Origin of the sequence: Flavobacterium acetivorans (assembly GCF_020911885.1) — a bacterium.
In the GTDB taxonomy this organism is placed as follows: domain Bacteria; phylum Bacteroidota; class Bacteroidia; order Flavobacteriales; family Flavobacteriaceae; genus Flavobacterium; species Flavobacterium acetivorans.
The window spans coordinates 2,249,192-2,306,862 of sequence record NZ_CP087132.1 but is presented as its reverse complement, the minus strand read 5'-3'; the positions used below and the strand labels follow the sequence as shown (position 1 = coordinate 2,306,862).

The 57,671-nt window shown below is 35.3% G+C and carries 56 protein-coding genes, 1 tRNA gene and 4 pseudogenes (2 of these 61 running past the window's edge); 36 read left to right on the top strand and 25 right to left on the bottom strand.

Annotated elements, in window-relative coordinates; all coding sequences use genetic code 11:
* The 16 genes from LNP19_RS10125 to LNP19_RS10050 form a co-directional block, all read left to right on the top strand.
* On the top strand, positions 1 to 218 hold the final stretch of the coding sequence (locus LNP19_RS10125) for an anhydro-N-acetylmuramic acid kinase (RefSeq protein ID WP_230061808.1). It extends 991 nt beyond the left edge of the window; the window shows 218 of its 1,209 coding nt (coding positions 992-1,209); the start codon falls outside the window, past its left edge; the stop codon is at positions 216 to 218.
* 48 nt (positions 219 to 266) lie between these two features.
* On the top strand, positions 267 to 1,538 hold the full coding sequence (locus LNP19_RS10120) for an acyltransferase family protein (protein ID WP_230061807.1): 1,272 nt from the start codon (positions 267 to 269) through the stop codon (positions 1,536 to 1,538).
* Positions 1,539 to 1,697: 159 nt separating this feature from the next.
* The gene (locus LNP19_RS10115) at positions 1,698 to 3,275 is read left to right on the top strand and encodes a glycoside hydrolase family 10-like protein (RefSeq protein WP_230061806.1); all 1,578 of its coding nucleotides are present in this window, start codon (positions 1,698 to 1,700) and stop codon (positions 3,273 to 3,275) included.
* Entirely contained in the window at positions 3,259 to 4,545 is a 1,287-nt protein-coding gene (locus LNP19_RS10110; RefSeq protein WP_230061805.1) for an MFS transporter, read from the top strand. The genes LNP19_RS10115 and LNP19_RS10110 overlap by 17 nt, the downstream gene beginning before the upstream one ends.
* Before the next feature lie 18 nt (positions 4,546 to 4,563).
* A complete protein-coding gene (locus LNP19_RS10105) occupies positions 4,564 to 6,159 on the top strand; it encodes a glycoside hydrolase family 3 protein (RefSeq protein WP_230061804.1) in 1,596 nt (531 codons plus the stop codon).
* A gap of 140 nt (positions 6,160 to 6,299) precedes the next feature.
* Positions 6,300 to 6,938, top strand: coding sequence for a peroxiredoxin (locus tag LNP19_RS10100; protein ID WP_230061803.1), 639 nt, complete (start codon positions 6,300 to 6,302; stop codon positions 6,936 to 6,938).
* An 88-nt stretch (positions 6,939 to 7,026) separates the two neighbouring features.
* Positions 7,027 to 7,335, top strand: a complete 309-nt coding sequence (locus LNP19_RS10095) for a thioredoxin family protein (RefSeq protein WP_230061802.1) — start codon at positions 7,027 to 7,029, stop codon at positions 7,333 to 7,335.
* Positions 7,336 to 7,438: 103 nt separating this feature from the next.
* Positions 7,439 to 7,696 (top strand): DUF6952 family protein, encoded by a 258-nt coding sequence (locus tag LNP19_RS10090; protein WP_072944863.1) that lies wholly within the window; start codon positions 7,439 to 7,441, stop codon positions 7,694 to 7,696.
* 167 nt (positions 7,697 to 7,863) lie between these two features.
* Positions 7,864 to 8,361, top strand: coding sequence for a thiol peroxidase (gene tpx, locus LNP19_RS10085; protein WP_230061801.1), 498 nt, complete (start codon positions 7,864 to 7,866; stop codon positions 8,359 to 8,361).
* A 10-nt stretch (positions 8,362 to 8,371) separates the two neighbouring features.
* Positions 8,372 to 8,746: a diacylglycerol kinase family protein gene (locus LNP19_RS10080; protein ID WP_230061800.1), complete on the top strand. Its 375-nt coding sequence runs from the start codon at positions 8,372 to 8,374 to the stop codon at positions 8,744 to 8,746.
* A gap of 18 nt (positions 8,747 to 8,764) precedes the next feature.
* Positions 8,765 to 11,206 carry a DNA translocase FtsK gene (locus tag LNP19_RS10075; protein WP_230061799.1) on the top strand — a complete coding sequence of 814 codons (2,442 nt, stop codon included), beginning with the start codon at positions 8,765 to 8,767 and terminating at the stop codon, positions 11,204 to 11,206.
* A gap of 4 nt (positions 11,207 to 11,210) precedes the next feature.
* The gene (lolA1, locus tag LNP19_RS10070) at positions 11,211 to 11,852 is read left to right on the top strand and encodes an outer membrane lipoprotein periplasmic chaperone LolA1 (RefSeq protein ID WP_230061798.1); all 642 of its coding nucleotides are present in this window, start codon (positions 11,211 to 11,213) and stop codon (positions 11,850 to 11,852) included.
* Positions 11,853 to 11,859: 7 nt separating this feature from the next.
* Complete coding sequence (locus tag LNP19_RS10065; RefSeq protein ID WP_230061797.1) at positions 11,860 to 13,299, top strand: LptF/LptG family permease; 1,440 nt, start codon at positions 11,860 to 11,862, stop codon at positions 13,297 to 13,299.
* Positions 13,300 to 13,308: 9 nt separating this feature from the next.
* Complete coding sequence (gene ribB, locus LNP19_RS10060) at positions 13,309 to 14,442, top strand: 3,4-dihydroxy-2-butanone-4-phosphate synthase (protein WP_230061796.1); 1,134 nt, start codon at positions 13,309 to 13,311, stop codon at positions 14,440 to 14,442.
* Between the two features lie 167 nt (positions 14,443 to 14,609).
* Positions 14,610 to 14,694: transfer RNA gene (locus LNP19_RS10055), tRNA-Ser, on the top strand.
* 677 nt (positions 14,695 to 15,371) lie between these two features.
* The gene (locus LNP19_RS10050; RefSeq protein WP_230061795.1) at positions 15,372 to 16,127 is read left to right on the top strand and encodes a hypothetical protein; all 756 of its coding nucleotides are present in this window, start codon (positions 15,372 to 15,374) and stop codon (positions 16,125 to 16,127) included.
* A gap of 996 nt (positions 16,128 to 17,123) precedes the next feature.
* Here the strand turns inward: LNP19_RS10050 and LNP19_RS10045 are convergent.
* The 4 genes from LNP19_RS10045 to LNP19_RS10030 all read right to left on the bottom strand — a co-directional run bounded on the left by LNP19_RS10045 (position 17,124) and on the right by LNP19_RS10030 (position 19,667).
* On the bottom strand, positions 17,124 to 17,666 hold the full coding sequence (locus tag LNP19_RS10045) for a GNAT family N-acetyltransferase (RefSeq protein WP_230061794.1): 543 nt from the start codon (positions 17,664 to 17,666) through the stop codon (positions 17,124 to 17,126).
* Positions 17,656 to 17,814 (bottom strand): hypothetical protein, encoded by a 159-nt coding sequence (locus tag LNP19_RS10040; RefSeq protein WP_230061793.1) that lies wholly within the window; start codon positions 17,812 to 17,814, stop codon positions 17,656 to 17,658. Before LNP19_RS10040 ends, LNP19_RS10045 begins: the two co-directional genes overlap by 11 nt.
* A 104-nt stretch (positions 17,815 to 17,918) precedes the next feature.
* On the bottom strand, positions 17,919 to 18,602 hold the full coding sequence (locus LNP19_RS10035) for a GNAT family N-acetyltransferase (RefSeq protein ID WP_230061792.1): 684 nt from the start codon (positions 18,600 to 18,602) through the stop codon (positions 17,919 to 17,921).
* Positions 18,603 to 19,667 carry a hypothetical protein gene (locus tag LNP19_RS10030; RefSeq protein WP_230061791.1) on the bottom strand — a complete coding sequence of 355 codons (1,065 nt, stop codon included), beginning with the start codon at positions 19,665 to 19,667 and terminating at the stop codon, positions 18,603 to 18,605.
* Between the two features lie 38 nt (positions 19,668 to 19,705).
* Here LNP19_RS10030 and istA point away from each other — a divergent pair, with 38 nt between their 5' ends.
* Positions 19,706 to 21,253 carry an IS21 family transposase gene (istA, locus tag LNP19_RS10025; RefSeq protein WP_230061790.1) on the top strand — a complete coding sequence of 516 codons (1,548 nt, stop codon included), beginning with the start codon at positions 19,706 to 19,708 and terminating at the stop codon, positions 21,251 to 21,253.
* A gap of 77 nt (positions 21,254 to 21,330) precedes the next feature.
* Positions 21,331 to 22,035 carry an IS21-like element helper ATPase IstB gene (gene istB, locus LNP19_RS10020; protein WP_230061789.1) on the top strand — a complete coding sequence of 235 codons (705 nt, stop codon included), beginning with the start codon at positions 21,331 to 21,333 and terminating at the stop codon, positions 22,033 to 22,035.
* A gap of 154 nt (positions 22,036 to 22,189) precedes the next feature.
* Here istB and LNP19_RS10015 read toward each other — a convergent pair.
* The 14 genes and pseudogenes from LNP19_RS10015 to LNP19_RS09950 all read right to left on the bottom strand — a co-directional run.
* Positions 22,190 to 22,834: pseudogene (locus LNP19_RS10015) on the bottom strand (IS3 family transposase); the annotation flags it as partial.
* Entirely contained in the window at positions 22,792 to 23,091 is a 300-nt protein-coding gene (locus LNP19_RS10010) for a transposase (RefSeq protein ID WP_230061787.1), read from the bottom strand. The pseudogene LNP19_RS10015 and the gene LNP19_RS10010, both read right to left, overlap by 43 nt.
* Positions 23,092 to 23,162: 71 nt before the next feature.
* Complete coding sequence (locus LNP19_RS10005) at positions 23,163 to 24,425, bottom strand: alginate export family protein (protein ID WP_230061786.1); 1,263 nt, start codon at positions 24,423 to 24,425, stop codon at positions 23,163 to 23,165.
* Positions 24,426 to 24,503: 78 nt separating this feature from the next.
* Positions 24,504 to 25,148, bottom strand: a complete 645-nt coding sequence (locus LNP19_RS10000; protein WP_230061785.1) for an SCO family protein — start codon at positions 25,146 to 25,148, stop codon at positions 24,504 to 24,506.
* A complete protein-coding gene (locus LNP19_RS09995) occupies positions 25,145 to 25,951 on the bottom strand; it encodes a formylglycine-generating enzyme family protein (RefSeq protein ID WP_230061784.1) in 807 nt (268 codons plus the stop codon). Before LNP19_RS09995 ends, LNP19_RS10000 begins: the two co-directional genes overlap by 4 nt.
* Positions 25,952 to 25,977: 26 nt before the next feature.
* Positions 25,978 to 26,301 (bottom strand): annotated as a pseudogene (locus LNP19_RS09990) (c-type cytochrome); the annotation flags it as partial.
* An 84-nt stretch (positions 26,302 to 26,385) separates the two neighbouring features.
* Positions 26,386 to 27,867, bottom strand: a complete 1,482-nt coding sequence (gene nirK, locus LNP19_RS09985; protein ID WP_230061783.1) for a copper-containing nitrite reductase — start codon at positions 27,865 to 27,867, stop codon at positions 26,386 to 26,388.
* 111 nt (positions 27,868 to 27,978) lie between these two features.
* Positions 27,979 to 28,221, bottom strand: a complete 243-nt coding sequence (locus tag LNP19_RS09980) for a cytochrome C oxidase subunit IV family protein (RefSeq protein ID WP_230061782.1) — start codon at positions 28,219 to 28,221, stop codon at positions 27,979 to 27,981.
* Between the two features lie 3 nt (positions 28,222 to 28,224).
* Positions 28,225 to 28,806 carry a cytochrome c oxidase subunit 3 gene (locus tag LNP19_RS09975; protein ID WP_230061781.1) on the bottom strand — a complete coding sequence of 194 codons (582 nt, stop codon included), beginning with the start codon at positions 28,804 to 28,806 and terminating at the stop codon, positions 28,225 to 28,227.
* Positions 28,807 to 28,921: 115 nt separating this feature from the next.
* Complete coding sequence (locus LNP19_RS09970; protein WP_230061780.1) at positions 28,922 to 29,887, bottom strand: DUF438 domain-containing protein; 966 nt, start codon at positions 29,885 to 29,887, stop codon at positions 28,922 to 28,924.
* A gap of 8 nt (positions 29,888 to 29,895) precedes the next feature.
* A complete protein-coding gene (locus LNP19_RS09965; RefSeq protein ID WP_230061779.1) occupies positions 29,896 to 31,671 on the bottom strand; it encodes a nitric oxide reductase activation protein NorD in 1,776 nt (591 codons plus the stop codon).
* A 109-nt stretch (positions 31,672 to 31,780) separates the two neighbouring features.
* On the bottom strand, positions 31,781 to 32,560 hold the full coding sequence (locus LNP19_RS09960) for a CbbQ/NirQ/NorQ/GpvN family protein (protein WP_230061778.1): 780 nt from the start codon (positions 32,558 to 32,560) through the stop codon (positions 31,781 to 31,783).
* A gap of 106 nt (positions 32,561 to 32,666) precedes the next feature.
* Positions 32,667 to 34,088: a cbb3-type cytochrome c oxidase subunit I gene (locus LNP19_RS09955; protein WP_230061777.1), complete on the bottom strand. Its 1,422-nt coding sequence runs from the start codon at positions 34,086 to 34,088 to the stop codon at positions 32,667 to 32,669.
* A 105-nt stretch (positions 34,089 to 34,193) separates the two neighbouring features.
* On the bottom strand, positions 34,194 to 34,628 hold the full coding sequence (locus LNP19_RS09950) for a c-type cytochrome (protein WP_230061776.1): 435 nt from the start codon (positions 34,626 to 34,628) through the stop codon (positions 34,194 to 34,196).
* Between the two features lie 302 nt (positions 34,629 to 34,930).
* On the opposite strand from LNP19_RS09950, the gene ric reads away from it, so the two are divergent.
* From ric to LNP19_RS09885, 14 genes and pseudogenes are all read left to right on the top strand, one after another.
* Positions 34,931 to 35,662 (top strand): iron-sulfur cluster repair di-iron protein, encoded by a 732-nt coding sequence (gene ric / locus LNP19_RS09945; RefSeq protein ID WP_230061775.1) that lies wholly within the window; start codon positions 34,931 to 34,933, stop codon positions 35,660 to 35,662.
* A gap of 37 nt (positions 35,663 to 35,699) precedes the next feature.
* A complete protein-coding gene (locus LNP19_RS09940; protein ID WP_255665523.1) occupies positions 35,700 to 37,805 on the top strand; it encodes a ribonucleoside triphosphate reductase in 2,106 nt (701 codons plus the stop codon).
* Between the two features lie 28 nt (positions 37,806 to 37,833).
* Positions 37,834 to 38,001, top strand: coding sequence for an anaerobic ribonucleoside-triphosphate reductase (nrdD, locus tag LNP19_RS15405; protein ID WP_255665520.1), 168 nt, complete (start codon positions 37,834 to 37,836; stop codon positions 37,999 to 38,001).
* Positions 37,982 to 38,671, top strand: a complete 690-nt coding sequence (locus LNP19_RS09935; protein WP_230061774.1) for an anaerobic ribonucleoside-triphosphate reductase activating protein — start codon at positions 37,982 to 37,984, stop codon at positions 38,669 to 38,671. The genes nrdD and LNP19_RS09935 overlap by 20 nt, the downstream gene beginning before the upstream one ends.
* A 41-nt stretch (positions 38,672 to 38,712) precedes the next feature.
* Positions 38,713 to 39,162: a CopD family protein gene (locus tag LNP19_RS09930; protein ID WP_230061773.1), complete on the top strand. Its 450-nt coding sequence runs from the start codon at positions 38,713 to 38,715 to the stop codon at positions 39,160 to 39,162.
* 11 nt (positions 39,163 to 39,173) lie between these two features.
* Entirely contained in the window at positions 39,174 to 39,638 is a 465-nt protein-coding gene (locus LNP19_RS09925; protein WP_230061772.1) for a hemerythrin domain-containing protein, read from the top strand.
* 13 nt (positions 39,639 to 39,651) lie between these two features.
* Positions 39,652 to 40,089 carry a hypothetical protein gene (locus tag LNP19_RS09920; protein WP_230061771.1) on the top strand — a complete coding sequence of 146 codons (438 nt, stop codon included), beginning with the start codon at positions 39,652 to 39,654 and terminating at the stop codon, positions 40,087 to 40,089.
* Positions 40,090 to 40,132: 43 nt separating this feature from the next.
* Positions 40,133 to 41,356 carry a hypothetical protein gene (locus LNP19_RS09915; protein WP_230061770.1) on the top strand — a complete coding sequence of 408 codons (1,224 nt, stop codon included), beginning with the start codon at positions 40,133 to 40,135 and terminating at the stop codon, positions 41,354 to 41,356.
* 61 nt (positions 41,357 to 41,417) lie between these two features.
* Positions 41,418 to 41,852 (top strand): RrF2 family transcriptional regulator, encoded by a 435-nt coding sequence (locus LNP19_RS09910; RefSeq protein ID WP_230061769.1) that lies wholly within the window; start codon positions 41,418 to 41,420, stop codon positions 41,850 to 41,852.
* Positions 41,853 to 42,120: 268 nt separating this feature from the next.
* Entirely contained in the window at positions 42,121 to 43,050 is a 930-nt protein-coding gene (nadA, locus tag LNP19_RS09905) for a quinolinate synthase NadA (protein WP_230061768.1), read from the top strand.
* Positions 43,050 to 44,642 carry an L-aspartate oxidase gene (gene nadB, locus LNP19_RS09900; RefSeq protein ID WP_230061767.1) on the top strand — a complete coding sequence of 531 codons (1,593 nt, stop codon included), beginning with the start codon at positions 43,050 to 43,052 and terminating at the stop codon, positions 44,640 to 44,642. The genes nadA and nadB overlap by 1 nt, the downstream gene beginning before the upstream one ends.
* A gap of 416 nt (positions 44,643 to 45,058) precedes the next feature.
* Positions 45,059 to 45,226, top strand: a pseudogene (locus tag LNP19_RS09895) (transposase); the annotation flags it as partial.
* Positions 45,193 to 45,918, top strand: coding sequence for an IS3 family transposase (locus tag LNP19_RS09890; RefSeq protein WP_346432225.1), 726 nt, complete (start codon positions 45,193 to 45,195; stop codon positions 45,916 to 45,918). The pseudogene LNP19_RS09895 and the gene LNP19_RS09890, both read left to right, overlap by 34 nt.
* A gap of 84 nt (positions 45,919 to 46,002) precedes the next feature.
* Positions 46,003 to 46,230 carry an IS3 family transposase gene (locus LNP19_RS09885; RefSeq protein WP_230061766.1) on the top strand — a complete coding sequence of 76 codons (228 nt, stop codon included), beginning with the start codon at positions 46,003 to 46,005 and terminating at the stop codon, positions 46,228 to 46,230.
* Between the two features lie 118 nt (positions 46,231 to 46,348).
* Here the strand turns inward: LNP19_RS09885 and LNP19_RS09880 are convergent.
* Positions 46,349 to 46,972: pseudogene (locus LNP19_RS09880) on the bottom strand (IS3 family transposase); the annotation flags it as partial.
* Between the two features lie 66 nt (positions 46,973 to 47,038).
* Between LNP19_RS09880 and LNP19_RS09875 the strand changes: the two are divergent.
* Positions 47,039 to 47,350, top strand: coding sequence for a transposase (locus tag LNP19_RS09875; RefSeq protein ID WP_230061764.1), 312 nt, complete (start codon positions 47,039 to 47,041; stop codon positions 47,348 to 47,350).
* On the top strand, positions 47,350 to 48,246 hold the full coding sequence (locus LNP19_RS09870; RefSeq protein WP_230061763.1) for an IS3 family transposase: 897 nt from the start codon (positions 47,350 to 47,352) through the stop codon (positions 48,244 to 48,246). Before LNP19_RS09875 ends, LNP19_RS09870 begins: the two co-directional genes overlap by 1 nt.
* Before the next feature lie 14 nt (positions 48,247 to 48,260).
* On the opposite strand, the gene LNP19_RS09865 is transcribed toward LNP19_RS09870, so the two are convergent.
* Positions 48,261 to 48,551 carry an IS3 family transposase gene (locus tag LNP19_RS09865; RefSeq protein WP_230061762.1) on the bottom strand — a complete coding sequence of 97 codons (291 nt, stop codon included), beginning with the start codon at positions 48,549 to 48,551 and terminating at the stop codon, positions 48,261 to 48,263.
* On the bottom strand, positions 48,548 to 48,847 hold the full coding sequence (locus LNP19_RS09860; RefSeq protein WP_230061761.1) for a transposase: 300 nt from the start codon (positions 48,845 to 48,847) through the stop codon (positions 48,548 to 48,550). Before LNP19_RS09860 ends, LNP19_RS09865 begins: the two co-directional genes overlap by 4 nt.
* Positions 48,848 to 48,977: 130 nt before the next feature.
* Between LNP19_RS09860 and LNP19_RS09855 the strand changes: the two genes are divergently transcribed.
* A complete protein-coding gene (locus LNP19_RS09855; RefSeq protein WP_230061760.1) occupies positions 48,978 to 49,898 on the top strand; it encodes a phytanoyl-CoA dioxygenase family protein in 921 nt (306 codons plus the stop codon).
* A gap of 275 nt (positions 49,899 to 50,173) precedes the next feature.
* Here LNP19_RS09855 and LNP19_RS09850 read toward each other — a convergent pair whose 3' ends face one another.
* The 3 genes from LNP19_RS09850 to LNP19_RS09840 all read right to left on the bottom strand — a co-directional run bounded on the left by LNP19_RS09850 (position 50,174) and on the right by LNP19_RS09840 (position 56,737).
* Positions 50,174 to 51,007: an outer membrane beta-barrel protein gene (locus LNP19_RS09850; protein WP_230061759.1), complete on the bottom strand. Its 834-nt coding sequence runs from the start codon at positions 51,005 to 51,007 to the stop codon at positions 50,174 to 50,176.
* Between the two features lie 71 nt (positions 51,008 to 51,078).
* Positions 51,079 to 56,145, bottom strand: coding sequence for an MBG domain-containing protein (locus LNP19_RS09845; protein WP_230061758.1), 5,067 nt, complete (start codon positions 56,143 to 56,145; stop codon positions 51,079 to 51,081).
* A gap of 85 nt (positions 56,146 to 56,230) precedes the next feature.
* Entirely contained in the window at positions 56,231 to 56,737 is a 507-nt protein-coding gene (locus tag LNP19_RS09840) for a phage tail protein (RefSeq protein WP_230061757.1), read from the bottom strand.
* A gap of 179 nt (positions 56,738 to 56,916) precedes the next feature.
* Here LNP19_RS09840 and LNP19_RS09835 point away from each other — a divergent pair, with 179 nt between their 5' ends.
* Positions 56,917 to 57,411 carry a hypothetical protein gene (locus LNP19_RS09835; protein WP_230061756.1) on the top strand — a complete coding sequence of 165 codons (495 nt, stop codon included), beginning with the start codon at positions 56,917 to 56,919 and terminating at the stop codon, positions 57,409 to 57,411.
* A gap of 25 nt (positions 57,412 to 57,436) precedes the next feature.
* Here the strand turns inward: LNP19_RS09835 and LNP19_RS09830 are convergent, their stop codons facing one another.
* Positions 57,437 to 57,671 carry the 3' end of a sulfotransferase family protein gene (locus LNP19_RS09830; protein ID WP_230061755.1) on the bottom strand. 725 nt of this gene lie beyond the right edge of the window, so only the last 235 of its 960 coding nucleotides appear in the window; its start codon lies off the right edge, out of view; it ends in the stop codon at positions 57,437 to 57,439.

Here is a 57,671-nt window from a genome sequence, read left to right as displayed (position 1 = left end):
GTGGCGGAACTCACAACCCGCTATTAGTACAATGGCTGAAAGAATTATTGCCTTGTCATTTCTCAAAAACCGATGCTTTAGGTATTTCAGGCGATGCCAAAGAGGCAATTTTGTTTGCCATTTTAGCCAATGAAACCGTTTCCGGTGGCAATTCTGATTTTGGAATACGCAAAGGAATTCCATCGGTTGCTATGGGGAAAATTTCATTTCCGAGCTAACTAAATAAATACCACTAATTACTAAAACCAAAAAACCAACCAAAAACAATGATAAAAGAACGCTTAATTTCGTTAGATGTATTCAGAGGATTCACTATTTTATTGATGACTATTGTCAATAATCCCGGAAGTTGGGCTTCCATTTATCCGCCTTTACAGCACGCCGAATGGCATGGCTGTACTCCTACCGATTTAGTTTTTCCATTTTTCATTTTCATAATGGGTACCGCAATTCCTTTTGCAATGCCAACTAAACATTTAGACTTTGCTGTTTTTAATAAAATTATTGTTCGTTCTTTACGAATTTTCTGTTTGGGATTATTCCTGAATTATTTTAGCCGAATAGAAATCTTGGGTTTAGAAGGAATTCCTTTATTGATCCTGAGATTATTTATAACTTTTGCAGTGGCTTATGCGCTTTTAGGAAATTTCAGTCTAAAAATAAAAACCTACTTAGTTTTCGGAATTTTTGCAATCCTACTATTCTTGGCATACAGTTCAATTGAAGCTTATCAGGAAGTAAGAATCCCAGGAGTTTTACAACGAATAGGAATTGTATATTTCTTTACTTCTCTTTTATTTTTGAAAACAAATCTAAAAACACAACTACTGGTTGCTGCTTCGCTGTTAGTAGGATATTGGATTTTAATGGCTTTTGTGCCGGTTCCGGGATTTGGCGCTGCTAATTTTGAAAAAGGTACCAACTTAGCTGCTTGGATAGATAATTCGCTTTTAAACGGACATTTATGGAGTTATTCTAAAACTTGGGATCCCGAAGGAATTCTGAGCACTTTGCCTGCAATAGCTACAGGAATTTTCGGAATGTACATAGGACAAATACTAAATTTACAAATTCCAAAAATTGAAATCCTAAAAAAAATAGGAATCGTAGGTATTCTTCTAGTAATTACTGGTTTAATTTGGAACATCGTCTTCCCTATAAACAAATCACTTTGGACAAGCTCTTACGTATTATATACAGCCGGTATTGCAACATTATCTTTAACAATTTTATACTACATAATAGATGTTGTAAATTATAAAAAATGGACGAAGCTATTTTTAATTTGGGGAGTAAATCCCATGATTGTGTTTTTCTTCTCAGGAATAATTCCTAGAGTTTTAAGCGCAATTAAGATTGAAAACCCAGAAATAGCCGCTGAAAAAATCAATCTTCAAAATTACTTTTACAAATTTTGTATTGTTCCTTATTTTAGCAATCCATTAAATGCATCACTGACTTTTGCATTAGCCTATGCCGTTTTCTGGTCAATAATCCTATGGATCTTTTATAAATACAAATTGATTTTTAAAGTATAACCCATAAAACAATTATTCCCCAATTTACTTTTTGTAATGAATATCAATAATTTGGCAAAGAAATTGTACGAACTAAACAAATCCAATTTTAGGACTTTTATATCTTATAAATGTCACTAAAAAAGCTAATTTTGATTTTCATAAAAAACATTCAAACCAATGAATCCAAAAAATTTTATCTTATTGCTGCTTCCCTTATTTCTATTATCATTTTCTGAAGGAAATGCACAAGAAAATTTGATGTATCCCAAAAACGAATTCAGAGCCGTTTGGATTGCTACAGTTGTGAATATTGATTGGCCAAAATCGGGTACTGATCCCGTAGAAAAACAAAAAGCGGATTATCTTGAAATTCTAGACACCTATAAAAAATTAAATTACAACGCAGTTATTGTTCAAATACGCAGTGTTGGTGATGCTTTTTATCCTTCAAAATTAGCTCCTTGGTCTAAATATCTGACCGGAAAAGAAGGACAGGCACCTAATCCTTATTTTGATCCATTAGAATGGATGATTACCCAAGCGCACAATAGAGGTTTTGAATTTCATGCTTGGCTGAATCCTTATCGCGCCACTATGGATTTAAAAACAGAGGCTTTGAGTCCGGAGCATGATTATTTCAAACATCCGGAATGGATGATTAAATACGGCGGAAAATATTATTACAATCCTGCCCTACCCGAAGTTCAAACACACTTGATTGCCGTTGTTGATGAAGTTGTTAGAAATTACGACATTGATGCGATTCATTTTGACGATTATTTTTATCCTTACAAAATAACAGGACAAAACTTCAATGATACCGAGTCTTTCAAAAAATATGGCAACGGAATGAAATTAGACGATTGGAGACGTTTAAATGTCAATAATTTTGTAAAATACACTTCCTATTCCATAAAAAGCATCAAACCTTGGGTACAGTTTGGTATCAGTCCATTTGGAGTTTGGCGAAATAAATCAGTCGATCCAAAGGGTTCCGATACTCAAGCCGGCCAAACCAATTATGATGATTTGTTTGCCGATCCGATGGAATGGATGGAACACAGTTGGGTCGATTACATACTGCCACAATTGTATTGGAGTTTGGATCATCGTACGGCTTCTTATTCAAAACTAATAAAATGGTGGTCCGAAAATTCTAAAAATACCGCTGTATATATTGGGAATGGAAGTTATAAAGTAAATGCCGATTCTGATAAAAGATGGAATAATCCAAGCGAAATTCCAAATCAAATTGATGTGACCCGTTCTTATAAAAACATTAGCGGTAATGCTTTTTTTAGTGCCAAATCCTTTGTCAATAAAAACAAAGCCGTTACAAAACTACTTATGGAAAATCAGTACAAATACCCTGCACTTCCAAACGTAGTTCCCAATTCAAGAAAAACGGTAATTGATATTCCAACAGTTTGCAGCACAACTAATAACGAAAACTCTTGTACATACACACTTAACTATCCTCTTGAGAGTAAAGTGCGCTATGTTATGGTTTATGGTGCCAAAAACAATTCAAAAATTGATGTGAATGATCCTAGTCAGATTATCGATAAAATAGCTTTCACAGAGAAAAAAGATGCCATCAACATTGTTATTAAAAACAATCTTTTAGATCCAAATTATAACTACGCCATCTCTTTTGTTGATTTTTACGGCAATGAAAGTGAAGCCACTTTATTAAATACTACATCGCAAACAAATACAATCCAAAGCCCTTCAAATAATGAAAATAGACAATAGACCTTGGTACTGGATACCAGTTTTAAACTTTGCCTCGGGCCTGCCTTATGCTATTATTATTTCGGTTTCGGTAATCATGTATAAAAATCTGGGAATCAACAATGAAGACATCGGAATATACACCAGCCTTTTATATTTACCCTGGGTTATAAAACCTTTATGGAGCCCTATTATCGATCTCTATGCCACCAAAAGAAAATGGTTTATTACCATGCAATTACTAATTTCGATTGCCTTTTTAATTGTTGGATTCACCATTCCGATGAATCATTTTTTTGTGATAAGTCTGGCTGTTTTTTGGGTAGCGGCTTTTGCATCGGCATCCAATGATGTAGCCAGCGATGGCTTTTATATGTTGGCTTTAGAAAAAGATCAACAATCCTTTTTTCTAGGAATACGAAGTACTTTTTACCGTCTTTCGATGCTTACCGGAAATGGTTTGGTTGTAATTATTGGAGGCTATCTCGAACAAGAATATGGCGATAAACAAAAAGCATGGTCCTACACCATGATTATTGTTGGGCTAATAATGACCTTACTGACTATCTATAATTATTTTGCTACACCAAAAACAGAAATAGCTACTCCTCTAAAAGACTCTAAAAAAAACTCAAACGCAAGTTTTGGAGCCGTTTTTGCCAGTTTTTTTCAAAAAAAACAAATTGGACTTATTTTAGCTTTTATTCTATTATTCAGATTAGGTGAATCCCAATTATTAAAGATGTTGACACCTTTTTTAATTGACGATAAAGGCGTTGGCGGATTAGGTTTGACCACCCAAGATGTTGGTATAATCTATGGAACTTTCGGAGTGATTGCTTTAACTGTTGGCGGAATAATTGGCGGAATTGTCATCTCTAGAGACGGACTTGGTAAATGGATGTTACCCATGATTTTAGCCATGCACTTACCTATAATTGGATTTATTTTATTAGCGCATTTTCATCCATCCTCCGTTTATTACGTTTATGCAACTGTTATTGCCGAACAGTTTGGTTACGGTTTTGGCTTTGCGGCCTTTATGATGTATTTGATTTATGTGGCTGATGGCGAATCAAAAACCTCCCACTACTCTATTGCAACGGGATTCATGGCTTTAGGCATGATGCTTCCCGGAATGATTAGTGGTTATATTCAAGAATATCTGGGTTACGGAAACTTCTTTATCTGGGTATTTTTGGCAACGATTCCAGGGCTGATATTGTCTCGCTTTTTGATTTTCCCTTATGATTTTGGAAAAAAAACAGACGATGAAAAAAAGCCGGTTTAAAATAATAACAGTTTAAGAATGACATTAGAACAAAAAATAGGACAATTCTTTTTTCCCGCCGTTTTCATAAACGATACCGAAGAAAATATTCAAGCAACAGAGCGATTAATCAAGGAACATAATATTGGCGGGCTTACCTTTTTTCACAGCAGAGCCAGCGCAGCCACCAATTATGAGACCAAAAAGAAAATTGTTTTCAACGACGACAGCTATGAACGTTTGAAAGAACTTGTAATTCGTTATCAGAAATGTGCTACTACTCCACTTTTAATGAGTATCGATGCCGAATGGGGTTTAGCCATGCGTGTCGAAAAAACACCGCAATATCCCTATGCAATCACTCTTGGTGCTTTGCCGGAGAGCGAATCTCATTTAGTTTACGAAGTAGGAAAACAAATTGGCTTAGATCTAAAATCAGCAGGAATTCATTACAATTTGGCACCATTAGCAGATATCAACAACAACCCGAATAATCCGGTAATTGGCTACCGCTCTTTTGGCGAAAATAAAGAAAAAGTGGCGCGTTTTACTCTTGAATATTTAAGAGGTATGAACGATGTGGGAGTTTTAGGCTGTCTCAAGCATTTTCCCGGACACGGAAACACCAATGTCGATTCACATCTGGGTTTACCTATTTTGGAAGAAACATTAGATCAATTACTCGAAAATGAATTGTATCCTTTTATCAAAGGAATAGAAAACGATGTTGACTCGATTATGATTGGACATTTAGCTGTTCCTGCCTTAAATGATGGCAAAAATACCTCGGCAACCTTATCAAAATCGGTAATTGAAACGCTTTTGCGCGAGCAATTACATTATGATGGATTAGTGATTTCGGATGCTTTGAATATGCATAGCGTTTCCAAATTGTATGACCAAAAAGGCCAGCTCGAATGGCAAGCTTTCAATGCAGGAAACGATGTATTGTGTTTTGCCGAAAATGTTGAAGAAGGCATTCAGGAAATCCTCGAAAACGCCACACCGGAGCGTATTGAAGCTAGTTACAAGCGTTTAATGAAATGCAAGCAAAAAGCGGGAATTTTAGTTGACAACCAACCAAAAGGAAATTTAAATTTTGAAGCTGCATCCGATTTGAATCGTAAGATTGCCCAAAATTCGATCACAAAAATAAGAGACAATAACAATAGCACAGTCATTTTGGATGCATCCAAAAAAGGAGCGCTAGCCAAAGTGAGTCTTTATAAAAACATCGATAATCCTTTTTTCGAAACCTTAAATAAAACGATTCTTTCCGCAGAATTTGCAATTGAAATGGACGAAATCGATTCAATCGATAGCATAGAAAAAAGCCTGACCGATTATGATACTTTACTAATTTCTCTATTCGTTCCAAAGGCAAAGCCATTGAATAATTTTGACATTGAAGAGGAAATTTTGGAATTTTTGAAAAATATATTTAGTACTAAAAGTTGTATTTTATACGTATTTGGAAATCCTTATGCCTTACAAATAATTCCAAACCTAAAATCGGCTTTAGGAATCGTGCAAATATACCAAGATTTTACAGAATTTCAAGAAAGCGCCGCCCAGCAATTGCTGGACAATTCTGAATGTAAAGGAACACTTCCGGTAATTATCAGCAACTTATAATATTTTATTATGGCTTAGTTGCAACATGATAGCTAAAACTTATTATCTGATAAAATTTTACAATCAAATCTTATTGCTATAACCCTTCTGTTTGTCTTATTTTTGCAGCAGAATTAAAAAATTAATCTAAAATAAATAATATGTCATTAGTAGGAAAAAAATTCCCAAGCATTGCAGTTGACGCCATCTCAGAAATGGGCGATAATTTGAAAATCAACATCTTTGAAGAAGCTACAAAAAACAACAAAAAAGTACTTTTGTTTTGGTACCCAAAAGATTTTACTTTTGTTTGTCCAACTGAACTTCACGCTTTTCAAGCAGCTTTGCCGGAATTTGAAAAAAGAAACACAATCGTAATTGGTGCTTCTTGTGATACCAACGAAGTGCATTTTGCATGGTTAAACACACCAAAAAACAATGGTGGAATTGAAGGAGTAACTTACCCAATTCTTGCCGATACTAACAGAAACTTATCGAACATCTTAGGTATTCTTGATATCGATTCAACAGAATACAGTGAAGAAACTGATTCAGTAATTGTTGAAGGATCTAATGTTACTTTCAGAGCGACTTATTTAATTGATGAAACTGGTAAAATTTTCCACGAAAGTGTAAATGATATGCCTCTTGGTCGTAACGTAAACGAATACTTACGTATGGTTGACGCTTACACTCACATTCAAGAAAAAGGTGAAGTATGTCCTGCTAACTGGGAAGCTGGTAAAGAAGCAATGAGTGCTGACAGAAAAAGTACTGCTGCATATTTGAGCTTAAACTAATAAAAAACATCCTCCTAATGGCAATTAAAGCACTTTGGGTGTATTTAATTGCCATTATTTTTACCTTAAACTTTAAAAATTATAAATTATGTTAATCGATTTAAACGAAGATAAATTAGCTGATTTAATCACTGAAAACCAAAAAGTTGTGGTTCAATTTTCGGCCTCCTGGTGTGGAAATTGTCGCATTATGAAACCAAAATTCAAAAAATTGGCTTCAGAAAACGATGCGATTACTTTTGTGCTTGTTGATGCTGAAAATTCACCTGAATCAAGAAAGTTAGCTAATGTTAGTAATTTACCCACTTTTGCCACTTTTGTAAATGGAAAATTAGTAAACGAAACCCAAACAAACAAAGCCGAGGTTTTGGCCGAATTAGTAAGCGAAATAGCCTAATTAGATAAGTTAGACTCCTTAGTATTTTAGACTTCTTAGAGCTTGTCTAAATTTTCAAGAAAGTCTAAAAATCTAAAACGTCAAACAATCTAAAAAATCTAAAATGAAATTACCCGTAATAAAGCATCTAACGCAGTTTATAGAAGAAAACGATCAGGATTATATCATAGAAACCATTGAAGTTCTGGAAGCAATGACAGAAATTCCCTCTTTGAAAGATGAAGAACTGGATGTTATAGGCGAGCTGATTTCTAATATGTATGGTGCATTAGAAGTTCACAAATTGGTCAAAAACGGAACAGATAAAAAAGAAGCATTAAATACTTTTATGAAAAGAGTTTTGGGCTCAATTGATAAATAGAAATCTTCACCCAATTAAACTACTAAAGAAACGTGCTTAGAAATAAGGACGTTTTTTTTTCGCCCCTGCATTAGACTGTCCTTTTCCTATTGTTCTAAAATCTCAAAACCATCCCTATTATTCTTAAATAATTTTCATACTTTTGAACCTCATTAAAAAAATAAATTATGGCTTCAATAACATTAGGAGGAAATCCAATAAACACTTCAGGAGAATTACCAAAAGTAGGAACTAAACTATCTGATTTTAAATTAGTAAACAGCGATCTTTCAATTGCTACAATGAATGATTTTACAGGAAAAAGACTGATTTTAAATATCTTCCCAAGCATCGACACTGGAACTTGTGCTACCTCTGTCAGAAAATTTAATGAGACTGCAGCTAACTTAGAGAATACTGCCGTTTTATGTATCTCCAGAGATTTGCCATTTGCTCAAAAGCGTTTTTGTGGTGCCGAAGGAATTGAAAATGTAATCAACTTATCTGACTTCCAAGAAGGTAGTTTTGGTAAAGCAAATGGATTAGAAATCACTGACGGACCATTGACAGGATTACATTCCAGAGCAATCATAATTGTGGACGAAAACGGAGTAATTACTCATACGGAACAAGTTGCTGAAATTGCTAATGAACCTAACTACGAAGCTGCATTAGCAGTACTATAATACCTCTTTAATGGAATTTCAAAAAGACAACAGCTTCGTTACCGGAAGAATGAAAAGCATGACCTATGCACTTCAAGGAGCTATAAAATTGATTACGACTGAACATAGCGTTATGGTTCAATTTTCAATAGGAATATTGATGACCATTGCCGGTTTCTATTTTGGTATTTCCAAGACAGAATGGCTTTTTCAAACCCTAGCAATAGGATTAGTGGTAAGTATAGAAGGCTTGAATACTGCTGTAGAAAAAATCGCTGATTTTATCCATCCAAATTATCATGAAAGAATTGGATTCATAAAAGATATTGCAGCAGGAGCTGTTTTCTTTGCTGCAATGACGGCAATCGCAATCGGTTTAATCATTTATATACCAATTTTATTTTAGGTACTATAACAATTTAGAATGGCCAAAACTACAAAAAAAGAACCTCTACAAAAAAAAGACAGGTCCGAATCTGATGCTAGCAAACCTTGGGAAATAACAAAACAGCACAAGATTGTCTTGGGCTGTCTTTTGGTATTGTTTTCTATTGCTTTAGCAATTGCCTTTATTTCATTTTATATTCACGGACAAGTGGATCAAAGTGCCGTAGCCGAATTGACAAACAGAACCGAAACAGTTCAAAACTGGCTTGGGAAATTTGGTGCTTTTTTGGCCGATTTAATTGTACACAACGGTTTCGGCTTGGCCTCTTTCCTATTTGTTCGTTTGTTTTTCTTAACAGGAATCTTTTTAATTCTGAATCTTTCCTCAAAAAAGTTGAAAGGGATTTGGTTTTGGGACTTATTTGCCATCATTATCCTATCGGTTTTATTTGGTTTTTTTGCCACTTCCTTACCAGAATTAGGAGGAGTTGTAGGATATGAACTCAATTTATTTTTACAGGATTATATCGGAAAAACAGGTACGCTTTTGACACTGGTTTTTGGTTTGGTTGTTTATCTTATTTTTAAACTCAAATTATCTCCTGAAAAAGTCCAATCTTTCTTTGAAAATACCAAAAAAGACATTAAAACAGACTTGAGTTCCCTTGCGATGAGCAAAAACGAAGGCGCTTATAATTTGGAAGAATTTGCTGTTGCCGAACAAAACGAACTCGAAGATATTGTTTTAAAACCAAAGATTTCCCAATTTGAGATTAACAAAGAATCTTTGAAACCTACTATCTCGCATTCTTCCGAAATCAATTTGGATCCTATTACAAAACCTATTATTGTCCCTCCTCCTTTTAACAATGACACAGTAAATCCTTTGGATTCTTTCGTGATTGAAACAGCTCAGGAAGAAGATATTATTGAAGAAAATCTAGCTTCCAGATTAGTTTCTGATTTTGGATTATTCGATCCTACTTTGGATTTATCCAATTATAAATATCCTACAATTGATTTATTAAAAGAATATTCAACTGGCGGAATTACGATCAACCAAGAGGAATTAGAAGAAAATAAAAACAAAATTGTAGATACGCTTCGCAATTATAAAATTGAGATTGCACAAATAAAAGCAACCGTTGGACCATCGGTTACCTTATATGAAATTGTTCCCGAAGCTGGAATTCGTATCTCTAAAATTAAGAGCTTAGAAGACGATATTGCTTTATCGCTTTCGGCATTAGGAATTCGTATTATCGCTCCTATTCCTGGAAAAGGAACCATAGGAATCGAGGTGCCTAACAAGAATCCTACAATGGTTTCGATGAAAAGTGTTATTGGATCAGCCAAATTTCAAGAAGCCGAAATGGAGCTTCCAATTGCCCTTGGAAAAACGATTTCGAACGAAACTTTTGTGGTAGATTTAGCCAAAATGCCTCACCTTTTGATGGCGGGTGCTACCGGACAAGGAAAATCAGTTGGTTTGAATGCCGTTTTGACTTCACTTTTATACAAAAAACACCCTGCCGAAGTCAAATTTGTATTGGTCGATCCTAAAAAAGTAGAATTGACACTCTTCAATAAGATTGAAAGACATTATCTGGCCAAACTACCTGATACCGAAGACGCCATTATCACTGATAATGCTAAGGTGGTGAACACTTTGAATTCACTTTGTGTGGAAATGGATAATCGTTATTCACTATTGAAAGATGCGATGGTTCGAAACATAAAAGAATACAACGATAAATTTAAATCCAGAAAGCTGAATCCTGAAAATGGACATCGTTTTCTTCCTTATATCATATTAGTTGTCGATGAGTTTGCCGATTTGATTATGACTGCAGGAAAAGAAGTTGAAATTCCTATTGCCCGCTTGGCTCAATTAGCGCGTGCTATTGGAATTCATTTGATTATTGCCACACAACGACCTTCGGTAAACGTAATTACCGGTTTGATAAAGGCCAACTTCCCAGCCAGAATCGCTTTTAGAGTTACCTCCAAAATTGATTCCAGAACCATTTTGGACACCCAAGGTGCGGATCAATTGATTGGACGCGGAGATTTACTTTATACCAACGGTAACGATGTCGTACGCGTACAATGTGCGTTTATAGACACACCCGAAGTGGAGAAAATCACTGATTTTATTGGTTCCCAAAAAGCATACGCAACAGCTTACCTGCTTCCAGAATTTGTAGGAGAAGATAGTGGCATCAATCTTGATATGGATATTTCCGAAAGAGATACCCTGTTTAGAGAAGCTGCAGAAATTATTGTCAATGCCCAGCAAGGTTCGGCATCATTGTTGCAAAGAAAACTGAAGTTAGGCTACAACAGAGCCGGTCGATTGATTGACCAACTTGAAGCAGCCGGAATTGTAGGACCCTTTGAAGGAAGCAAGGCAAGAAGCGTAAACATCCTAGACATGAGCTCTCTTGATCAATTTTTCAACAACGAACAAAATAATTAATACCATGAACAAAATTATTCAGATTGCATTTATTTTACTTTTTAGCTTTTCGATACAAGCCCAAGACAAAAAAGCAAAAGAGCTTTTAGATCAGGTAACTTCAAAAGTAAAAAGCTATGACAATATTGTAATCGATTTCAAATATTCCTTGAATAATTCCAAAGAAAACATTAATCAGGACAGTAAAGGAAATGTAACGATGAAAAACAATCAATATGTTTTGAATTTCATGGGAATTACTAAAATTTTTGACGGAAAGAAAACCTATACTATTGTCCCTGAAGATGAAGAAATCACCATCTCTAGTTTTAACGAAAAAGACGACAATGCCATTACGCCATCAAAGATGTTGACTTTTTTTAATAGTGGATACCGTTATACTATGGCTGATTTACAAAATATCAAAGGAAGAAAAATTCAATATATAAAACTGATCCCAACAAACAATAGGGATCAAAGAAAAGAGATCCAATTGGGAATCGATATACAAACCAAACACATCTACAATTTGATTGAAGTAGGTAAAAAAGGAACAAAAACAACTTTAACCGTTAATTCTTTTAAAACCAACCAACCTTTATCAAAAAATCAATTTACCTTTGCCGAAAGTAAATATCCAAATTATTACATCAATAAATTAGATTAATCCCTAGGTGAAAATTCTTGACAAATACTTATTAAAAACATTCCTGATTACATTTACTACGGTATTTGTAATCTTGTTTTTTATATTCATACTTCAAACCATTTGGTTGTTCATTGCAGAACTGGCAGGCAAGGATCTGGATATCTTCATGATTATTAAGTTCCTGCTGTTTTCGATGCCTCGAATTATACCCTTAGTACTGCCCTTATCGATATTACTGGCTTCCATTATGACTTTTGGCAATCTGGCCGAAAACTACGAGTTTGCTGCAATGAAATCTTCTGGAATATCATTGCAAAGATCAATGAGAAGTCTTACGATATTCATCTTCTTGTTAAGTTTTGTTGCCTTTTTATTTGCCAATAATGTGATTCCTTATGCTGAATATAAGTTCATCAACTTTAGAAAAAATATTGCACAAGTAAAACCAGCATTGGCCATAGCCGAAGGACAATTTAGTGATGTAGGCGCTTATAATATCAAAGTCAATAAAAAATCAGGAGACAATGGAAACATCCTTACAGGCATAACCATTCATAAAAAATCCAATATAGGTGATGGCAGTAAAACAGTCATTAAAGCCAAAGATGGCGAATTAATCAGTAGCGAAAAATCAAGTATCCTGCAATTAGTCCTTAATGACGGTAATTACTATGAGGATATTGTTCCAAAGAAATATACTGACAGAGCCAAATTACCTTTTGCCAAGAGCTCTTTCAAAAAATACACCATCAATATTGACTTGTCGCAATTAAATGCAAGTACGGTTGATGATACTGACATTAGCAACACCAATACTATGCTTACTGCCAATGAACTAAACTACACCTTAGATTCATTAAGCAAAAATTTAAAAACAGAGATCATCTCCTATTCGGAAAATATCAATCTAAGAACAGGGATAACCAATACAGTTGCTCGTGTACAAGAAGAAAAACAAAAGAAGAAAACGCTTCCTAATAATCTTTTGTCCTTGTACTCCAATGAACAGAAGTCTGAAATCCTAAAAATGGCCAACAGTAATGTGGTCAGTACCGGTTATTCCATCGAAAGTACTAAGGTCAATTTATTGAACAAGCAGAAAAACATCAACAATCACTTATTGGCTTTTTATGATAAATTTGTAATTGCCTTTGCTTGTTTTTTAATGTTCTTCATTGGAGCGCCTCTTGGTGCAATCATTAGAAAAGGCGGTCTTGGACTTCCGATTGTTTTTGCCGTACTTATTTTTATTGCTTTTCATTTCATCAATACTTTTGGAAAAAGAATTGCCCAAGAAAACGGATTATCTCCTTTTATGGGCGCTTGGATGTCTTCCTTTATTCTTAGTCCACTGGCGATATTATTGACTTATAGAGCAACTAACGATATCGGACTTATCAATATGGATGTCATTTTGGCTCCTTTCCAAAAATTATTTCAAAAACTATTTCCATCTCAAAAATAAACACCAATCATGGTTCAGAATACAATACAACTCAATACAATAGAAGAGGCAATCGAAGATATCCGTCAAGGAAAAGTAATCATTGTTGTAGATGATGAAGATCGCGAAAACGAAGGTGATTTCTTGGCTGCCGCCGAAAAAGTCACACCCGAAATGATCAATTTCATGGCCACTCATGGACGTGGATTAATTTGTGCCCCATTGACCGAAAGCCGTTGTAAAGAACTAGGGCTACACGTCATGGTCAGTAACAATACCGATCCTATGGAAACTGCCTTCACTGTGTCGGTAGATTTAAGAGGGAACGGAGTAACAACCGGAATCTCTGCCGCTGATAGAGCTAAAACTATTTTATCATTAGTAGACACTGATACTAAACCCCACGATTTAGCACGTCCTGGACATATTTTCCCTTTAATTGCAAAGCAAGGTGGTGTTTTAAGAAGAACAGGACATACGGAGGCTGCAATTGACTTTGCCCGTTTGGCAGGTTTTAAATCGGCAGGTGTGATTGTTGAAATCATGAATGAGGATGGAACTATGGCTCGCTTACCACAATTAGTCGAAGTAGCTAAAAAATTTGATTTAAAATTGGTTTCTATCGAAGCTCTTGTGGCTTACCGCATGCAACACGATAGTCTGATTATAAAGAAAGAAGATTTTGATATCAATACCCGTTTTGGTACTTTTCGTTTACGAGCTTATCAGCAAACAACCAACAAACAAATCCATATTGCTTTGACTAAAGGAACTTGGAACCTAGGAGAAGCAATCCTGACAAGAATTAACTCTTCTCAGGTGAATAACGATTTATTAGGAACCTTGACTAACAATGCCGATCAGCAATTGGACGATATGTTTAAAAAAATTAACGAAGAAGGAAAAGGAGCTGTTATATTCATCAATCAAGACATGCAGTCAGTCAATTTATTGAATCGTATCTCTGAGTTGAAAGAATTACAAGCTAGCGGTGAAATGAAAGCACCAAAAATCAAGATTGATAAAAAAGATTTTGGAATTGGAGCTCAAATTTTACATGATATTGATATTTCAAAAATCCGATTAGTATCTAATACGGAACAAGGAAAGCGTGTTGGAATGATTGGTTATGGCCTTGAAATCACAGAATACGTAAGCTATTAAAGTTATTTGGTTTTATTTTTCAAAAATATTTTACAGCTAAAACAAAGAAAATGAAACAATTAAAAAATAGTTTAAAAAACAGTTGAAATTTTTATCAAAATTGTTTTTGTAAACCGAAAAAGGTCCTTATATTTGCACTCGAAATCAGCTAATGAAAGCGAGATATTGGAGAAATGGCAGAGCGGTCGAATGCGGCAGTCTTGAAAACTGTTGACTGTAACAGGTCCGGGGGTTCGAATCCCTCTTTCTCCGCAGGAAAATCACCCTAACCCTTATAAACAAAGGTGTTAGGGTTTTTTATTTACACTATATCCCCACATTATCCCCACAATTCAGTAGTTTTAAACATAAAAAAACCGCCTATTTCTAAGCGGTTCATAAAAGTATCTATTGCCGTACCAAAGCTTATTCCAGATACTTTTATTATTCATCCAATTATGAAGCGTTCTACTTGTTCCAATTTCAAACTAGTATATTGACAGAACTCCTCTACTGTTATAAACTCATTTTTATCCTTTTTTAGCTCAGTTCTTATTTTTTGCAACAATCTAGCGCTATATCTATAACTCTTGCCTGTAATGAGCGTTATATCCTTCGGGTAAATGCACAATCTTTTATTTTGGGTTTTCATACTTTATCTATGCCTTTGCCTTGGCTTTGTTATACTTTAAACACACTTAAAAACATTCTTTACTTCATATCTTCAATAGAAAATTTTTTTTCTATTACATTAACCAATTTACAATACTATAATCGATTTTAAGAGGCTAAATGTTCCTTTATTGCCTAATGTGTCTAATTGTGACACTTTGTATTGTTATACTATTTTAATTTATAAAATTTGATTTAAAATCAATGCGATACACTTATAAAACATAGGGTCATTGATTAAAAATTAAAACTAATTAACAATCTAAATTTTAGAAATCATGGCCAGACAGAATGGTATTATTAAACTGAAAGGTACTATCGGGGATATTACTTTTTACAAAACAAAAGATGGACATTTAGCACGTGAAAAAGGCAGTCTAGATGCAAACAGAATTAAAAATGATCCTGCATTTCAAAGAACTCGTGAAAATGGAGCAGAATTTGGAAGAGCTGGTACAGCAGGTAAAACTTTAAGGATAGCTTTACGAACTTTATTGATGAATTCATCTGATAGCAGAATGGTAAGCAGATTAACTCAATCAATGGTTAAGGTGATACAAGCTGACCAAACTAATGAAAGAGGTCTAAGAAACGTTATCGACGGGGAAGCTGAATTGTTGACTGGGTTTGATTTTAACATCAGAGGCAAATTAGGAACCAGTTTATTTGCTCCTTTTGAGAGAACGATTGACAGGGCGACTGGAACAATTGCAGTTGATCTGGATTCATTCCTTCCTGCGAATATGATTGCGGCTCCGGGTGGAACCACTCATTTTAAAATAATATCGGCGGGAGCTGAAATCAATTTTGAAGCAGATACTTTTGTTGTTGGGAGTTCGGAAACTGCAATTTTACCTTGGGACATGACTCCAACAGCGGCTATTAACCACTCTAATTTGGTTACTCCAAACAGTGTAAGTCCGCTGTTTTTGGCAGTTGGGGTTGAGTATTTTCAAGAGGTGAATGGACAAATGTATCCGTTGAAAAACGGCGCCTATAATCCGTTGGCTTTAGTTCAAGTGAGCGGGCTTTAACACACTTCATTTATTATTTTAGCTAAGCAAAGCCTTTTCGAAAGATTAGGCTTTTTTTATTTTCAATCCACTCCTACCTTCTTATTATTTTCAAAAGAAAAAAAGAAAAAAAAGAAAGTCGTCCTATCGGCGAAGGTTTCAAATGAAGTCAAGTTTTTTTGAAAAAATACTACCCAACTGTTCTTGCATATTAAAAAGTGAATATTAAGTCGGAATATGAATTGGAAATATAAGGGTGGAGATTTTTTCAAAAACCCGTAGGGCTTGAACTTTACTATTTGAAACCGTAGCAGACCTTTACTTTCTTTTTATTTATTTATTTTTATTGCAGGGTCGTTATTAGGTGAATGGTATTATTCTTATGGAAATCGGCAATCAAACACCCCCAAGCACCGCAAGGAATGGAGCTAAAATGTAGCGATAGCGAAATTATAGCGGAATGTATGAGGAGCGCAGTGGCGGGGTTGCGGCAATCGAACAGCCACCATAGATGCGAGAGTTGAGCGAAGGTACGAAGCGAAACGTAGCAGCTATGAGCGTGTAACGGCGGGGAAACAATAAAAGACTGCCTTTGGCTATCCTTGATTTAGGGCAAAGTGATAACGGAGCCAACCCCGATGGCTGTGCGAAGGAGCAACCGCTGAAAAAATATAGGGCGGCAGACATAATACGGCTGGAATGTAGTGAAACGTAGCCTGCGGAGTGTAACGAAATGAAGCGGTATTGTGGATGCATAAGCCCGACCGAACGCAGGAAGAGACCGTGTGAAGATGAGGAACGAAACAGCGCAAAAAATATAGCTGCTTATTTTCAAGCTGCTGTATTTTTTTGTGCTGTAAAGTGTCTGTGGAACGGAGGGAAACCTAAATATTGAATTGAAATAATAAATTGCCTATTTACCGAAATTGTTCTTATGGAAATATATGGTTGACCGACTGGAACAGCCGAACGGAACAAAGGGAACGACCGTAGAGAGACCGCTTGATTGCTCGTGATTTAATCCGTAATCGCTTCTAGATTATAATACATTAGTCTTGTATCCGACTTTTTATCTTTACCAGAAAGATATTTAAAACCCATTTTTTCATAAAACTGAAGTGATTTTCTATAAGCATCGACCGTAATAAATTTACATCCCGTTTTATTATTTTTGGTAAAATTTCCTTTAGTGTAATTTATTATCATTTTACCATAGCCGCCACCTTTTTGATACTCTAAATCAACAGCCAATCTACCAATCTTTACTGCTGGATAACTTTTATGCTCTCCTTTTTCTTTAGGTAACATTACACCTATTCTTTCTATAAACTTTGCAAGATTTCCATCTAAATCAGTATGAGAAATTTTATCATTAAGGTAATTGAAATAGGCAAGTGTTTTCTCTTCGTTTTGTATGATGTAAGTAACAGCTATTAAATCTTTCGAATAGTTTTTAGCATCATCAAAAAGAAAGCCGTTCAAATCTGTGTCTCCACAGTCAAACGGCAATATTACAGTATCAGGTTGTAACCTGATTAATTTTACTTTACTAGTACTCAAATTCTGCGATACTCATTAAAGTTTCGTAGTCTTCTTTTATTTCCTCTTTTTCTTTTTCAGTTGCTTTCTTTACTTCTTTGTTATCTTGAACGAAAGTAGTAGCATCTTTACCATAAAGAAAAGGAGTCTCTTTAATTGGTTTAGCCATAATTGTTTTTTTTAGTACTACAAAAGTATATAAATGTAATACAATAACAATACATTAGTATTATAATTTAACATATCTATTTAAGTCTAAGTAGTGTAGTTAGTTTAATTATCTTGAATATAATCGTGTTTTATATCATCAATTAGAGTTGTAAAGTAACTCAGCTTATAACTCATATCATCTAATGAAGGTTTCATATAAGTAGAAGGAGATTGCCCCATAGATAATTCTATTTTAGAATTAATAATACTAACCTTTTTAGCAATTGCATTAAGTTCTTTACAAATACCTTCTATTTCATCATCTGCTAAACCCTTATATTTTATATCTAATTCTTCATTTGAAAAATCAAAATCTCTTTCTTCTAAAATATAGGTTGTATCATCTACTTTTTTAAAGCCAACTTTCAAAGCTGTACTCAAAGAATTATCATAGTTTTCATTACCTATTTCTAATCCATTAATTGATATCTTTAATTCTTCTCTTTCGACAACACTAAATAAATATGGTATTATAGCTTCTTTTAAAGCAGTTGTTAAATAGCCATTTTTACGATGTTCTGGTAAGATAACCCAATGTAAATCTATTTTCATGTCCAAAACAGCACCAACATACTTAGTATCTTTTTTGATTAAAAAAAATGGCTTGGGACTATGCTTGAGTCTTGAGTTTTCAATCCAAATATGAGCAAAATCAACATTTTTACTTATTAAATGTTTGATACAGTTTTTATAATTGGGATTTCTATTTAATATATTGATGATTGATATAATGGATTCTTCAGACATTTAAATTGTTTTAAGGAAAAAATTATCAACGGCTTCTTTTAGTTTTTTATTCTTCATTTGTTTTGCTTTTACTTTTAAATCATCGCCATCATAATAAAAGACTTTAAAACGCTTTGAAGTTTCAGATAGGTGTTTCAATCTTATTAAAGCATCTTCGGTAAAACCATTTGTTGACCAATATTCAAATACAATATCTTTTTCTTTATAAACTTCTATACTTTTTATCCATTTGAAAAAAGCAGGTAGTTTTTTGCCATCCCATTTTTCAATTGCTTTTAAATCTATTTTGGAATTTGTTGCTTTGCATTCTGATATTACAATTTTATCAGTATAAACACTTATAACATCAAGTTCATGTTTACCCGTTTCGTCAACTATTTCTCTACCTAAATCTAATGACTGACATGTAGTTGAATGAATGTGTCCTATAACAAATTCGAATAATGTTCCTTTAATATTATTAGCAAGACCTTCATTAAATTTCTTAAGCTGTTTAATTAAATCTAAATATTTTTCTGGAGTTTGTTTTAAACTTGCACCTGCATTATTTAAAATACTAACTAATTCTTTTAAAGTTTCAGCATATTTTTCTCCAAATAGTTCTTTTATAAAACCAACGACAATACCGTTTTTCTTTAATAAAGCTAATGCTTCGCCATCAACATCATCAACAATTAGAAAAGGAATTAACCTCGATGATTTTTCAAATTGTTTTATAGTATTTAATTTATCTATAAAAAAACGAACATCATTCTCATAAATTGGATGACCTAATAGTATATCAGCTACTACATAACCATTTTTTGTACCATCCATTAATCCTGTCACAAATGAAACTCCTTTGAAACCAAAACGGAATTTACCATACTCTCCAAATAATTCTCCTGTATTAAATGATATTAAACCTATATTCTTGCTTAATGTGGAAAAACCGGTCAAATTGACCACCACTTTCCAGTGTAAATTGACCACCAGTTCCGGAGCAAACTGACCACCACTTTCCAGTTCAAATTGACCACCTAATTTTGGGGTAAATTGATTATTAAAAACTACTGACTTTTTCATGTTGTTAGCACCATACATTCGTTAAAAAAATACGGATTATGGCAAACAAAATAACAGACATGAGTAAAATTAGAAAAGTAATTAAATTCTATTGTGAAGGAAAGAGTAAGTTGTTTATAAGTAGCTACTTATCCCTTTCCAGGAATACGGTAAAGAAGTATATTTCTTTATTTGAAGTTCTCGGATTAAACTTTGAATTAATTGATAGAAAAACAGATACAGAACTAGAACTTTTGTTTTCACAGACTACTGTGGAATCCATTAGTCCCAAATTGCAGATCCTATACGATTTTTTCCCTAAAATGGAACGTGAACTAAAGAAAGTTGGCGTTACCGTACAACATATGTGGGAGCAATATATTGCCGTAAACCCCGATGGTTACAGGAGTTCGCAATTTGCTCATCATTACAAAGTATGGGGTAAACGAGTCAATCCTGTAATGCATATGAATCACAAAGCCGGTGATAAAATGTATGTGGATTATGCCGGAAAAACACTCTCCATCATTGATAAAGATACCGGAGAAATCAAAGAAGTACAGTTTTTTGTAGCCATATTGGGAGCCAGCCAATATACCTATGCAGAAGCTTCCATGAGCCAACAAAAGGAAGATTTTGTTACTTCGGTAGAAAATGCCATGCGTTTTTTTGAAGGTACTCCTGCGGCAATTGTTCCCGATAATTTAAAATCTGCAGTGATAAAAAGCAGTCGTTTTGAGCCAACAATCAATGAAACCCTGGCTGATTTAGCGGAATATTATCAAACCACAATCTTACCTGCCAGGGCTTATAAACCAAGGGATAAATCATTGGTTGAAGGTGCGGTAAAGATATTGTACAGAAGGATTTACGTAACTCTAAAAGAAACCAAATTCTTTTCTCTAGAAGAATTAAACCAGCAGATATGGGATTTATTAGATGCTCATAATAGTCGAAAACTCACAGGACGTCCTTACTCCCGTAAAGAATTGTTTTTAGAAGATGAGAAACAAAAACTACGCCCACTACCACAAGAACGCTTTGAAATCAAATACCAATCCTTTGCAACGGTGATGCAAAACGGACATGTCCAATTAAGTCAAGACAAAAATTACTATAGTGTTCCGTATCAATATGTAAAGAAAAAAGCGAAACTCTTGTATACCAAATCAACGGTAGAGATCTATTACAAATACAATCGAATAGCCATTCATCCGAGGAATTACAAACCTTATGTCTATACCACAACCCCAGAACATTTAGCCAGTACCCACCAATTTGTAGCCCAATGGAGCGCTGCCCGCTTCATTGATTGGGCCAGTAGTATTGATGAATCCGTAGGAGAATATATTTTGCAAATAATCGAAAGCAGAAACCACCCCGAACAAGCCTATAAAAGTTGTCTGGGAATACTAAACTTCGAGAAAAAGGTAGGCAAGCGGCGATTAATAAATGCCTGTAAACGGGCACTTGATTTTAAAATTTACAATTTTAAGACCATACAAAATATTTTAGAAAACAACCTAGACCACATTGATTTTGAACAAGAACCCGAGCAGGAACTCCCTGTTCACGGCAACATCAGAGGAAAACAGTATTATAATTAAATTAAAACCCAATAATCATGAATGACCCGAGCGTAAGCGAACAGGCGTAGCAATCCACAGTAACAAAAATGAAACAAATGAAGCTTTATGGTATGCATAATGCTTTTAAAACCGCCATTGAAAGCGGGAAAACTGACCATTACACACTTGATCAGTTTGTATCGATGCTTATTGATGCCGAATGGGATGAAAGGCATAATCGTCGCATTGAACGCAGTATCAAAAATGCCCGATTCCATTACAAATCAAATATTGAAAGTATCAATTTTGACCAAACCCGTAATCTGGATCGAAACATGGTGCTACGTCTGGCAGAATGCGAATTTGTAGAGAAAAACGAAAACATTTTAATCACAGGAAGTACTGGTGTAGGTAAGAGTTATTTAGGTACAGCATTAGGTTATCAAGCCTGTATACAGGGTTTTAAGGTAAGTTATTTTAATACTTCAAAGTTGTTTGCTAAATTAAAAATGGCCAAAGCAGATGGTTCTTATCTTCGAGAACTGGCAAGAATAGAACGGCAAGATGTTATTATACTGGACGATTTTGGACTCCAAGCATTAGATAGTCATAACCGAATTACCCTTTTAGAGATCATTGAAGACAGACATAATAATGGTTCTATAATTGTAACATCACAAATCCCAGTGCAAGGCTGGTATGACATCATTGGAGAAAAAACAATAGCTGATGCAATTTTGGATAGGCTGATACATCAATCTCACCGAATCGAATTGCACGGAGAATCTATGAGAAAAAAAAGGGGCATAAACAAAAGCTAATATTTAAGTATATTTGAATACTAATTAACAGATGAAAAAAAGTAGTTTTTAATGAAAAATGGAGGTGGTCATTTTGCTCCGGAATTAGGTGGTCATTTTGAATTGGAATCAGGTGCTCACTTTAAATTGGAATTGGGTGGTCAATATCACTGGAATTTGCAGCATATTGAACACCTCTATCGGAGTGAAAAATTAAACCTTGCTCAATATTTCTGTTTTTGACTGCCATTTTCCAAGCACCAAGACTTGTTTGTTCAGTGCTCATTCCGTTACTTAAGCTCCAGCCAATAATTTTTCGGTCGTACAAATCCATAATGGTTGTCAAATAAAGAAAACCTTCTTTGGTTTGAATGTAAGTGATATCCGAAACCCAAGCTTTTGAAGGTTTATTGACAACGAACTCTCTGTTTAATATGTTATCAACCGTTAGATAATTGTGATTAGAGTTTGTTGTTACTTTAAACTTCCTGCTGAGCTTGCTTTTTAAGCCAAGAACTTTCATATACTTAGCTACCGTTATTCTGGATATTTGATATCCTAAACACTGGAGTTCTATTGCTACTCTGGGACTTCCATAGCGTTGTTTGGACTCAAAATAAATTTTCTTTATCTGTTCTTTTAAAGCAATTATCCTTTTTTGAGCAATTGTTATATTTGCTCTTCTCCAGCGATAAAAACTTCCTGTACTGATTTCTAAAACACGACACATTTTTTCAATCGGAAATATTTTTTCATTCTTTTTAATGAAACAGTATTTCATCGACCGCTCTTGGAAAAAATGCCGATTGCTTTTTTTAATATATCGCGTTCCAACTCTGCATCTTTGAGCTTTTTCTCTAATTCATGAATTTTTGCTTGCTCTGGAGTTTGTTTTAAATTTCCTTTTCCAGGAAAACTTCCTTCTCCAAAGGTCTCAAATTCTTTGCGCCATTTATATAATTGTGGGGCTGTTATACCTAATTCTCTTGCAAGCTCTGAAACATTGGTTCTGTCATAGCTCAGTTGAACTGCCTGTTCTTTAAAACTTGAATCATAAATTTTACGGACTTTTTTCATAAGTTAAAATTAAGATTTATTCTTAACTTATTGTGTCGGCTAAGTTAGCATGTCCAAAACTAAAAATACATCTATTTTGTAGCAAATAGTTTTGGATTAAATGAAATCATTACCCATGCCCAATTATTGTTATTTGATGGATTAGTAACATTCTTTACTCTTTCTAAAGTTGATGATGCAAACATTTGAGAATAGCCTGCCGAAGCGACAATATCTTTTTGAACGGTATAACCGACTGAAAAATCAATCTCGGTGCCTAAATAACTGTGCATTTTATTACTAAACGAATCTAAAACACTATTAGGAGCATGGAAAACATGCGGAATTAAAGCCAACTGCCATTTATCAATATTATAATTTAGTTTCAAATAAGCATCTTGCAAACCCACACTATTCAAGTGATTACCCACATAGAAATAATCCATAAACCCATTGAATCCGTGATTAGTTCCAAAAAGAGGACTGAATGATTTATTATCACTTGTATTATCATCTTGATCTTTACCCGAAAGAAATTCATATCCCAGTACCATTTTAAATTCTGATGTAAGAACATAACCTAAATTAGCTCCCAGATACCAAGCACTCAAATTGTTACCATTACTTTTTCCAGTTTGGGCATACAATCCTAAATTAGTATCCCATTTATTTTCTTTATACGATAGATAAGTACCAAAAGTCTGTTTGTAATCGACTTTTAAATCTGTAACTGTCTTTGCATATTCATAGCCCGTATTCAACAATAGTACACTCATATTTAACTTGCTAAACTGAGTATGATACCAAGCATATTGCATTGATTTATAATTGGTGGTATAGACCGTAGATGGAAGCACTAGATTTTCTTTATCCGCATTCAATGCAAATCCCAAATCCAATTTATGATTTTTTGGATGAAAAGAAAAAACCACTGCATCATGGCTTTGTCCCTGTTGTGCCCAATCAATTTCACCAAAGATTCGTTGATTATCATAGGAGATTATCTGACGGCCTAAGCGTGCGCTCCAATTAGAATCAAAATCATATTGAGCCCAAGCCTCAAAAACAGCAATTCCGTTTTTATCGGCTGTGGTAGTTGTGGCAACATCACCCCAAGTACGTATATTTTGCAGGCTCAACTTTGTTTGAAGTTTTTCTTGTTTGAAGTTCAAATTCAAACGGGAACGCTGGGATATAAAAGAAGTCGCATCATCAGCATTTGATATTGGGCTTTTATAACCATTTCTGTATTCGAAACGGGGTCTAAGTTGGAGATTTGCTTCAAATTCTTGCGCATAAGTTCCTAAGCCTGTCATCACTATCAATAACAAACTAATTTTTTTTATTAATTTCATGGGGGTAATATTTAATGATATGATATCGAAATCTACTTCCTTTTTGTCGCTTTAAATTAGAGTAATTTCTCCATTAACCTAGTTTGTTTTCTCCGCTTCTTCAGTGATTTTCTCTATTGTTTGATCTGAATTTACTCCCAAACCTTCCTGCTGATAAGTCAATTCACCGTCGGAATTAAAAACGCTTATGATATTGGAATGCGAGAAATCCAAAGGAGCTATTTTTTTATAATTGACCGCCAAAACTGCGGCAAATTCTCTTGTATTTTCTTCGGTTGAACGCAGGAAAAGCCATTGATTTCCCTCCATTTTATTTTCAATCGAAAAAGCTTTCAATCGTGTTGGAGTATCCACTTTTGGGTCTATACTCACTAAAACCAGTTTGACTTTGTCTTTGATATTTTCTGGTAAGCGCTGTTCAATATTTCGCATATCGGCCACTAATCTAGGACAGGCTGCTTTACAGGAAGTGTAAATCATTACCATGACTAATACTTGGCCTTTCAAATCTTTCATTTCTAAATTCTCACCATTTTGATTAGTCCATTTGGAAGGAAGATTGTAAATAGATAAATCAGAAATTACTTTCTCTTTTAGATCTGACTCTGATTTTTTAATACAGCCCTGTAAGGACAACAGGAGTAGCATAAAACCTAAAAACAGTTTTCTACTTACACTATTCTTAATTGCTGATTTCTGGTATTTTTGAATTATAGGTTTCATTTCTTTGATTTTTGAATTGATTTGGGTTGTGGTATTTTATCAGTAGCACATCTAAAACCAAGGTTTTTTGTAGTGTATCTGGCTTTAAGACTTCCTCGGAAAGCATAACGCATAAAGGCAGCATAATTCATTAGATCGGTTGCATTCACCGATCCGCTTCCGCAAAAGAGATTCTTATCAGTGTCCTTATCTTTTCTGGATTCACCGGAAAGAAAAATACTATTGAAATCGGCCGTCCATTCCCAAACGAGTCCATGCATGTCATAAACCCCCCAATAATTTTTGAAGGTCTGCCCTACAGGATTCGTATCGGTTTTGGGCTTTTCATACCAAGACATGATATATTTATTAAAATCTTCTTTGCTACGCGCATCTATTCGTTTTTCATCGGCCATGGCCACGTATTCCCATTCGTCCATCTTGGGTAAACGTTTTCCTTGGCATTCGCAATATTTTTTGGCAGCAAACCAAGAAACATTGGTCACTGGTGCGTTACTCAAATTGTTTTTTCCATAATTAAAATCACTCTGCCATTGTGACAAATAACTCTTATCAGCAAATATTCCTTTCATTTTAGAGCGACTGTATTCCGGATACTTTTGGACAAAAGCAAGATATTGTGCATTGGTAACGGGGTAAACATCCATATTAAAAGCCAAAATCTCTACCGGTTTTTTATCCGTGGTTCCATAAAGGGGGATATAAGCCCCCCTTTTTATAGAAACCATTGGAGTTTGTTGCGCCTGTAGCGATGTTGCTATTAATAACAATAATAAAAATACGGCTATTTTAGTTTTTAACATGGCGAACTCCTTTTAATTATATAGTATTACTTTCTTTGGGCTTTTACCATTGCTGGCGTAACCACTGTTTTGTTATTACCCCAACTTCCGTAAACATAAGTCATCGCATCAGCAATTTGCTGATCATTTAAGGCTTGTGCGGGCATGGCTCCACTGTATTTTTTACCATTTACAGTTATTGGTCCAGACAATCCCTTAACCACTCCTTTGATAGCTCGATTCACATCTTTATTCAAATAATCTGATTTAGCCAAAGGAGGAAAAGCTCCCGGAATTCCTTGTCCTGCCGCCTGATGACAGGCTACACATACTTTATCATAAACCCCTTTCCCTTTGGTGGTATTTTGGCTGTATCCTTGAAAAGCCAATCCCATCATTGCGATGCAAAAAATATACTTTTTCATTTTATTATAGTTTTTAAATTATTATTCTTTTTATTCATGAATATCTTTAGTCTTAACCACTGGTTTTGCTCTAAGTGCTTTTACTTTGGCTGGCGTTACTACTGTCTTATTATTCCCCCAGCTGTTATAAACATAGGTTAAAACATCTGCTATTTCGTCATCGGTCAAATTCTGACTGGTCATAACATTATTGTATTTTTTGCCATTTACAGTTACTTCTCCGCTCAATCCATGCAATACGGCATTAATTGCTCTGTCAATATTAGCATTCAAGTAATCAGACTTGGCCAATGGAGGAAAAGCATTTGGCACCCCCTGTCCTTCTGACTGGTGACAAGCAAAACAAGTCCTTCCATACAATGCTTTTCCTGATTTAATTTGCTCTCCAAGAGTTTTTGGAGCAGTACTTTTGGCAACACCATTCACTTTTGGCATATTTTGTATTGTTCCGCCTTCAGGCAAATAAATTCCTTCTTGAATGGTTCCAGAATGTATTTTTTTATTCTCATCCCCTTCTACTTTTAGCATTCCAAGTGCTCCTTTATTGAACGCTCTGAATATCGAGTGATCTACTAAAATAAAAGTTCCTGGAACATCCACTTTAAACTCTACTATCGCTGAACCACCGGCAGGGATCAAAGTCGTTTGAACATTTTTGTTGATCATATCTCCACCTTCAATGTGTACCTTGTCAAATATTTCTCCAATTACATGGAAAGAGGAAACCAAGTTTGGACCACCATTTCCCATATAAATACGAACTGTCTCGCCTACTTTGGCAGTAAGGGATTTTTCTCCAGTAACTGCTCCAACTTTTCCATTGAAAACCACATAATCAGCTTGTTCTTTAATCGCTTTATTCATATCAAAAGGTTGAGACCCTTGCTCTCCATAACTCCCTTTGGTATAAAAATCACCTTGCATAACGTAGTATTCTTTATCAACTGGCGGTAAACCTCCTTCCGGTTCTACCAATATTAATCCGTACATCCCGTTCGCAATGTGCATTCCCACCGGAGCAGTAGCACAATGGTAAACATACAAACCTGGATTTAAGGTTTTAAAATTGAACACTTTTTCATGCCCCGGTGCTACTAAAGAGGAGGTTGCTCCTCCTCCGGGACCGGTTACCGCATGCAAATCAATGTTGTGAGGCATTTTATTGTCCGGATGGTTTTTTAAATGAAATTCAACCTCATCCCCCACTCTGGTTCTGATAAAACTTCCAGGAACAGATCCGCCAAAGGTCCAGTAAGTATATTTTACCCCATCTACCATTTCTCCTTCCTGTTCTTTTATTTCCATATGCACAACCAATTTGGTTGCTGCACGATTGCCAACTGGTTTTGGTACAAAAGGAGGTGCCGTAAGCTCGGCAACTTGCTGGCCTTCAACTTTTACATTTTCATAATGTTTAGCCTCATTTTCTTCTTTTTTACCACAAGAAAACAACCCTATCGCAACAAACATTGCAAGTGCGATATTTTTTATTTTTGTTTCATTTTTAAACATAATCCTAAACTTTTTAGATTTATATATTGGTTTTATATAGTGTAAAGATAAAGGACAAAAACATCCTTTAACATGATAAAAATCATGTTTCTTAACTTTTTATTATGATTTTCAGATTATTGTTACCACTACTAAAATTATCAATCCTAAAACAAGCCCGAGAGTGATTCTCCAAAAGGAATTCGCTTTTTTCAATTCCATAAATTGAAAGGCAACTAAAATAAATTTAAGAGCCGATATACCCATGATTATACTGACGGCAAAAGCTGAAACCGTAATTGAATTTGAAACAAAAGCAGTAGTTAAGGTTAAAAGAATAAGTACGCCGTAGGTATATAATAAAGACTTTTTCATTAGTTAAAAAATTAAATAGAGAATTGGAAATAACAACAGCCAAATCAAATCACACATGTGCCAGAAAGCCGCACAAGCTTCAATATCTTCAATAGTAGTATCTGAATTTTTCTTTGTCATTCCGTAATTTGTCCACATCAAAATAACCAATCCCATGACGACATGAATAAGATGAAAAGCGGTTAACATCCAATAAAAACTGAAAAACATATTGGTTTCTAATGAAATTCCGGATTCAATTTTATGGTAATATTCAACACTTTTTAGAACCAAAAACAATAGTCCGCCAAGCATCGTCAGTTTAAAATAAAAGGAAGATTTGTTTCTATTTCTTTCTTTAAATTGTTGCACAGCAATGGCCATAAAAAAACCACTTGTCAATAGAAAAACAGTATTAATGGCTCCTATGGTGGTGTTAAGCTGCATACGAGATTGGTGAAACACTTGAGGTTCTTGCTGTCCATAATAAACAAAAGCAACCAATGCCATTCCGAAAGTAATCAGTTCCAGGAAAATAATAATCCACATCAAAATCCCTCCAGGTGGATAATAGATGTTCTTGTAATCGATTTTTAGTGTATTCATATAAGTATTCATTTTGTTTACCAAATTTTCAAAAAACCTCCTCTCTACTTTTTATTAGTTGGAATCTGATTGAAGCGAAGAGGAGGTCAAAAAAAATGGTCGTTATAATTAGATATTATTCCCAATCCAGCAATCGTTTTTCACCTTCAATTTTCTTGATATCGGTGATATCCTGAGACATTTCGATAACGCCTTTGTAATTCAAATTGGCATCCCTAACCGCGAAATAACGAATGTAGATCAGTCGCTCTTTGTAATTAATCCAAAATGAAGATTCGCTTTTAGTTCCTTTTCTAAATTCTTCCAAAATTTTCAAGACCGTTCCAACACTTTTGGGTGGATGGCAAAATTTTACTTCTCGACCAATGATTCCCGCACTTCTAGGAAACACGCGTTCTTCTCCCCTATTGTAAAAAATAACTTTATCGTTTTCATCCACATAAGTAAGGTCCAAAGGCATGGTTCTGAACAATAAATTTACCTGTTCCACTGTCATGTGCCCTTCGTCATAATGCGAAGTGTTTTCTAATGAGAAAGGCATTTCTCGAATGGTAAAATCTTCACTCGGATGCACATAAGCCACACTAGGAAAAGGAGCTGGTGGTTGGGCTAACATCCAACCTATTTCTTCTTCGCCTTTACGCATTTCAATCCAATCTTTTTCCGCCAAAAGCTCCAAAGCATTGGGAAACAAAACCGTTTCTTCGACCTCCAATAATCGGGAAATTCCATTGACTAAATAAGGCGTATTGGTTTTAATGCTATTGAAATCCTTATTATCCATGTTGGTTCGCAACATTCGAAATTGTTCCCGAAGATTATCGTGAAAAGACCACATTCCTTGAGAAGGTCCTAGCCAACCTTTTTTCTCCAAAAAAGGAAAAAGCTGATTTTCTTTTCGGGCAAAACGTTTCTCAATGGTATGAAGTTGATTAAAAATATTGGTATATTTCTGAAATTCTTCATACGAATCAACAGCGGTTATTTCTTCTAAAAGCCGATGTATTATGTCATTCTCCTGAAAGTAAACCTGTACGGGATGTCCTTCGGGAAGTGTGATGGAGTTTGATGTTTCGTTCATCGCGTTACTTATTTTTGGTGTTTAATTTTCTCGTACAATTTCACCAAGGATTGCAACAACTCAACAGGAGTTGTCAGAATCTGATAGTGATTTTGTCCGAACATTTGAGGCAAATAATATTTGGCCTGCGCTTCAATGGCCAACGCATACGAATTGATATTTCTGTTATTGAGTTCCCGAAGCGCTTGTTTTACGTCATTGATACCGTACTTTCCTTCGTATTTATCGTAGTCATTGGGTTTTCCGTCAGAAATTAAGATGACCCATTTGTTTTTAGTACTTCTTTTGTCGAGTCGTGCGCCGGCATGTCGCAAGGCAGCCCCGATTCGGGTGTAACCGTTGGGTTCTATAGCGCCAATTTTGTGTTTGGCCACATTCCATTTTTCATCAAAATCTTTGACCGTCAAATAAGTCGAATAATTACGGGTTTTCGAATAAAAACTGTCAATCGAGAAATCAATATTGAATTCGTTCAACATTTCTCCAAAAAGTATCGATACTTCCTTTTCTACATCAATCACTCTGTTTCCTGCGGCATAACCGTCGCTGGAAAGGCTAATATCTAGAAGAAGGAGAATGGACAAATCTTTCTCTTTTTTCCGATTCGAAATGTATATTTTTTCGGAAGGAGTTCGTTTGGAATGTACATCCACATACAAATCCGTGATAGCATCGATATCAAATTCTTCGCCTTGGGTTTGTCGTTTTTGCTGTTGCATTTTGTTGTTGACGCTCGTCAACATTTTGCGCAAGCCTATTAATGTAGAAGCATTTTTTTTAATGGTTCTTTGGTAATACCCGCTATCCGATTTTAGTTGTGATTTGGGATACACCTTACAGAAATTATCTTTGTACTGACGTTTGTCAAAATCCCATTCGTCATACATCAAGTGAAAACCTTTATCATCCACTTCGGCACTTTCTGAAATGGTGGTGTTTTCTATAAAATCCGCCTGATAGACGGAATGCGCAGTATCATCCACTCGAACGGTGAATTTCATACTGAGTTCCTCCAGTGCATCCTGATGTTCTTCCAGTTCGTCTGAACCATCAAAATCGCGCCAAACCCCATTGAACTCTTCGGCCGTTTCTACTTTTTCAAAATTATGCAACATCACATAATCTTCCTGTTGTTTTTTGTCCAGCTCAACCGTAATTACTTCTTCTACTGCTGTTGCTTTTAGTGTAGTTGTCGGTTGCAGCTCGCTTCCTTTTTTGGTTTTATCCGAAAAATTTTCCAACTTTTTATCGCTATTCAGTTCGATTTCGTTCTGCATCCATTTTCCGTACAACCAGGAATAATCAGCAGGGATTTTATCGGTTGCTTTTTCAGCAAAATGATCTCTCACTTTTGAATGAAAATCAGTATCAAAAGAAAATTCTTCGAATAAAACAGACAGAATTTCTTCGGAGGTTTCCAATGCTTTTTGTTGCGAAAGTTCCAAGGTTTGCTCTCTCTCTGTGGGTTTCCAGTTGAAATCCAAGCGTTTTTGAATGCTGAGATACAAAACTCGGAAAAGATAAAAAGTCAGATTCTCCTCGGTTGTAGCTAATTCGGAGAATGAAACCGGAAGAAAAAAATTATTATTTTTATAACCGCCTTCTCTTTCGGCAGGGAAAATATCAATTGGATTCCCTGTTAATGCCCGCGCCAAAATCGTCAAACGGGGTTTAATATCATTTAAAATAACGGTTCTTGCTATAATTTCGGGGTCAATTTTTCTGCTTTTTTTCAATTGCTTGAAAAACTTTCCAACTAAATATTCGTCTAATTCAAATCCCATTTTTTTAGTATTCAGTGATTATTGTTCGGAGGAGTCAATACTTAATCTTCAGTTATTGTTAGGAGTCAATTTGACTGACCACTAAAAACTGATTACTGTCCACTCTTTTCTATATCATCAAATCGCACAAATCTTTTAAGGCTTGTGTCGTTTGCAAATCGTCTGTTAAGGGTTCTACAACGGCAACGTGTACCGATAATCTTTTGGGGAGTCCGCTTTGAATAATTTTGGCGGCATCCACTAACAAACGGGTAGAAACGGTTTCGGTCAAGCCTAATTCGGTTAAGTTTCTGATTTTATTCCCGATGGCTACCAGTTTCTTGGCCACATCCTGTTCCACTTGGGTTTCATTTACCAATATTTCTGTTTCAATTTTCGACTCTGGGTATTCAAATGAAACGGCAATGAATCGTTGTCTTGTGGAAGGTTTCAGTTCTTTAAATCCTCTTTGATAACCCGGATTGAAAGAAGCGACTAACATAAAATCTTCGTGCGCTTTTACAGTTTCGCCCAATTTATCGATGAAAAGTTCGCGTCTGTGATCCGTCAAGGAGTGAATGGCCACAATCACATCGGGACGTGCTTCGGCTACCTCATCCAAATAAATAATAGAACCTTCTTTTACAGCTGTAGTTAACGGTCCGTCAAGCCACACCGTTTCGGCTCCTTTGATAATAAAACGACCAATTAAATCAGTCGAAGAAGTTTCTTCGTGGCAACTAATCGTAATGATTTTTTTATCCAATACATGAGCCATGTGTTCTATGAAACGAGATTTCCCGGTTCCTGTAGGCCCTTTTAGCAAAAAAGGGATTTTATTTTTATAGGCATGTTCAAAGACTTCTTTTTCTTTACCTACAGCTTGGTAATATGGAATTTTTGCTGACATAATTTTGTTTTTAAAAACAAAACCCATTCTACTGTTTACATACGGTTTCAAGTGCTGTATTCAATAGGAATGAGTTTTGTTAGCAATAATAAAGTATTGAAGTGAACTAATTTATTTTTTCAGAAATAGCAGCATTCTGTTTTAAGGCAGGATTGCGACCTATTTTTATTTCAGAAGAAGAAAGATTTCCGTTTTGTTGTCCTTCCAAAGCTTCATCAGTAGGTCTACCATACTTCACAAAATCATATATAAAAAGTGCAATTCCCGTGGTAAACATGGTCGCACAAATTAGTAAGACTACAAAGTGAATACTGATCTCGTTTTGAACATCCATGAAATCCATTTTCAGCTTACGTTCCATGTATACCTGAACTACTCCGGCTACTCCAAAAGCAACTGTCATTCCAAGCATCCCTATATTGGATAACCAGAAAGCCATATTTCCTTGGGTGCTATTATAGCGTTTACGTCCGGTCAGGTTAGGAAGCGCATAACTGATAATTGCCAAAACAATCATCGCATAAGCACCCCAAAAGGCATAATGACCATGCATGGCTGTAACTAATGTTCCGTGAGTATAAAGATTCGTTTGTGGTAATGTGTGCGCAAAACCTAACAATCCAGCTCCGACAAAAGAAACGATAGACGCACCAATGGTCCAGAATAAAGCTATTTTGTTTGGATGACTTTTCTCGCCTTTTCGGTACATATTCACAGCAAATAACGCCATTGCTAAGAAAGCCAAAGGTTCTAATGCAGAGAATATTCCGCCAACGATTAACCAAATTTTATTGACTCCAATATAATAGTAATGATGCCCTGTTCCAAGAACTCCCGAAAGGAAAGTAAGACCTACAATCACGTACAACCATTTTTCGATAACCTCTCTATCTACACCAGTTAATTTGATTAATAAGAAAGATAAAATACCTCCCATGATCAATTCCCAAACGCCTTCAACCCATAGGTGAACCACCCACCAACGGAAAAATGAATCCATTACTTGGCTATCAAACCAAATCATTCCGGGGATATAAAGTAGAGCAGCAAAGAACAATCCCATTACCAATACTATTGCGGTAGTTGTTTTCTGTTTTCCTTTATAAAGTGTTCCTATGATCAGGAACAAGAAAAGCAACACATTGATAACGACTAAAAAGTCTAATTCTCTAGGAATCTCAAGGAATTTTCTTCCTTCCCAGTGGTTAAAGTGAAAGCCAACAATGGCAATAACACCTACAACAGCCAGGGATATCAACTGGACATAAGCCCATTTTACACTAATCAATTCATGTTGGGCTTCTTCAGGAATAATATAATAAGCGGCACCCATAAAACCCGTTAACAACCACACTACTAACAAATTAGTATGTACGGCTCTTGCCACATTAAAAGGAATAATCTCGTGTAATCCTTGTATTCCTATTCGGTCAAAACCCATAATAAAGCCATATACGATCTGTAACGAAAACAGCAACATACACAAGCCAAAAAACCAATAGGCAACTTTTTGTGATTTATATTTCATATTTGTAAATTTTATTTGTTATCGGTCAAATATAATATCGCCTTTTTTTAATGGTGTTTGTTTTCAACAAACTTGTTTTAAGTGGCGAATTCATATCTATTTGTATTAATTATTTTCTTGTGCTAATGGTGAAACGACTCTGTCGAATCCGTTCAAGTCCAGTTTACCAATCCATTTAAAATAAGCGACCATCGCATTGGCATCGGCCTCATTCATTTTATAAGCGACCATTTTTCGCCCCTTTGGAGCCCAAGGCACCGGAGACATCAAAACTGCTTTTACATAGCCTTCGCCTCGGCGTTCCAGCACTTTTGTCAGTTCAGGTGCATAATAACCGCCTTCGCCCATAATGCTGTGACATCCCATGCAATTATTGGATTCCCAAAGTTCTTTTCCCCTGACTACCTCCTTGGTAATTTCTTTGTAATTGGTTTGATCGTTTCTGGGCATAAAGGAATAAATAGTCAATCCTATGAAGATTAAAAAGGTGACCAATGTTCCTCCCAAAAAAAATGCTCTAGCTTGTGATTTTGAAAGCATAGTTATCAGTTTTAATTAATTAATAAATTTGGTTTTTCAATAAAGGACAAAAATATCCTTTATTTGTTTCGGACAAAATAACTATATAAAAAATCTTTAAAACATGATTTAAATCATATTTGGTTATAATTTTTATTCAATATTAAAAAATAGAAAATAGACAAAAAAATAAAACATACAACACTGACCTCTATTATTTTATGAAAATAAATTGTTTAAAATTTAATATCGGATAAATTTATCTTTTATTAAAAATAATAGCTAATTTTGTAAAACAATAATTAATATAAAAAATAATAAATATGGAAACTTTAGAGCAAACAACTATAGGACAATATGTCGCAAAAGATTTTAGAACGGCAGCCATTTTCTCAAAATACAAAATCGATTTTTGCTGCAAGGGAAACCGAACTATAGAAGAGGCCTGCGAAAACAAAAACCTGGACAGCCATCTGATTCTGGATGAAATCAATAGTGTTCTGGCAAGTAAAAATGAAAATTCGATTGATTTTGAATCTTGGCCATTGGATTTGTTGGTCGATTATATTGAGAAAACCCACCATCGTTATGTGGAAGAAAAAACCCAAGTTTTGCTTCCTTTTTTAGACAAATTATGCAACGTACACGGTGCTGTACATCCTGAATTGTTTGAAATAAACGAATTATTCAAAGGTTGTGCTGGAGAATTAGCTCAACACATGAAAAAAGAAGAATTGATCTTGTTTCCTTTCATCAAAAAAATGGTAAAAGCAACTATTACTGACGAACTTATTGAACAAGCGCATTTTGGATCAGTAGAAAACCCGATTGCCATGATGAAACATGAACATGAAGCCGAAGGCGATCGTTTTGTGAAAATTGCAACATTAACCAACAATTATACACCGCCGGCCGATGGTTGCAATACCTACCAAGTGACTTTTGCTATGCTGCAAGAATTTGAACAGGATTTGCACAAACACATTCATCTGGAAAACAATATTTTATTTCCCAAAGCAGCTGCACTAGAGAAAAAATTCTCCAGACAAGAATAGGAAAAAACATTCATCTAAATCAAAATCATCAAATGCTATGGAAAAATATGTTATCAAAAGAAACAGCGAATACAAACCTTTTGAACCTTTTAAAATACAAGATGCGCTCGAAAAAAGTTTCAATAGCGTCAACATAGCATTTGATGAAAGTGTTTTTGAAACTATTTTGGCTGGATTGCAATTTAAAGAAATCTGGGCCGTGGAAGAAATTCAAGATCTAATCGAAAAAAAACTTTTCGAAAAACAGTATTTTGAAGTCATGCGTTCCTTCATGCTTTTTCGTCACACTCGAAAATTGCAACGCGAACATGTGAACGGATTGAATGAAGACACCACTTACGTTGACAGCAGCCAAACTATAGAAGAATACATTCAACAAACGGATTGGCGAATCAATGCCAATGCGAATACTTCCTACTCTAATGCAGGTTTGGTAAACAATGCAGCAGGAAAACTCATTGCCAATTATTGGTTGGATAAAGTCTATACCAAAGAAGAGGCTTATGCCCATCGCAATGGCGACATTCACATCCATGATCTCGATTGCTTGACGGGCTATTGTGCGGGCTGGAGTTTACGCGTTTTATTGAACGAAGGTTTCAACGGCGTTCGCGGTCGTGTAGAAAGCAAAGCCCCTTCTCATTTCAGGGAAGCTTTGGGACAAATGGCTAATTTTCTTGGTATTTTACAAAGTGAATGGGCAGGTGCGCAAGCCTTCAGTTCCTTCGATACCTATTTAGCGCCCTATGTTTTTAAAGATAATTTGTCCTTTGATGATGTCGTGAAAGCCATACGCAGTTTTGTTTATAATTTGAATGTTCCAGCACGCTGGGGCCAATCGCCTTTTACCAATATCACATTGGACTGGGTGGTTCCCGAAGATTTGAAAACTCAAATTCCTACGAAAAACGATCATCACCTCTTCGAAAATATTAACAGTAAAAATATTTTGGACAGAGCCAAAGAGCGCGGCATAAAAAAGCTGACCGATTTGCGTTATGAACATTTCCAAAAAGAAATGAACCTAATCAATAAGGCATTTTATACCGTAATGACCGAAGGCGATGCCAGCGGGCAGCCCTTTACCTTCCCTATTCCAACGGTAAATATTACCGAAGAATTTGATTGGAACGGAGAAAACACTGATATACTTTTTGAAAATACCGCCAAAATAGGCTCTTCTTATTTCCAAAATTTTATAGGAAGCCAATACAATTTAGATCAAAACGGCAATAAAATTGAAAATCCTGAAGCTTACAAGCCTAATGCGGTACGTTCTATGTGCTGTAGATTGCAACTCGATTTACGCGAATTATTAAAACGAGGAAACGGTCTCTTTGGCAGTGCCGAAATGACGGGAAGCATCGGTGTAGTAACCCTTAATATGGCTCGTTTGGGCTATTTATTCAAAGGAAACAAATCCGAATTATTCCAACAACTGGATAAATTATTATTTCTTTCTAAATCGACTTTAGAGAAAAAAAGAGTGTTTATTCAGGAGCTTTATGATCGTGGTTTGTATCCGTACACCAAAAGATACCTACAACATTTCAGGAATCACTTTTCGACCATTGGCGTCAACGGTATGAATGAAATGATTGTCAATTTCACAGAAAAACAAGATGCAATTAGCTCTACATCGGGAATTGAATTTGCTTCCGAAGTGTTGGATCATATTCGCAACCGAATGAAGGAATTTCAGGAGGAAACCGGAAACCTCTACAATCTGGAAGCCACCCCCGCCGAAGGAACTACATATCGATTTGCTAAAGAAGACAAAAAGCGTTTTCCAAATATCATTCAAGCCGGACAACAAGAAAATATCTATTATACAAACAGTTCACAGATCCCGGTAGACCATACCGAAGACCCTTTTGAAGCACTATTTTTACAAGACCAATTGCAATGCAAATACACCGGCGGAACAGTTTTACACTTGTACATGAGTGAGAAAATCAGTTCGCCCGAAGCTTGCAAACAGTTTGTAAAGAAAGTAATTTCAAATTTCAAATTGCCTTATATTACCGTTACTCCCGTATTTAGTGTTTGTCCAATTCATGGTTATTTGAATGGAGAGCATGAATATTGTCCAAAATGTGATGAAATAATAATCGCGGAGAAAGCAAAATTTATCGAGTTTTAAAAAAAAACATAATTAAAAAGCCATAAAAATGAAACTAACAACCAACCAAATTTTAGCTCAAAATCAAGAATTACGCACCAAATGCCTCGTGTACACCCGCGTGATGGGCTATCACAGACCAGTAGAAAGTTTTAATATTGGAAAGAAAGGCGAACACAAACAACGCACCCACTTCAATGAAGGAAAATGCAACTAAGCCCATCTACAGCATAACGCCTTTTACTTTGTTGGATTATCCGCATCAATCCGCCTGTATTCTTTGGTTTGCGGGCTGTAATATGCGGTGTTTGTATTGTTATAATCCCGAAATTGTTCTTGGCAAGGGGACACTTTCTTTCGAAAAAGCGCTTGATTTCTTGCGCTCCCGCAAAAATTTATTAGATGCTGTTGTCTTCAGCGGAGGCGAATGTCTGTTGCATCAAAACATAATCGAACTGATTGTTGCTGTCAAAAAAATGGGTTTCTTGGTAAAAATTGATACTAATGGTTCTAAACCAACTGTTTTAAAAGAACTGATCGAAAAAAAGCTGATTGATTACCTCGCTTTGGACTTTAAGGCCATGCCTTCTCAATTTGAGAAAATAACCCGGTCCAGTTTTTTTTTACCCTTTGAAAAATCCCTGCATTTATTGATTGAAAGTGGAATTCCGTTTGAAGTTCGTACCACAGTGCATTCGGATTTAATGGCTGAAAAAGAAGTTCGAATGATGATTGCCTATTTAGAAAAGAGCAATTATACAGGTAATTATTACCTACAATTTTTTGTAAACGGAGTACCTACATTAGAGAAATTACACTATTCCAATAGGGAATTAGAACGATTGACGCTTTCAACAGAAGGAATTAAAGTACATTTTAGAGGCTAATTTAAAGAGAAAGACTATCTTTCAAGTATCAAAAAACAAATATGAATCATCATTTATTACTCATTATTCACCTTTTATGTGCCGCTCTTTGGGTAGGCGGTCATTTGTTGCTAGTAATTGCTTATTTGCCTCAAGCCCTTAAATTCAAAGATCAAACTATAATTTTGAATTACGAAAAAAAGTATGAAGCTATAGGTATGACTGCTTTGATTCTACTGGTAATTTCAGGTATTTTAATGGCTTATAAATACAATGTCAGCATTGAATATTGGTTTCATTTTGACAGTCCTATAGAGAAAGTAATTTCTACAAAACTGCTTTTATTATTACTTACAGTAGCTTTCGCATTAAGCGCGCAATTTCGAGTATTACCCAAGCTTAAAAACGACCCGAATAAATTACCAGAGATGACTTTTCACATCATCGCTGTTACTATAATTGGTGTGTTGATGCTTGTTTTTGGAACATTTATCCGCTTTGGCGGTTTCTAAATTTTATAAAAATGACAGAAAAAAAACCTTTAAAAAGAGTTCCTGAACTACAGCCTTTGAGCCACGATCATCATCATGGGTTACAGTTGTGCTGGAAAATTAGAACTGGGTTTTCAAAAAAAGTACCACACGAACGTATTAAAAAATATACCGATTGGTTTTATGAAAATCATCTGAAACCACATTTTGAATTGGAAGAAAAATACATTTTTCCTGTTTTAGATTCAAAAAATGAGCTTGTACAACAAGCCTTGTCCGAACATAAAAATTTGCGCTATTTATTTGAGCAAAAAACAGTTTTAGAAATATATTTGCTGCAAATTGAAAAAGAATTACAAAACCATATTCGTTTTGAGGAACGCATTTTATTTGCCGAAATTCAGCAAATAGCAACAGCTGAACAGCTGTCTAAAATTAACAGCATTCATACCCGCGTAACTTTTACAGAAAACGAAAACGATCCTTTTTGGATATAAAAACAACACTAAGATGAAAAAAATAAATGCGTTAACAGTAGTCCTTTTGTCCATTACTTTTATAGCTTGTCAAAAAAAAGAGGAGCAAAAAACAAACTCAGCGAGTACTGAAAAAGTTGCCACAGAAACCCAAACGCCCCAAAAAGTGAGCCTAAACAACGGCCAGCCATGGGAAGCTAATCCAGAAACAACTAGTGGAATTAAAGCCTTAAATACACTAATTTTGGCTTCCAATCAGGGAGAAAGTGCTGCAGTTTTAAAAGAAAAGTTAAACGTCGAATTCACCATAATCTTTAAAAAATGTACCATGACGGGAGAAGCCCACGATCAATTACACAATTATTTGCTTCCGTTGAAACATAAAATCAACGCTATTGAAGAGGCTAATAAAAAGCCTATGCAACAGGAAATCGCCTCCTATTTAGAACAATACACTTTGTATTTTAAATAAAAAAAGTTCCTAGATAACTAAAAAAACATTTTAGAAATTAACTATGAAGCAGCATTGGTTGGTAACTTGTTTTGTTAATTTTTTCATTGCCTCTGTGATGGGATTGTTGCTCCGTCTGATGTATGTTACTCCTGTCGAATGGATCAATTTTCAGTTTTTGTTACATGGACATTCGCATGTAGCCATGCTCGGCTGGGTCTATTTGATGTTGTACAGTCTAATCGTTCACTTTTTTTTAACCAAAGAAGCACAACAAAAAGCTGTTTACAACCGCCTGTTTTGGGTTACTCAATTCAGTGTCATAGGCATGATGTTTCGCTTTCCTGTTGAAGGTTATGCTTTATTTTCGATTGCTTTTTCTACTTTACATATTTTTTGTAGCTATATTTTTTGCAGGCAAATATGGAAAGATGCACAACCATCCTCCTTGTCTGAAAAAAAACTATTGCGAGCGGCTTTGGTCTTTATGGTAGTATCCACGGTGGGGGTTTGGTGTCTAGGACCTGCGGTGGGTTTACTTGGAAAAGCAAGTGCTTTTTATCAAATTGCGATTCAATTTTTCTTGCATTTTCAATTTAACGGCTGGTTTTTATTTGCCGTTTTAGCCTTGTTCTTCAATCAACTTAAAGCCAAAATTGACGAAAAACAATTCCAATTATTCTATATTTTATTAATTGTATCAACAATTCTTACTTTGGCTCTACCGGTCAGCTGGTATCTAGACAATCCGGTTTTTTATTGGATTAATGCCTTGGGAGTGACATTGCAATTGGGCGCTTTTGGGGTATTTATAAAAATCATTAAACCTAAAATTCCCATTTTCTTTTCGACCTTAAAAAGAATTGAAAAAATAATTTACGGTTTCGCCTTATTTTCATTGGGGCTAAAAGTTGGGATTCAACTGATCGCTTTACTGCCGGGATTGGATCAGGTTTCGCATCAAATTCGCAATTTTGTCATTGGCTATATTCATTTAACCATGTTAGGAATTATCAGCGGGTTTTTATTTGGTATTGCTTTGAAAAACAATTTTTTAAACCCAAAAAAAGTACTAACAAAGTGGGGAATAAAACTATTTTTGTTGGGATTTGTCCTTACGGAATCTCTTTTATTCCTTCAAGGCATTTATCTTTACTTTGGACTTGGAGAATTTCCTTTTTACCATCAAAATCTTTTATTTGCCAGTATTTTTCTACCTCTAGGACTTTTACAGTTAGTCATTAGTATTTATAGTAACAAACACGTGAAATTTGCGGTCAATGATTGAAACAAAAAGCGATTTCTCATCAAATTGAAACTAATTTCAATAAATTTGTAAAAAACTGAATATGTTTTCCAAAACCTGTGAATACGGCATACGCGCCACTATTTTTATAGCCTCCCAATCTTATCAAGATAATCGTGTGGGGTTAAAAGACATAGCCGAAAAAATAGATTCTCCCGAAGCTTTTACAGCCAAAATTTTACAGATACTTTCCAGAAATAATATTATCCATTCGATCAAAGGCGTGGGTGGTGGCTTTGAAATTCCTAAAAAAATGATGAGCCAAATCAAACTAATACAAATAGTCTCTGCAATTGACGGAGACCGGGTGTTTACAGGTTGTGGTCTGGGATTGAGTCATTGTTCAGAAACGCATCCCTGTCCTGTTCATGATAGATTCAAAGAAATCAGAAACAGCCTCGCCACGATGCTAGAAAATACTAATCTCGAGGAATTAGCAATGGGAATTAAATCAGGGGATACTTTCTTGAGGTATTAATACCTTAAAACACAAGCTAAAAAGAGGCTAAATCTTTCAACTAATTTATTACTAATAACCTACAATTAAACTATTTATAAATATTTTTAACAAAAATAACGAATCCCTTGTATACTGATTCTAATCGATTATTTAATTTATTAGCACCACAATACAAGCATCTACAAAAAACCTTGAAAACCTGATAATTGTCATAGACTCTGAAACTTTATTGCGATACTTTTAATTCCTTGAAAACTTTGGAAATAAAATTAAATCGATAAGAGAAATGAAAAATCTCAAAGAGCAAATAATAGAACTTAAAAAAGAAAAGAAGGCGGTCATTCTGGCGCATTATTACCAAGAGGCTGCTATTCAAGATGTAGCTGATTATGTTGGGGATAGCCTGGGTTTGTCGCAAGAAGCTATGAATGTTGAGGCTGACATTATCGTTTTTGCTGGTGTACATTTTATGGCCGAAACGGCAAAGATTTTGAACCCAGACAAGAAAGTAATTCTCCCCGATTTGAAAGCTGGATGCTCCTTGGCCGAATCCTGTCCGCCGGATTTGTTTAAAGATTTCGTTGCCAAACATCCTAATCACATTGTCATTACCTATGTGAATTGTTCTGCAGAGATTAAGGCCTTGAGTGATATTGTTTGTACTTCTTCTAATGCTGTCAAAATTGTGGAATCAATCCCGAAAGATGTTCCAATTATTTTTGCTCCGGATAAAAATTTGGGAAAATACATCATCAGCAAAACAGGTCGCAATATGGTACTATGGGACGGTTCCTGTGTCGTGCACGAGGCTTTTTCACTAGATAAACTCATAGAAGTCCACAAATTACACCCCAATGCGACCATCATTGCGCATCCGGAATCAGAAACTCCTATTCTGGAAACGGCTAGCTACATTGGCTCCACGGCAGGAATGATTAATTATGTAAAATCCAACTCTAACGACCAATTTATTGTTGCCACCGAAGTAGGAATCCTTCATAAAATGCAACAACTCGTTCCTGATAAAACATTGATTCCGGCACCAGCAAAAGAAGATAATACTTGTGCCTGTAGCGAATGTGGCTATATGAAAATGAATACTTTGCAAAAATTATACGATTGTCTGATCAACGAATCACCAGAAATCAATGTTAGAGAAGATATCAGAACCAAAGCATTAATTCCTATCGAACGAATGCTCGAACTATCAAAATAATGACAAGCTGTAATTATTTAATAATAGGGTCAGGAGTTGCGGGATTGAGCTTTGCCATAAAAATTGCGGATCGTTTCCCCGATAAACGAGTTACAATTATAACAAAATCTACTGAAGACGAATCGAATACCAAATATGCGCAAGGCGGCATCGCCATTGTCCTTGATGAAGACGAAGATTCTTGTCAAAAACACATTCAAGATACCCTGATATGTGGTGATGGTCTTTGTGATGAATCCGTCGTTGAAATGGTAGTTACTGAAGGTTCAAAACGGCTAAAAGAACTCATAGAATGGGGAGCCGAATTTGACAGAAATTCCAAAGGAAATTTTGATTTAGGTAAAGAAGGCGGCCACTCACATAACAGGATTGTACATCACAAAGACCAAACTGGCTTTGAAATTGAGCGCGCCATTCTATCAGAAGTCCATAAAAAAAAGAACATTCATATTTTAGATCATCATTTTGCCCTTGACTTAATTATCCAAAACGGCTGTTGCCAAGGTGCTTATGCATTAAACCAAAAAACAAACGAAATCCTCTGTTTTCAATCGGATTATACCTTATTAGCCACCGGCGGAATCGGTCATCTTTACGGACATACAACCAATCCCATTATTGCCACGGGAGACGGGATCGCGATGGCTTTTAGAGCAAATGCTACAATCAAGGATATGGAATTCATCCAATTTCACCCTACGGCTCTATATGATGATTCTCAGGGTTCCAAGTTTTTAATTTCGGAAGCAGTAAGAGGTTTTGGTGCCTATTTACGAACCAAAAAAGGCTCACGCTTTATGCTAAATTATGATGAGAGAGGAGAATTGGCTTCCCGAGATATTGTTTCGCAAAGTATCGATTTGGAACTAAAAAAAACAGGAGATAATTGTATTTATCTTGATTGCACCCATCTGGATATAAATGCTTTCATAAAACATTTTCCAATGATTCATCAGCATTGTATAGACATTGGAATAAACATTACAAAAGACTGGATTCCAGTTATACCTGCACAACACTATCTTTGTGGCGGTATTGCAGTAGACAAAAATGGAAAAACGAGCGTAGAAAATCTATTTGCCTGCGGCGAATGTTCCCAAACTGGTTTACATGGCGCCAATAGGCTGGCGTCTAATTCACTGTTAGAAGCCTTAGTCTATTCGGATAAAATTTATCATTACTTATCGAACGATTCCACTGTATCCCACAAACCCAAATCTCCTATTGCTGATTTAAAGCTAACTAATAAAACCAAAATTAATTCGACTTACTTGATTCAATTTAAAGAAAAACTACAACACTTAATACATAAAAACGTTGGTATTGTGCGCTATGAAGCCGACTTAATAAAAGTTTTAGAACAGCTCCTAAAATGGCAACGCGAAATAGAATCTATCATCCAGCATTTTCAAATAAACTCCGCCGCTTATGAATTGAATAATATGATTACAATCGCAATTCTTATTGTCCAACGGTCCATCAACAGAAATCAAAACCGTGGTGCTTTTATTAAATTTAAATCTGGACATTCTAACTTAGTCATTACAGAAAGTGAAGAGCTAAATCTTAATTTAATTAGGGGTCAATCTTAAACTATTTTAACAATAGAAGTGCAAATGTTTGAGTAGAATTTTGGATCAATGCAAAAGACAACTAAATTAAAAACCCTTGTAAATCAAATGTTTACAAGGTTTTTTTTTGTGACCCAAATAGGACAAAATTCGAATCTTTTTCTTGAAGATTTGAAACTTTTAGCCGACAGTTTTGAAGTATGAGCTGGATATTTATTGATCCAAATGGTAAATTGAAATTTGAGGAATTCTAAGTTTTAATATTTTACTTATGCTATAGATATCTAATTTGTGGATTAAAATTAGAATATGATCATATTCTAAAAAATATGCTAGTTTCGATCTATGACTTCCATCCGAAAATGAAACCCTATTCGAATTTGAAGTTGCTAACTTAGCCTACACAATAAGTTAAGAATATATCTTAATTTTAACTTATGAAAAAAGTCCGTAAAATTTATGATTCTGCTTTTAAAGAGCAAGCAGTACAGCTAAGCGACAGAACTAATGTTTCAGAACTAGCTAGAGAATTGGGTATAACAGCGCCTCAATTGTACAAATGGCGTAAGGAATACGAAACATTTGGAGAAGGAAGTTTTCCTGGGAAAGGCAATTTAGAGCAAACCCCAGAGCAAGCAAAAATTCACGAATTAGAGAAAAAGCTCAAAGATGCAGAGTTGGAACGCGATATATTAAAAAAAGCAATCGGCATTTTTTCCAAGAGCGGTCGATGAAATACTGTTTCATTAAAAAGAATGAAAAAATATTTCCGATTGAAAAAATGTGCCGTGTTTTAGAAATCAGTACAGGGAGTTTTTATCGCTGGAGAAGAGCAAGTGTTACAATTGCTCAACAAAGAGTAATTGCTTTGAAAGAACAGGTTAAGAATGTTTATTTTGAATCCAAACAACGCTATGGAAGTCCTAGAATAGCAATAGAACTTCAAAATTTAGGATATCAAATATCAAGGGGAACGGTAGCAAAATATATGAAAGCTCTTGGTCTTAAAAGCAAACTCAGTAAGAAGTTTAAAATAACAACAAACTCAAATCATAATTATCTAACTGTTGATAACGTACTAAATAGGGAATTCATTGTCAGTAAACCTTCAAAAGCTTGGGTTTCAGATATCACTTATATTCAAACCAAAGAAGGGTTTCTATATTTGACAACTATTATGGATTTGTACGACAGAAAAATTATTGACTGGAGTTTAAGTGATGGAATGAGCACTGAACAAACAAGTCTTAGAACTTGGAAAATGGCAGTCAAAATAAAAATATTGAACAAGGATTAATTTTTCACTCCGATAGAGGTTGTTCAATATGCCCGCAAAAAGTTTGTGAATGTTCTTGATTCCTATAAAAAGATAACTCGTAGTATGAGCCGTAAAGAAAATTGTTGGGACAATACAGTAGCAGAAAGCTTCTTTAAATCTATAAAAAACGAACTTATTTATGGAAATAAACTCATCTCTAAAGAGCAAATGAAAATCCAAATCTTTGAATATATTGTAGTTTGGTACAATCGAAAAAGAAGACATTCAGCCTTAAATTATAAAACAATAGAAGAATTTAATAATCAAATTAATTACAAAAATGTGGCTTAACTTATTGTGCAGTTTTTGTTTGCATATCCAGTTTTTATTTACATACTCATATATATATTCCAACTAGTACATATCTTTAGAGAATAAATGGATATGCAAACAAAAACTGCACAATAAGTTAAGCCACATTTTTGAAATTAATTTGATTATTAAATTCTTCTATTGTTTTATAATTTAAAGCCGAATGTCTTCTTTTTCGATTGTACCAAATCTCGATGTATTCAAAAATTTCCATTTTCATTTGTTCTTTAGAGATGAGTTTATTTCCATAAATCAATTCGGTTTTCATAGATTTAAAGAAGCTTTCGGCTACTGCATTATCCCAACAATTCCCTTTACGGCTCATACTACGGGTTATTTTTTTATAGGAATCAAGAACATTTACAAACTTTTTGCTGGCATATTGAACACCTCTATCGGAGTGAAAAATTAAACCTTGCTCAATATTTCTGTTTTTGACTGCCATTTTCCAAGCACCAAGACTTGTTTGTTCAGTGCTCATTCCGTTACTTAAGCTCCAGCCAATAATTTTTCGGTCGTACAAATCCATAATGGTTGTCAAATAAAGAAAACCTTCTTTGGTTTGAATGTAAGTGATATCCGAAACCCAAGCTTTTGAAGGTTTATTGACAACGAACTCTCTGTTTAATATGTTATCAACCGTTAGATAATTGTGATTAGAGTTTGTTGTTACTTTAAACTTCCTGCTGAGCTTGCTTTTTAAGCCAAGATCTTTCATATACTTAGTAGTTTAGCCCCATAATAGTTCGGAGTGTTATTTTAAATTTCAAAATTATATATTTGAGATATGAAATACAAGAAATGGACTTTAACTCAGAAGCTAGAAATAATAACTGCTTCAGAAGATATGGGTATTGTAGAGGCCTGTCGTAAGTATGGCGTAAGTACAGGAAGCTTATATAGTTGGAAGAAGAAGTTTGAGCACAAAGGAGAGGCTGGCTTAAAAGTTACCTATGACACTAAGAGCAAAGAGCTAAAAGAGGCAGAAGAGGAAAATCGCATTCTACGCAAGCTACTAAGCAATAAAGAAATAGAATTAGAGGTACAAAGGGAGCTTTTAAAAAAAAAGTTTGGGACATCGGATCCAAGAAAGATTTAGTGAACTATATTTATGAAAAGCATAAGTGTAGCAAGGCTAAAATCATAAAGATGGTAGGTATCGTTACTAGTAGCTATTATAGACAACGTAGTTTTGGAAAGAAAGGTAATCATCCGACGGTAGCGACCTTTCATCAAAAAAATGGTTTTGTAAGCCAATCAGTTGTTGTAAAGTCTATTAAAGATATTTTAAAACACGAATTTATAGATTGTGGTTATCGGTTGATGACCAAATATCTAAATAGAGATGGCTACCTAATAAATCATAAAAAACTATACCGAATTATGAAAGAAGAAGGTCTTTTAAAACTCGAGAATAGAATTAATAGAAGTGGTTCTGGACGTAAGTTTGTGAAATTTAGGAAGGTTTATACTTCCAGACCATTGCAATGTTTAGAAATGGATATTAAAATGGTGTGGGTACCAAATGTTGGTAAAAACGCTTATTTGCTATCTATAATTGATGTTCATACACGAAGAATTTTAAAGGATTATTTTTCTTTCAATATAAAGCAAAATCATGTTATAGACTTACTCTCGACACTCTTTGACGAATATAATTATCCTGAAAGTGTAGTTATTAGGAGTGATAATGGTAGTCAATTTATAGCTAAAAGTGTCCGCGAGTATTTAGGCTTAATAGGTGTGCAGCAAGAATTTACACACGTTGCAACACCTGAAGAAAATGCTCATATAGAAGCCTATCATGGCATCTTGAAGAAGGAAGTATTTTCCAGATTCGACTATCGCACTTTTGGAGCGATCCAACAGATATTGAAAAGATTTGTGTCGTTTTACAACAATGAACGACTTCACGGACTCTTAGGAAGAATTACTCCTATGGAGAAATGGAACTTAGATAAACATCTAATAATAATGAAAAAATTAACCGCGTAATTAAAAATCGAAATTTAGAATATTACTCTTGTTTTATAGGGGTCAAAACACTTAGCTACCGTTATTCTGGATATTTGATATCCTAAACACTGGAGTTCTATTGCTATTCTGGGACTTCCATAGCGTTGTTTGGACTCAAAATAAATTTTCTCTATCTGTTCTTTTAAAGCAATTATCCTTTTTTGAGCAATTGTTATATTTGCTCTTCTCCAGCGATAAAAACTTCCTGTACTGATTTCTAAAACACGACACATTTTTTCAATCGGAAATATTTTTTCATTCTTTTTAATGAAACAGTATTTCATCGACCGCTCTTGGAAAAAATGCCGATTGCTTTTTTTAATATATCGCGTTCCAACTCTGCATCTTTGAGCTTTTTCTCTAATTCGTGAATTTTTGCTTGCTCTGGAGTTTGTTTTAAATTTCCTTTTCCAGGAAAACTTCCTTCTCCAAAGGTCTCAAATTCTTTGCGCCATTTATATAATTGTGGGGGTGTTATACCTAATTCTCTTGCAAGCTCTGAAACATTGGTTCTGTCATAGCTCAGTTGAACTGCCTGTTCTTTAAAACTTGCATCATAAATTTTACGGACTTTTTTCATAAGTTAAAATTAAGATTTATTCTTAACTTATTGTGTCGGCTAAGTTAGCATGTCCAAAATTTTCAATACTAAAAAATAATTCGTACTATTATTCTTTATTGTTTTTTGAGAACAATCTAAACACAGCCTTATGCCGTCAACCAATATTGAGAAACTCTGGGAACGAACATTACACCCTGAAAAAACAACTGTTTCTGGTGAAAATTGCTCTTGGAATAAGGAAATTGAATCATTGTACCGCTTGGGTATCAGTATGGAAGATACGCTTCGTTATCTATATTTTGAGAAACCCAGTTTGGATTCTTTTAAAGAATGGATTGTAAAAAATCAAAAAGATATTTCTACAGCGGAGCAAACTATCTCTGAAGATGTTCTTTATGAGGAAGATCTAGCTTTTTGGGATAAAAACGGGTATGTAGTCGTGAAAAATGCCATATCTAAATCAGAATGTGAGGCAACCCAACAAGCCATTTGGGAATTTTTAGGGATGGATCCCAACCAAAAAGAGACTTGGTACAAACAAAACGAAGAACAGAGAGGTCTGATGCTCACTTTTTCAAATCATCCCACGCTGAATAAAAACAGGCAATCATTGCGAATTCAAAAAGCCTATCAGCAACTTTATGGCACCACAAAGATCTATAAAACGATCGATAAGGTAAGTTTTAATCCTCCTGAAAATGAATATTTTCGGTTCTTAGGAAGTTCGCTTCACTGGGATGTAAGTTTAAAACTGCCTATCCCTTTTGGGCTACAAGGACTTCTTTATCTGACGGACTGTGGGGAAAAAGAGGGTGCATTTCATTGTGTTGCAGGATTTCACCACCATATTGAGAATTGGCTAAGTGAGTTGTTGCCTAATGAAAATCCAAGAAAAGTGGCTGTTGAAACACTAAAGCCCACTGCTGTGATCGGAAACGCTGGAGATTTCATTATTTGGCACCAGGCATTACCTCATTGTGCCACACCCAATCACGGTTCTGCTCCCAGAATGGTACAATACCTTACTTATTTACCAGACAACTATAAGCAAACTTCGGAATGGATTTAATACGTTTTTTAAATATTTAAAGAAATACTTTTTAGGGACTCTTTCTTTTACTGAATGTAAATTCCAGTGATATTGATTTTTAAATTACAATTTAAAGTGAGCACCTGATTCCTATTCAAATTGCCCCTCCGCCTTTCATTAAAAAACAACTTTTTAAAATCTGTACAAACAGTACTTAAGGAGAATTAGTACTCATAAACTGTTTGAAAAGAAAGCTATAAAAAAAGGCCTTAACTATTAGTCAAGACCTTTTGTATAATTTTAAAAAGTTAGATTTATTTAAAATTCCATCCTAGTGTAACTCCAAAGGCAACAGCTTTAATTTTTGCATTTTTATCAGTACTATACAATCCATTAGCTTTCCTATCTACAACAGATGTTGGGTTATAACCTATATAAGATTCATCTTTTTCTTGGTCGAGAATGGAACCATAACCGTTTTCAAGAAACATTGCTGCATATAATGCGTTCTTTGTTCCCATATCAAATGTAAAACCCAATTCAAACATACTCATTATAATGCCCTTAGTTTGGTATTCTCCAGTAGCGGAATAATCACTATTGACTCCAAAACCATATTCTGGTAAATTATCAATAGTCAAATTAACGTCTGGATAATATGCAGTCCCAATTACATTATTTGCTGTTGCTTTTATTTTATAATTTACAGGCAAAAAGTATTTAGCTCCTGCTCTAAAATTAAAATCAATCCCTTTATTTATATTTGTTTTATATTGCAAAAAAAGTGGAACTTGGATAGCATGTAGTGTTTGCTTTTCCTTATAATTAGCCGTAGTAACATCATAAACAAAAGCGGAACCTGAAGGATCAATTTCATAGTTACTTAGTGTGACTGAGGAATTGCTTAAAAAAACATCCTGTTTGTATTGAGAAAACTCAACACCTGACCCAATTCCGATATGATTGCTTAAAGAATAAATATAACCCGCTTTTATTGCTCCACCAAGTTCATAACCAGCCACGGTACCTTTGAAATCGCTTTGAATATTCCCAATGCCTGCTTGGGCACCTATATAAAACTGAGCAGCCATCCCTTGAGAAATCAGGAAGGCTGCAGCTCCTATTATGTTTTTAATATTAAATTTCATCTGTATATTTTTGTTATTAGAATAATCCATCCTCATTTATAAAAAAATGAGGATTTCATACTCGACATTATTTAATTTTTAACTAAAAGATTTTTAGTGAAATATTTACCATTTGCCAAGGTCATTTTCACAATATAAATACCTTCCACAGTTGGTGCTTTTAAACTCACTGTGTTTTGACTAGTAGTTTTATTCTCTATCAATAATCCCCCTATACCATATACCTCAATACGTGCATTCTGTAATCTTGAAGACGATACATTAGTAACAAGCTCATAAGTTGCATCTGGTTTAACAGGATTAGGTACAATTTTTATATATTCCTCTTCTACTGTTGGAGATAAAATTAATGGACAGCTAGTAATTAATGTTCCGTCCAATTTGGTGGCCACTGCATGATAGATCCCATTTAAAGCACCACTTTCTTTAAAGTATTGGGCCGTTTGACCTGGAACTAAAACTCCATTTTTATACCAACTATAGGATTTAAAACTATTAGAACTATTATCAAAGAATATAATATTTTCAAATTGTTTTCTAATTAAATTAGGCTGACTATTTACAACTGCTAATTCTACTACTGCTGCAGCATTATAATTAGCATTACCCGCTTGTGAGCTTGTAATTATGGCTGAACCATAATTATTAGTGACTAATAAACCATTTGAAATTGTTGCGATATTACTATCGGAAGAGGCATAACTCACTGCTAAACCACTACTAGAACTAGCTGTTAAAAGTACTGTAGTCTCGCCATCACAACCTAAAGACAGAACTTGATTCCAACTAATTAACTGATCTGCTTTAGTAATACTAAAAGTAGTACCAACATAATCAATTGTATAATTTGAACCAGCACTTAAATTTCCTTGTCCTATTGCATAAGTCCCAACATTCTCTCCAGCAGCTCTTGTCAAAGATCCTGTAAATGCATCACTTCCTACTAAACTCGGCGAAACTGAATAAGCAAAAACAGGATCAGCCGTACCGTAAACTTTGGTTTGAGAAGGATTCGCTGTAACTGTTATTGGCTTGGCCGTAATAGCAAAGTCTTCACTAACATAATTGATACTGTAATTTGAACCGGCACTCAAACTTCCTTGTGTGATAGCATAAGTTCCAATATTTTCTCCTACAGCTCTAGTTAATGCTCCTGTAAATGCATCACTTCCTACCAAACTCGGCGAAACTGTATAAGTATAAATAGGATTAGCTGCACCGTAGACTTTGGTTTGAGCAGTATCGGCTATAACAGTAATTGGTTTAGCAGTAATAGCAAAATCGTTGCTTATATAAGTAATGTCGTAATTGCTACCTACACTTAAACTTCCTTTTTCAATTGCATAATTACCAATGTTTTGACCCGCTACTCGTGTTAGGTTTCCAGTAAACGAATCCCCACTAACTAAACTTGGAACAACTGAATAAGTAAACACAGGATCTGCTGTACCGTACACTTTAGTTTGTGAAGCATCGGCTGTAATGGTAATCGGTTTAGCTGTAATAGCGAAATCTTTACTTACATAAGTAATGTCGTAATTATTACCTGCACTTAAACTTCCTTTTTCAATTGCATAATTACCAATGTTTTGTCCCGCTACTCGTGTTAGGTTTCCAGTAAACGAATCTCCACTAACTAAACTTGGCGCAACTGAATAAGTAAATACAGGATCAGCTGTACCGTACACTTTTGTTTGAGCAACATCGGCTGTAACAGTAATCGGTTTAGCTGTAATAGCGAAATTAGAACCAACAAAAGTCATTAAATATTTAGAACCAGCTGAAAGGGTGCCTACATTTATAGCGTAATCGCCAATATCTTCACCAGAAGCTCTTAATAAAGCTCCACTAAATGTATCACCGTTTTCTAAATTTGGAGAAACTAAATATATGAGAATAGGATCAGCTGCGCCGTAAATTTTAGTTTGAGATGCAGTAGCAGTTACAGTAATAGGTATTTGGTTTAATTTTAGTATAAAATCGTGCGTAGTAATACAATTATTTTCATCAGTAGCAGTAACCGTAAAATTACTAGCAGCAATTTGAGTTGAAGTTCCTGTTATCTCTCCATTTGGTAATAGATTGAAGCCAGAAGGCAAACTTCCCGTTGTAACTGCATACGTTTTAGCCCCTGTTCCTCCTGAAGCTACAATAGTCTGACTATATCCAGTATTGTAATCATAACCAGATAAAACAGTTGTCGTAAAACCAATTGCCGTTGGCTGTGTAATGGTAAAACCTTGAGTCGTTACACAACCATTAGCATCTGTAACAGTTACAGTATAAGTTCCAGCACTTAGTCCTGTTGCAGTAGCTGCCGTTCCGCCTGTTGGAGCCCATGCATAGGTATATCCACTTGTACCTCCTGAAACACTTACCGTAGCAGATCCGTCAGCACCTCCATTGCAAGTAACGTTCGTTTGTGTAGCAGCAGTTGCAACGAGAGCAGTTGGTTGCGTAATTGTAAAGTTTTGAGTAGCCGTACATCCGTTAGCGTCGGTTACAATTACAGTATAAGTCCCAGCTGCAAGTCCGGTAGCTATCGCTGCGGTTCCTCCTGATGGAGACCATGCATACGTATAAGCACTTGTTCCTCCTGATACACTTACAGTAGCAGATCCGTTACTTCCTCCAAAACAACTTACATTGGTTTGCGAAGCTGGTGTTACGGCTAGAACAGCTGGTTGCGTGATCGTAAAACTTTGAGTAGCGATACATGCGTTAGCATCGGTAACCGTTACGGTATACGTTCCTGCACTCAATCCTGAAGCTGTAGCAGTAGTTCCTCCTGATGGAGACCATGCATACGTATAAGCACTTGTTCCTCCTGATACACTTACAGTAGCAGATCCGTTACTTCCTCCAAAACAACTTACATTGGTTTGCGAAGCTGGTGTTACGGCTAGAACAGGTGGTTGCGTGATCGTAAAACTTTGAGTAGCGATACATGCGTTAGCATCGGTAACCGTTACGGTATACGTTCCTGCACTCAATCCTGTGGCTGTAGCAGCAGTTCCTCCTGATGGAGACCATGCATACGTGTAAGCACTTGTTCCTCCTGATACACTTACAGTAGCAGTTCCGTTACTTCCTCCAAAACAACTTACATTGGTTTGTGAAGCTGGCGTTACAGCTAGAGCTGATGGCTGAGTAACCGTAAAACTTTGAGTAGCGGTACAACCGTTGGCATCAGTAACCTTTATGGTATACGTTCCAGCATTCAATCCTGTTACAGATGTAGTTCCGTCACCTGTTGGAGTTCCCGGAGTCCAATCGTACGTATATCCACCGGCACCACCGGTTGGTGTATTAATAGCAGCTGCACCGGTTGAACCTCCATTACAAGCGATATTCGTTTGTGATGCAGGTGTTACGGTAATAGCAGTAGGTTGGGTCAGCGTAAAACTTTGAGTTTCAGTACAACCATTAGCATCAGTCACAGTACATGTCCAAGTTCCTGCTGTTAAACCTGTAACAGAAGTAGTTCCGTCACCTGTTGGTGTTCCCGGAGTCCAATCGTAAGTATATCCTCCCGCACCGCCTGTTGGTGTATTGATAGCAGCTGAACCATTTGAACCTCCAAAACAAGATACATTGGTTTGCGAAGCAGGTGTTACTACAAGAGCAGTAGATTGCGTTATCGTAAAACTTTGAGTAGCGGTACAACCGTTAGCATCAGTAACCGTACAAGTATAAGTGCCCGTAGTTAAGCCACTAGCAGTAGCGCCAGTACCTCCCGAAGGTGACCATGAATAAGTGTAACTTGGTGTGCCTCCTGTAAGAGCTACTGTAGCAGAACCATTTGAGCCTCCAAAACAAGATACGTTGGTTTGTGCGGCAGCTGTTGCTACAAGAGTAGCTGCTGGTTCTGTAATAATAACTGTATGGGTTTTTACACATCCAATATTGTCGGTAACGGTAACGGTGTATGTTTGCGCACTCAGACCAGAAGCTGTTGCTGCTGTACCACCAGAAGGGGACCATGAGTAGGTATAAGGTGCTATCCCGCCAGAAGCCGATAGGATTGCTGAACCATTACTGCCTCCCTTACAGGATACATTGGTTTGAGAAGTTGTAGTAACAATTGTATTAGAAACAGTTAGTGTTCCTGAATTTGAGGTAGCAGAATCTGCACCACTAACGACGCAGCGATATGAATAACCACTCATTCCAGCTGTTACCGCTGTGATAGTTAAAGTAGTTGTAGTAGCGCCAGAATAAGGTGCCCCATTAGCAATATTTGTAAATCCGCTACCTTCATTTACCTGCCACTGATAACCAGTTGCATTTGAAGCCACTATGGAAAAGGAGGCATTAGTATTGGTACAAGTACTAATATTAGAAGGCTGCCCAGAAATACTTACCGGCGAGCCAATAGTAAAGATTGGATTTACTCCGGGGAAATTTGTACCTCCAGGTGTTAGATCTTTAGTTTCAGTATCAACTTCACTTCCGCTCCAATTCGCTGAATCGGCAATTGCCAATAAAATAGCAGCTTTAGTTCCTGACTTGATTCCTGTATAAACATTATTATCAAAATGATACAAAGGGCTTCCACTCTGAATATTTGCTGTTGTGCCATTCGATAAACTAGACGGTAAATAAGAAATAGTAGCATTAGGGAAAGTCACACCTGTACTTGGCCAAGTTTTAGTTCCATAGGCGGATGTACTCCAATTAGCGTAAGCATAAATAAAAGTTGGAGCTGCAATACTTCCTTGCAAGACAAACCAGTTATCACCACCAGATGCAATCGCATCGGCACTCCATCCAGTAGCAGAGACAGAACCAAAGTCCGAAAGACCTCCACCTATTACTGCACCTGAACCTATCGTAATCTTAATAAGCGTTCCGGCAGGAACTATTGTATTAGTGGTCCAAGTTATAAAACCTTCAGCACTACTATTGCCTGTTTCTAATGAAGAGCCATTCCATGCATAGTCAGTTAGTAATATTGTTTGACCACTAGCTATGGAACTTAAGGTCAAGATAGCTATTTCATTGGGATTTGTATCTGAATTAATTCCTACAAAAGCAATGTCACCTGTCTGTAATTGAGCATTCGCAATTGGTGCAAAACTAACCAGGATCAACAAGAGGATTAAATTTTTAATTTTTAAAGTAATGTTCCCTTTCATAAATTGAATTTAAAATGATATTAATTCGAATAATTAATCAACAAAAAAGGTGATTCATTTTAATGATCACCTTCAGTTTTACGTCTTAGTTTCTTGAAGGAAAAATACCTTCGAGGCAGATAATATAAGTAACACCCAAATATGGAACTCTATTTTCATGTGGTAGATTGCCTCCTGTTAGACCAATTGAGTTTGGAGATAATGCAACATTCGGAGTAGTACTTAAATAATCATTAACACCATCTCCATTTACATCAACCGGAGCTGCTATTACAGTTGCACTTGTTGGTTTATGTACAGTCGCATCACCATCATTCACATTTAATGCATGATTATGAGCCGGAATTTGATTAGTGATAAGTGTCACATTTTCAACTCCTCCAACTTGACCTAACATAATATTTGAAAGACCTGGTCCTTGTCCCCATCCAATTGCTTCTCTTCCTCTTAAATCTGGCAAAGCAAAAGTTGTCTGACCGTTTCCTCCATACGTAGTCCCTAATATAGAAAAAAGAGCTGTGTTTTGGGCTATTGAAAGGATTTGACCATTACAAAACGCCCATCCTCTTGGGGCGAAATTTCCTGCGAACATTTTTATTATTCCTATAAACTCTTCCATAATATTTTTTTTAGTTTTTATTGATTTTCTATTGCAAATCAACAACTTAATTTTTATTTTTACAAATAAAAAATACTTATTTTGTTAAAAAAAATACAAACCGATATTTTAAAAATAAAAACAAAAAAAAATAAAAACAAAAAAAAATAAACATGAAAAGAAGAACATTTATACAGCAATCAGCAGTTTTATCTACCGTTACACTATTGTCTTCACCTCTTGAATTAATTGCCAAAGAACCTTCAAATTGCGAATTAAATTTATCTTCTTTTATCTCTAGCGGTAAAAAAGCAATCGTTAATGGTTTTGCAATAGATGCCATTTCTAAAAAGCCTATAAATGCTAACATAGAAATTAAATCCGATTCAGGTCTTTTTACCAAAACCCGAACAGGAAATATTCAAAACGGACAATATTCTATAGTTGGAAATGTATTAAAGGAAGGAAACCATAAAATCAAAGTAAAAATTGAAGCTGACGGATACAAAACATTTATTGGCACAATTTACTTAACAAAATTAGGATGTCGCGTTGATAGTCAATTGTGGTCTTACAATCCAGATTTTAGACCTGAATTCATTCCTAAAAATGATATTACAGATACATTAATTAATTCAAAATTTAACTTCCATTTAGTAAAAGCATAACAACAGAAAATACTTTTTTTTCTAACTAGACATTTATTTGATTATTACTTAATTTTTCATACAAGATTTTAAGTTGGGTAAGATCTATTCCCAAAACTTCAGCGGAAAAGAAATCACCTTTGAAGGCCGCGTTTTGATTTTTAGAGTGCTTTTTTAAACGTTCAAACATTTCAATAACTTCATCATTTGAATAGTCAATGACAACAAAAGATATAAATCGCTCTATGACAGATTGCATTCCGTCATTATAATTGCATAAT

What these genes read in the sequence shown, in the direction of transcription:
- tpx (WP_230061801.1), top strand. Translation starts at nt 7,864, where the DNA reads ATGGCTTCAATAACATTAGGAGGAAATCCAATAAACACTTCAGGAGAA.
- LNP19_RS10090 (WP_072944863.1), top strand. Translation starts at nt 7,439, where the DNA reads ATGAAATTACCCGTAATAAAGCATCTAACGCAGTTTATAGAAGAAAAC.
- LNP19_RS09845 (WP_230061758.1), bottom strand. Translation starts at nt 56,145, where the DNA reads ATGAAAGGGAACATTACTTTAAAAATTAAAAATTTAATCCTCTTGTTG.
- LNP19_RS09875 (WP_230061764.1), top strand. Translation starts at nt 47,039, where the DNA reads ATGAAATACAAGAAATGGACTTTAACTCAGAAGCTAGAAATAATAACT.
- LNP19_RS09860 (WP_230061761.1), bottom strand. Translation starts at nt 48,847, where the DNA reads ATGAAAAAAGTCCGTAAAATTTATGATGCAAGTTTTAAAGAACAGGCA.
- LNP19_RS09850 (WP_230061759.1), bottom strand. Translation starts at nt 51,007, where the DNA reads ATGAAATTTAATATTAAAAACATAATAGGAGCTGCAGCCTTCCTGATT.
- LNP19_RS10005 (WP_230061786.1), bottom strand. Translation starts at nt 24,425, where the DNA reads ATGAAATTAATAAAAAAAATTAGTTTGTTATTGATAGTGATGACAGGC.
- ric (WP_230061775.1), top strand. Translation starts at nt 34,931, where the DNA reads ATGGAAACTTTAGAGCAAACAACTATAGGACAATATGTCGCAAAAGAT.
- LNP19_RS09965 (WP_230061779.1), bottom strand. Translation starts at nt 31,671, where the DNA reads ATGGGATTTGAATTAGACGAATATTTAGTTGGAAAGTTTTTCAAGCAA.
- LNP19_RS09935 (WP_230061774.1), top strand. Translation starts at nt 37,982, where the DNA reads ATGAAGGAAAATGCAACTAAGCCCATCTACAGCATAACGCCTTTTACT.
- LNP19_RS10000 (WP_230061785.1), bottom strand. Translation starts at nt 25,148, where the DNA reads ATGAAACCTATAATTCAAAAATACCAGAAATCAGCAATTAAGAATAGT.
- nirK (WP_230061783.1), bottom strand. Translation starts at nt 27,867, where the DNA reads ATGTTTAAAAATGAAACAAAAATAAAAAATATCGCACTTGCAATGTTT.
- LNP19_RS10105 (WP_230061804.1), top strand. Translation starts at nt 4,564, where the DNA reads ATGACATTAGAACAAAAAATAGGACAATTCTTTTTTCCCGCCGTTTTC.
- LNP19_RS10050 (WP_230061795.1), top strand. Translation starts at nt 15,372, where the DNA reads ATGGCCAGACAGAATGGTATTATTAAACTGAAAGGTACTATCGGGGAT.
- LNP19_RS09930 (WP_230061773.1), top strand. Translation starts at nt 38,713, where the DNA reads ATGAATCATCATTTATTACTCATTATTCACCTTTTATGTGCCGCTCTT.
- LNP19_RS09955 (WP_230061777.1), bottom strand. Translation starts at nt 34,088, where the DNA reads ATGAAATATAAATCACAAAAAGTTGCCTATTGGTTTTTTGGCTTGTGT.
- istB (WP_230061789.1), top strand. Translation starts at nt 21,331, where the DNA reads ATGAAGCTTTATGGTATGCATAATGCTTTTAAAACCGCCATTGAAAGC.
- LNP19_RS10040 (WP_230061793.1), bottom strand. Translation starts at nt 17,814, where the DNA reads ATGGCTAAACCAATTAAAGAGACTCCTTTTCTTTATGGTAAAGATGCT.
- LNP19_RS10110 (WP_230061805.1), top strand. Translation starts at nt 3,259, where the DNA reads ATGAAAATAGACAATAGACCTTGGTACTGGATACCAGTTTTAAACTTT.
- LNP19_RS09885 (WP_230061766.1), top strand. Translation starts at nt 46,003, where the DNA reads ATGAGCCGTAAAGAAAATTGTTGGGACAATACAGTAGCAGAAAGCTTC.
- LNP19_RS09840 (WP_230061757.1), bottom strand. Translation starts at nt 56,737, where the DNA reads ATGTTCGCAGGAAATTTCGCCCCAAGAGGATGGGCGTTTTGTAATGGT.
- LNP19_RS10030 (WP_230061791.1), bottom strand. Translation starts at nt 19,667, where the DNA reads ATGAAAAAGTCAGTAGTTTTTAATAATCAATTTACCCCAAAATTAGGT.
- LNP19_RS09920 (WP_230061771.1), top strand. Translation starts at nt 39,652, where the DNA reads ATGAAAAAAATAAATGCGTTAACAGTAGTCCTTTTGTCCATTACTTTT.
- nadA (WP_230061768.1), top strand. Translation starts at nt 42,121, where the DNA reads ATGAAAAATCTCAAAGAGCAAATAATAGAACTTAAAAAAGAAAAGAAG.
- LNP19_RS09835 (WP_230061756.1), top strand. Translation starts at nt 56,917, where the DNA reads ATGAAAAGAAGAACATTTATACAGCAATCAGCAGTTTTATCTACCGTT.
- LNP19_RS10120 (WP_230061807.1), top strand. Translation starts at nt 267, where the DNA reads ATGATAAAAGAACGCTTAATTTCGTTAGATGTATTCAGAGGATTCACT.
- LNP19_RS10010 (WP_230061787.1), bottom strand. Translation starts at nt 23,091, where the DNA reads ATGAAAAAAGTCCGTAAAATTTATGATTCAAGTTTTAAAGAACAGGCA.
- LNP19_RS10075 (WP_230061799.1), top strand. Translation starts at nt 8,765, where the DNA reads ATGGCCAAAACTACAAAAAAAGAACCTCTACAAAAAAAAGACAGGTCC.
- lolA1 (WP_230061798.1), top strand. Translation starts at nt 11,211, where the DNA reads ATGAACAAAATTATTCAGATTGCATTTATTTTACTTTTTAGCTTTTCG.
- istA (WP_230061790.1), top strand. Translation starts at nt 19,706, where the DNA reads ATGGCAAACAAAATAACAGACATGAGTAAAATTAGAAAAGTAATTAAA.
- LNP19_RS09995 (WP_230061784.1), bottom strand. Translation starts at nt 25,951, where the DNA reads ATGTTAAAAACTAAAATAGCCGTATTTTTATTATTGTTATTAATAGCA.
- LNP19_RS09865 (WP_230061762.1), bottom strand. Translation starts at nt 48,551, where the DNA reads ATGAAATACTGTTTCATTAAAAAGAATGAAAAAATATTTCCGATTGAA.
- nadB (WP_230061767.1), top strand. Translation starts at nt 43,050, where the DNA reads ATGACAAGCTGTAATTATTTAATAATAGGGTCAGGAGTTGCGGGATTG.
- LNP19_RS09910 (WP_230061769.1), top strand. Translation starts at nt 41,418, where the DNA reads ATGTTTTCCAAAACCTGTGAATACGGCATACGCGCCACTATTTTTATA.
- LNP19_RS09915 (WP_230061770.1), top strand. Translation starts at nt 40,133, where the DNA reads ATGAAGCAGCATTGGTTGGTAACTTGTTTTGTTAATTTTTTCATTGCC.
- LNP19_RS09925 (WP_230061772.1), top strand. Translation starts at nt 39,174, where the DNA reads ATGACAGAAAAAAAACCTTTAAAAAGAGTTCCTGAACTACAGCCTTTG.
- LNP19_RS10080 (WP_230061800.1), top strand. Translation starts at nt 8,372, where the DNA reads ATGGAATTTCAAAAAGACAACAGCTTCGTTACCGGAAGAATGAAAAGC.
- LNP19_RS10035 (WP_230061792.1), bottom strand. Translation starts at nt 18,602, where the DNA reads ATGTCTGAAGAATCCATTATATCAATCATCAATATATTAAATAGAAAT.
- LNP19_RS09975 (WP_230061781.1), bottom strand. Translation starts at nt 28,806, where the DNA reads ATGAATACACTAAAAATCGATTACAAGAACATCTATTATCCACCTGGA.
- ribB (WP_230061796.1), top strand. Translation starts at nt 13,309, where the DNA reads ATGGTTCAGAATACAATACAACTCAATACAATAGAAGAGGCAATCGAA.
- LNP19_RS09950 (WP_230061776.1), bottom strand. Translation starts at nt 34,628, where the DNA reads ATGCTTTCAAAATCACAAGCTAGAGCATTTTTTTTGGGAGGAACATTG.
- LNP19_RS09960 (WP_230061778.1), bottom strand. Translation starts at nt 32,560, where the DNA reads ATGTCAGCAAAAATTCCATATTACCAAGCTGTAGGTAAAGAAAAAGAA.
- LNP19_RS09940 (WP_255665523.1), top strand. Translation starts at nt 35,700, where the DNA reads ATGGAAAAATATGTTATCAAAAGAAACAGCGAATACAAACCTTTTGAA.
- nrdD (WP_255665520.1), top strand. Translation starts at nt 37,834, where the DNA reads ATGAAACTAACAACCAACCAAATTTTAGCTCAAAATCAAGAATTACGC.
- LNP19_RS09980 (WP_230061782.1), bottom strand. Translation starts at nt 28,221, where the DNA reads ATGAAAAAGTCTTTATTATATACCTACGGCGTACTTATTCTTTTAACC.
- LNP19_RS09855 (WP_230061760.1), top strand. Translation starts at nt 48,978, where the DNA reads ATGCCGTCAACCAATATTGAGAAACTCTGGGAACGAACATTACACCCT.
- LNP19_RS10095 (WP_230061802.1), top strand. Translation starts at nt 7,027, where the DNA reads ATGTTAATCGATTTAAACGAAGATAAATTAGCTGATTTAATCACTGAA.
- LNP19_RS10115 (WP_230061806.1), top strand. Translation starts at nt 1,698, where the DNA reads ATGAATCCAAAAAATTTTATCTTATTGCTGCTTCCCTTATTTCTATTA.
- LNP19_RS10100 (WP_230061803.1), top strand. Translation starts at nt 6,300, where the DNA reads ATGTCATTAGTAGGAAAAAAATTCCCAAGCATTGCAGTTGACGCCATC.
- LNP19_RS09970 (WP_230061780.1), bottom strand. Translation starts at nt 29,887, where the DNA reads ATGAACGAAACATCAAACTCCATCACACTTCCCGAAGGACATCCCGTA.